The sequence below is a fragment of the Burkholderia sp. HI2714 genome (assembly GCF_002223085.1).
GTDB lineage: Bacteria > Pseudomonadota > Gammaproteobacteria > Burkholderiales > Burkholderiaceae > Burkholderia > Burkholderia lata_D.
Genome location: NZ_NKFM01000058.1, coordinates 1 through 56,009, shown reverse-complemented (window position 1 = coordinate 56,009; position 56,009 = coordinate 1). Strand labels below are relative to the sequence as shown.

Genomic DNA, 56,009 nt, shown 5'->3' with positions numbered 1-56,009 from the left:
GCGTTCGCGGGATAGCCGGACGGCGCGGCGGGCAGCGTGATCGCCGAGGCCAGTGCCGGCTGCGCGGCCACGAGCGACGCGGAGAAATACGTCGAGCTGTCGACCGCGCGATCCTGGCCGGAGTTGACGACGACGACCTGCCGGTTGCCGGCCGCGAACAAGGCAGGCAGCCGCTGCGCGAGACGTGCGGCGAGCTGCTGGTGTTCGCGGATGCCGGTTTGCGTGAGATTGCCGTACCCGGGCGTCGAGATGCCCGCCACGCCATAGCCGAGCAGTGCATTGGCCTTCATCATCGCGTACGTGTCGGCCTTGAGCTGCGCGCCGAGTGCGGTCAGTGCGCCGTCGGCCTCGGCCTTGACCAGCATCGCGTAGATCGCGCCGTCGTACTTGAAGCCCGACAATCCACGCGAGCCGTGGCGCGCGACGAGTTCCGTATAGACGGGCGCGTAGCCGGCGGGCGGCGCTTCGTACGTCGCGGCGTCCTGCTGCGGGCGGTACGGTGTCTTCGTCTGGTAGTAAGTCGCGGGTGTCGGCTTGGGCTGAGGCTGTGGCTGCGGTTGCGGTGCGGGCGTCGAGCCGCTGTTGTCGGCAGAGGCCGCGGGTGGTGCCGAGTCGTCCCCGCCGCAAGCGGCGAGCAGTAGGCAGGTAATCGCGAGGGCGGTGGCGGTGCGGATCGGGCGTGTCATCGTGGCGTGCAACGGGCGGGACGATGCAGGTTTGCGTCGTCCCGTCTCCGGGAGTGATCGGTCAAGCCCGGAAGTGTTGCAAGCGACTTTGACAGCAGAGTGTCAGGATTCGGTCGGGCAATCGTCGGATTGCCTTCGAGTCGCGCACGGCCGGCCAACGCCGGCCCGTGCGCCGGCGTTCAGTGCAGGCCGGCCGATGCGATCGAGCGCACGGTGTCGGTGATGTTCACGCAGCGCGACAGGCCGAAATGCTCGGCTTCGCGGCGCTCCGGTTCGCTGCTCGCAATGGCCGCCGCGCGTTCGGGCGGCACGCCGAGTGCCTGCAACGCGACGTCGAAGGGATGCTGGGTTGATCCGGAGTCCTGCTGATTGGCGTCCGTGACGACGACCGAGAAGCGGTCGAGGTTCGCGCGGCCGAACTGGCCTTCGAACATGTCGCTGAGCCGTGCGGCCGGCAGCGTCGTGACGAGACCGAGTCGATATCCTTCTTCCGATGCTCGATCGAGCCACTGGATGATCGCATCGCGTTGATGGCGCGATTCATGCGAATCCGGCGTTGCTTCGATTTGCGCGAATGCTGCGTCGAGACGGGTGACGATGGCTTCGATAACCACGGTGATTCCTCTTCAGAGACGTGATGATCCGTTCGCCGACGGGAATGCCACACACCTTAGCGTCGATCCGGAAAACGCGACCAATTAATATTTATATCCGACCCATACGATTCGACTAATGAATGGGACGACGAGCCAATGTGGGCGCGGGATGCGTGTCGCACGGCCTGTTCCGCGCGAATCGCATCGCATCGACGGCCCTCGATGTGATGCACCAGATTCGCGCACGCGCTGAATGCACCGCGCATGGGCAAATGAAAAAACGGCATATCGAACGATGCACGCCCGATATGCCGTCTTGCGAGGCTGCGTGTGAATCGACGCGATCAGTGCAGCTTGATCGACGGCTGGTTGCGGCTTTGCAGCCAGTGGCTCAGCGACTGGAACAGCGCACGCTTCACGCCGACCACGCTGAACAGGTGCTTGCGATACAGGAACTTGTACAGTCCGATTGCGGCAAGCCCGTCGACGATCAGCGAGCGCGAACGCACGCCGATGTCGGCCTGGTACACGGCGCCCGCATGCCCGAGCGACACGACGGTGCCCGCATCGCGGAATGTGAAGCCGTCCACCGGCTTGCCGGCGACGCGCCGCGCGAACGCGTTGACCAGGTACACGGCCTGCTGAAAAGCGACCTGCGCACGCGGCGGCAGGAAGCCGTTCGCGCCGGCCGTCGGGCAGGCGGCGCAGTCGCCGAACGCATACACGTGCGGATCGTCCGGCGTCTGCAGCGTCTCGGTCACGATCACCTGGTTCGAACGATTGAGCGCGATGTCGCCGATCTGCCGCAGGAACGCGGGGCCCGCCACGCCGGCCGCCCAGATCGTGATGTCGCTTGCGAGCCGTTCGCCGGTCGAGGTCGTCACGGCATCCGCGCCGACTTCCGCCACGCGGGTATCGGTCAGCACGTCGACGTTCAGCGCGCGAAGCTGCGCGTGCATCTTGCCGGACAGCCGCTCGTCGAGCGCCGGCAGGATGCGCGGGCCGCCTTCGATCAGCCGGATGTGCACGTCGCGCGCGGACACTAGCGCCTTGAAGCGGTACGTCGTCAATTGCTGGATCGCATCCCGCAATGCCGCTGCCAGCTCGACGCCCGTCGCGCCCGCACCGATCACGTTGATGCAGATCGGCGCCGCGCGCCGCGCGGGCTGCTGCTCGGCCAGGTGATTCGCCTTCGTGCAGGCCGCGAGGAACTTCCGGCGGAAATCCTCGGCCTGGTCGAGGTTTTCGAGCGGCAGCGCGTGGCGCGCCGCGCCCGGCACATTGAAGAAGTTCGTCACGCTGCCGACGGCGAGCACGAGATCGTCATAGCCGAGCTCGCGCTGCGGCAGGATTTCCGTGCCGTCCGCATCCTGCACGGCTGCGATCGTCGCCGTGCGTGCCGCGCGGTCGACGTGTTGCAGCGCGCCCTGCATGAAGCGGAAACCGTGGCGCTTCGCTTGCGCCGCGTATTCGATCGTGTGCGAGGCCGGGTCGCGATGGCCCGATGCGGCTTCGTGCAGCAGCGGCTTCCAGAAGTGCGTCGGATAGCGGTCGATGAGCACGACTTCGGCTTGCCCGCGGCGTCCGACCGTATCGCCGAGACGTGTGGCGAGGTGCAGGCCGCCGGCGCCGCCGCCGACGATCACGATGCGCGGCAGGCGCGGTGCGCGGTCCGTTGCAAGGTTGGGCGTGGTGTTGTCCATGTTGGGCTCCCGCTGAATGACGATTCGGATGACATTGCTCAAGAACCGACGATATAGTTTTGAACCTACACGAACAATTTAATGTTTATAAGCGACTCATATGTATTCACTTATAGGAAAGACCGCGACGTTCCGGCAGCTGAAGGCGCTGGACATGATTGCGCGGCTCGGCAGCGTGTCGCGGGCGGCCGAGGAACTGAACCTGACGCAACCGGCCGTGTCGCTGCAGGTGCGCCTGCTCGAGGAGGCGGTGGGCGCCGCGTTGCTGCAGCGGGTGGGGCGGGGCGTGCAGCTGACCGCGGCCGGCGAGATCGTGTCGCGCTATGCGCGCGAGATCCTGCATCTGTGGAGCGAGGCCGGCGACGAAGTGGCCGCGCTGACGGGCGATCTCGGCGGCACGCTGCGGATCGGCGCGATCACGACGGCCGAGTACCTGATTCCGCCGCTGCTCGTGAAATTCACCGCGACGCGTCCGCACGTGAAGACTTATTTCAAGGTTGGCAATCGCGACGACATCATCCGCATGCTCGCCACGCATGAAATCGATCTCGCGGTGATGGGCAGCGCGCCGAAGGAACTGCGCACGCATGCGGTCGAGTTCGCGAAGCATCCGATGGTGTTCGTCGCGGCGCCCGGCCATCCGCTGATGCAGCGCAAGCGCGTCGCGCTGAAGGATCTCGAATCCGCGCACCTGCTCGTGCGCGAACGCGGCGCGGGTACGCGCTCGACCGTCGAGAGCCTGTTCAAGAACGCGGGTTACCGGTTCCATGTGGGCTCCGAACTGTCGAGCAACGAGGCGATCAAGCAGATGGCCGAAGCGGGGCTCGGCGTGGCGTTCCTGTCGTTGCACGCGTGTGCACTCGAACTGCGCACCGGGCTGCTCGGGCAACTGCCGTTTCCCGGCAACCCGATCGAGCGCGAATGGTATGTGGTCACGCTCGCCGACCGGCGGATCTCGCAGGTCACGGGGCTGTTCCGCGATTTCCTGATCAAGCAGGGCGCACCGGTGATCGACGGCGCGACGGCGGCGCCGCACGAGCGGCGGCGCAAGTAGGCGAATGCGTTGACCGGCCGGTCAGACGAGCCCGAAGTCGTCGTTGCTGTCGGGAATCGACGCGAGCAGCCGTTCGAGCCGGTACCAGCCGACGATGCGCAGGCACCAGGCGGTGATCGGGGCGCGGTTGCTGCGGGAGTGGCGCCCGGATGACGGACGGGTGGCGGCGGAACGCGGGCGCGCGGTGAACGCTGCGCGTTGCGCAAGGCACTGATGGGGCATGACGGTCTCCGTAGGTGTCGGATGGGGCCATCGTAAGTGGCGCGGCGCCCGCCGGCGCACACGCAAGGATGGCCCTGAGCAGGAACGGATGATCTTTTTCTGCTCGACCCGGGCGCGTTGCCGGCAGGCCCGGCAGACCGCCCGAAAACGCGTCACAATGCGCGTTCGACATCCCGATCCACTGGAGGAAGGCCATGAGCGATGCGATTCTCGCGGCGCCGACGGACAACGGCGTCCCGGTCAGCCTGCGCTCGAGCCGCGGGCTCGGCTGGCAGGGCTTCGGCGCGTCGCTGCTGGCAATCCGCGCGGGCACCTACCGGATTCCGGCGGCCGAGCATCACCGGATCGGCGTGCATATCGGGTCGCCGGTTCGCGCGGATTGCGTGTGCGACGGCGAGCGCGTGTCGCGCATCCAGGCGCACGGCGACGTCGACGTGATTCCGGCCGGCCTGCCCGGCCAGTGGACCGACAGCGCCGACTGCCAGATCCTCCATATCGCACTCAGCGACACGTTCGTGCGGCGGACCGTCGAACAGCTCGAACTGAAGCCGTCGCAGGGGCAGATCCGCCGCCGGCTGCAGGTGCGTGACCCGCGCCTGCAGCACATCGCGTGGGCGATGGCCGCCGAACTCGAAGCGGAAGACGCGTCGGATCCGCTCTACGCGGAAAGCCTGTGCACGGCGCTCGTCGCGCGGCTGGTCGACGGCCAGCCGGCGTTCCGCGAGCGCCGCCGCACGCTCGCGCCGAAGGCGGCCGCGCGCGTGATCGACTACGTCGAAGCGAACCTCGACCGGCGCATGACGCTGGCCGAACTCGCGGCGCTCGTGTCGATCAGCGTGCCGCATTTCAAGGTGCTGTTCCGCGAAACGCTCGGGATGCCCGTGCACCAGTACGTCGTGCGGCGCCGGGTCGAGCGCGCGAAGGCGTTGCTGCTAGAAGGCCGGCTCAGCATCAGCCAGATCGCGCTCGAAGCCGGGTTTGCGCATCAGAGCCACATGGCGAACTGGATGAATCGCGTGCTGGGCGCGACGCCGACCGAGATTGCGCGGTCGGGGGCAAGGGGCGGGCTGCGGCTTGCGTATGACGGCGAGGAGGGTGCGAAGCCTTCGCGTCGCTAGCCTCGGCTTCGCGGCGGCGCACGGCGCGATCCGTGCGCTCCCCGCATCCCGTCATCCTTTCCTGCTGTATTCATCCCTCCCTGCGCGCCGCTCCCGCCGCCCAACCTGACAATCACGACACTTTCATCCCCCAAGGAGCGAATCGTGTTCGTGATCTTCGGTGCATCCGGCAACGTCGGCCAGTCGACCGTGACGGCCCTACGCAACGCCGGCCATCCCGTGCGCGCGGTATTGCGCGACGCACGCCATCGTGAACGTTTCGTGCAGCTCGGCTGCGATGTCGTGATCGCCGAGCTGACGGACGCGAACGCGGTCGCATCGGCAATCGACGGCGCGCGGGCCGTGCAGATCCTGTGCCCGGTGCCGGTCGCCGACCCCGATCCGGCCGCGACGATGACGCGGACGATCGACGTCGCCACCGCCGCGCTCGCCGCCAACCCGCCGCCGGTGCTGCTCGCGCTGTCGGACTACGGTGCGGAGCGCGACGGCAATACGGGCATCACCCGGCTGTTTCATCACTTCGAGGAGCGGCTGAAGACGATCCCGACGCATCTGACGCTGCTGCGTTCGGCCGAGCATCTGCAGAACTGGACGCGCATCCTGCCGGTCGCACTCGGCACCGGTGTGCTGCCGAGCTTTCACCATCCGGTCGGCAAGGTGTTCCCGACGGTCTGGGCGCCCGACGTGGGCGTCGTTGCGGCGCGGCTGCTGCTCGACGCGCCGGAAGGCGGCAACGGGCCGCGCATCGTCAGTATCGAAGGGCCGCGGCGGGTGAGCGTGACGGCGATCGCCGATACGCTCGGCGCGGCGGCCGGCCGGCCCATCGTCGCGCATGAACTGCCGCGCGAGACGTGGGCCGCGACGCTGCTGCGTGCGGGCCTCAGCGAACGCCATGCGCAGTTGATCGTCGATCTCTACGATGTGCACAACGCGGGGCAGATCGACGTCGAGGAGGGGGTGTCGGAACGGCTTTACGGCACGACGACGCTGACCGATGCACTCGCACAACTGGTGCGCCAGCACGCGCGGTAATAGAGGCGGCGGCGACGCGCATTACGCATCACGCGGGTCGCCGCACCTTGTTAAGGATAGCGTATGAAAGCGACCCGATCACGATCCCCCAGAACGCGGAGCCGAGCCCGAGCCACGTCATGCCCGACGCGGTCGCGAGGAACGTGATCAACGATGCTTCGCGGTGGCTCTCATCCTCGAAGATCCCGTGCACGTTCGCGCCGATCGCACCGATCAGCGCGAGCCCTGCGAGGATCGCGACGAATGCTTTCGGCAGCGCGAAGAACACCGTGACGATCGTGCCGGCGAAGAGCCCGCCGATCAGGTAGATCGCCCCGTTCGCGAGCCCGGCGATGTAGCGCCGGTCCGGGTCTTCGTGCGCGTCCTTGCCGGTGCAGAGCGCGGCCGTGATCGCCGCGACGACGATCGTGATCCCGCCGAAGCACGCGACCACGAGCGACATCACGCTGGTCGCGGTGATGATCGGCCGCGCGGGCGTGTGATAGCCGGACACGCGCAGGATCGTCATGCCCGGCAGGAACTGGCCGGTGAGGCTGACGACCACGAGCGGCAGCGCGAGGCTGAGCGTCGTGCCGAGCGTCCATTCGGGCGCGATGAAGATCGGGTGCGCGAGGCTCGCCGACACGTTGTCGAGATGCGTCATCCCGAGCAGCGCCGCGAGCGCGGCGCCCGTCAGCAGCACGAGCACGATGCTGTAGCGCGGCAGCAGGCGCTTGAAGGTCACGTAGGCCGCGATCATCCCGAACGCGAGCGCGGGCTGTTCCGACGCGGCGGCGAACGCATGCGTGCCGAACGGCAGCAGGATGCCGGCCATCATCCCGCACGCGATACCGCGCGGAATGTGGCGCACGAGCCGGTCGAAATAGCCGGTCACGCCGATCAGCAGGATGATCAGCGCGGCCGTGATGTACGCGCCGACGGCCTGGTTGAGCGTCAGTTGCGGAAACAGGCCGACGAGCAGCGCGGTGCCGGGCGCTGACCACGCGGTGATGACCGGCACCTTCAGCTTCCAGCTCGCGAACAGGCCCGATACGCCGGCGCCGATCGAGATCGCCCAGACCCACGACGACACCAACGCATTCGACGCATGCGCTGCCTGCGCGGCTTGAAAGAAGATCGCGAGCGGGCCTGCGTAGGAAATCAGTACCGCGAGAAAACCCGCGGTAATCGCGGAAACGGACCAGTCGTTGCCGATCGCGCGGATTGCGCCGGGCGGGGTGTTCGGTTGCATCGTCGTGGGGGCGTGCGGCGCGCGGCCGGGAGCAGAGCCGGAGCGAATGATTGTTGGAAGCCCCGGACGAGCCGTCATTCTGGGCATTGCCGACGCAATTGGCAATGCTCGGGTGGGAGCAGGAATGTTGGTATTTCGTAAGGAATGCGCGGCGGGGCGGACGAATCGTCGGCTCCGCCGAACGTCACGTACTGATCTGCAGCACCTTGTCGACCACCGCCACCTTCACACCGCTCCCCGTCGACAACGACGCCGTGCCTTGGTCGAACGGATGCACGGGCGTATCGGTCGGCGTCCACGCATGGCGCGCGAGCAGTTCGCGATACCCGCCGCGAATCACGAAGCCGCCGCACTTCTGCGCGTACGCATCGCGTCGCATCCGGTACGCACGCGGCAGGTCGTACCACGGCAGCTTCGGCAGGTCGTGATGGACGAGGTGATAGTTGTTGTTCAGGTACAGCAGCCGCATCGCGAAGCCGGCTTCATTGATCGCGATGCGCGCCTTCGGATGCGGGGCGGCGCGGTGCTCGTACAGCGAGCGGATCATCGCGATCGACAACGCGGGCCACGTGATCACGAGCAGGTAATACCACCACGGCACGCCGATCGCCCATTGCAGCCACCCGAGCAGCGCAACCACGCAGGCGATATGCATCGCCCACATCGGCAGATAGCGGAAGTCGCCGCGACGAAACGCGGCGAATGCATCGATGCACATTGCAAAGATGCTCAGCGGCGGCCCGGCGATGAAGCGTCCGATGAAGGTCTTGCGGGCGACCGTCAGCACGCGGCGCCAGCGCGGCAGCTGCGCCCAGCGTTCGCGCGTGACGTAGTTCGTTTCGGGATCGACGCCCGGTACGGTCAGGTCCTCGTCGCGGTGGTGGTCGAGGTGTGTGTCGCGATACAGCGTGTACGGATACCAGACCGTCAGCGGCGGATAACCGAGCAGCTTGTTCACGAGGGCGGAGCGTGTCGGATGGCCGTGAAGCAGCTCGTGCTGCAGCGACAGGTGCCATGCGCCGAGCAGGATCAGCGGCGGCGTCGCGGCCGCGAGCGACAGCGTGCCGTCACGCACGAGCAGCAGCACGGCGAGCCAGCCGCCGTAGATCGCGACGACCAGCAGCCAGGTCGGCCACTCGGTGCGGGCGGTGAAGCGGGTGTCGAGCGCGGCGATCGCACGCGCGTGGTCGACGTCGAAGTATTCGGCCATGGCGTTGAGGCGGATTGAACGGGCAGTGCGGGGAACGAGCGGTTGAACCGGTGCGCTCGGCCCGGTGCGCAGGTGTCTCGCGGATCACGGTCGGCCTGTCCGTTATCACGTGCAATGGCGATGCTCGGGCAGGCATCAGGACGGTACCGGGATCGCGCTGCGCGGCCAACCAATCGATTCGCATTTGCTTATCGTCGCGTGGCCGATAAGCTTCGGGCGCGCTGCGCCGCGTTCAGCCCCCGTTTTACCGTGATCGAACCGGGTTCCGTTGCGCGAGCGTCACTGCGTAGAATGCCCGCATGAGCTCATGGATCGCCGCCCTGCCGATGTACAACGTGACGCCGCGCCACGACGCGCTGTGGCGCGCGTTGCTGCGCGACGCGCTCGATGCGTTCGCGAACGCGGGCGGGCCCGCCGATGTCACGCTTCCCGACGAACCCCTCGACGACCTGCACGCGCTGTGGCGGCGCGACGATCTGCTGCTGTCGCAGACCTGCGGCTACCCGTACCGGATGCTGGGCCTGCGCGATGTCGTGCGACTGATCGCGACCCCCGTGTTCGATGCCGACGGTTGCCACGGTGCGCACTACAGCAGCGTGCTGGTCGTGTCGGCAGATGCACACGCGGACGGCGCGACGACGCTCGCCGCATGCCGGGGGCTGCGGGCCGCATTCAACGGTCGAGATTCGCACAGCGGGATGAACGCGCTCCGGCACGCGGTCGCGCCGCATGCACGCGACGGACGATTCTTCGGATCGGTTACGGCGCTCGGCTCGCACCTGAACGTGCTGCGTGCGTTGGCTTTGGCGGAAGCCGATTGTGCGGCGATCGACTGCGTGACGTTCGCGTATGTACGCGACGCGTTGCCCGATCTGCTGCAGGACATCCGGATCATCGGGATGACGGCCTCTGCGCCGGGATTACCGTTCATCGCATCGCGCGCGCTGCCGGAAGCGCAGGTCGCCTCATTGCAGGACGCGCTCGATCACGCGGTCGCCACCGATGCGGAACGGGCGCGCGTGCTGCGGTTGAAGGGATTCGAACGGTTGTCGCCAGGCGACTACGACGTAATTGCGCGACTCGCGGAGGACGCGGCCGCGCACGGATATCCGGAACTGGCGTGATGCGGGGATAATGTGAGGGAATGCAGGGCGGCGCGCAACGGTGCGACCGTCCGCGCCGCGTTCCGTCACTCTTCGTCCATCAACCGGACCTTGACCCGCTTGCCCTTGATCTTCCCGGCATTGAGCTTGCGCAGCGCATCGCGCGCCACGCCGCGCTCGAGTGCGACATAGGTCGAGAACTCGGTCACGTTGATCTTGCCGATCTGCTTGCCGTCGAACCCGGCGTCGCCGGTCAGGGCGCCGAGCACGTCGCCCGGGCGGATCTTGTCCTTGCGCCCGCCGAGGATCTGCAGCGTTTCCATCGGCGGCGTCAGCACGCCGTCGTCGGCCGGCTTCAGTTCCGCGAGCGGATGCCATTCGACGTCGCGCTTCTGCGCCTGCTCGATCGCGCCGACGCGGCCCATCTCGTCCATGCTCGCGAGGCTCAGCGCCCAGCCGTCCTGATCCGCGCGGCCCGTGCGGCCGATGCGGTGCACGTGCACTTCGGGGTCGGGCGTCACGTCGACGTTGATCACGGCTTCGAGCTGCGCGATGTCGAGCCCGCGCGCGGCGACGTCGGTGGCCACCAGCACCGAGCAACTGCGGTTCGCGAACTGGATCAGCACCTGGTCACGCTCGCGCTGGTCGAGCTCGCCGTGCAGCGCGAGCGCGTGGAAGCCCTGCGCATGCAGCACGTCGAGCAGGTCGCGGCACTGCTGCTTCGTGTTGCAGAACGCGATCGTGCTCACCGGCCGGTAGTGGTTCAGCAACTGCCCCACCGCATGCAGCCGTTCGTCTTCCGTCACTTCATAGAAGCGCTGGCGGATCTTGCTGTTGTCGTGGCGCTCTTCGAGCTTCACTTCCTTCGGGTTGCGCAGGAACTGCTGGCTCAGCTTCACGATGCCGTCCGGGTAGGTCGCGGAGAACAGCAGCGTCTGGCGCGAGGTCGGGCACATCCGTGCGACCTTCGCGATGTCGTCGAAGAAGCCCATGTCGAGCATCCGGTCGGCTTCGTCGAGCACCAGCGTGTTCAGCGCGTCGAGCTTCAGGTTGCCGCGATCGAGGTGATCCATGATGCGGCCCGGCGTGCCGACGACGATGTGCGCGCCGTGCTCGAGGCTCTGCGCCTGCGGGCGCATCGGCGTGCCGCCGCACAGCGTCAGCACTTTCACGTTCTCTTCGGCGCGCGCGAGGCGGCGCACTTCCTGCGCGACCTGGTCGGCGAGTTCGCGTGTCGGGCACAGGATCATCGCCTGCACGTCGAAGCGGCGTGCGTCGAGGCGCGCCAGCAGCGCGAGCGAGAACGCGGCGGTCTTGCCGCTGCCCGTCTTCGCCTGCGCGATCAGGTCCTGGCCGGCCAGCGCGATCGGCAGGCTCGCGGCCTGGATCGGCGTCATGTCGACGTAGCCGAGCTGCGCGAGGTTGGCGAGCGTGGCGGGCGTCAACGACAGCGCGCTGAACGGCGTGGCGGTCGGCTGGGTCATTCCAGGTCTCCGAGGTAAGGGCGGCCTTCCATCTGCTCGTAGACGACCTTGCCTTCGTCGTCTTCGAAGCGTTCGAGGTAGTTGCGCGCGCCGCACAGCGGGCAGCGGAACAGCAGCCCCTGGCCTTCGTCCTTGATGACGACGTCGGACTGCTCCCACGGCGTGCCGCAGCTCTGGTTTCGGCAGGTAAACACGGTCTTTCTCCAGCTGAATTCGGTTGATGGCGCGCCCGGGCGGGCGCGGCAACGGCGGGCGGCGCTAGCGCGGCCTGGGCGCGGGCCGCACCGGGCGTCGCTTGGATTGCGTCGATGCGGATGGTGGATCGGGCGGCGACAGGGTCGCGCGTGCCGCAATTCTAGCGGAAGCGGGCGACCGGCCGGGCGGTTTCGCCCGCTACCCGCCAAGAAAAACGGCCGCCCCGGAGGGCGGCCGTGTCGTGCGGCGCGAGGGTGTCGCGCGGCGCTCGGCGCGTTACAGCGCCATGTCGGTCGCCGCCTTCGCCGGGCGGGCCGGCGCGGTGCCGGTGGCCTGCGACGGCGTGCCGACGTCGATCTTCGGCGGCGGCGACAGCTGCAGCACGTCGCTGGTGTACGTCCATTCCTCGACGACCTTCGCCGGGCTGTCATTCAGCTTCGTGCCGTAGCTCGGCACGATCTGGCGGATCTTCTGCTGCCACTCGGGCGTCGCGACCTTGTCCTTGAACACCTTCTTCATCAGGTTCAGCATGATCGGCGCGGCCGTCGAAGCGCCCGGCGATGCGCCGAGCAGGCCCGCGATGCTGCCGTCCTGCGAGCTGACGATCTCGGTGCCGAGCTTCAGCACACCACCCTTGACCGGGTCGCGCTTGATGATCTGCACGCGCTGGCCGGCTTGCCACAGGCGCCAGTCTTCCTTCTTCGCGTTCGGGAAGTATTCCTTCAGCGCGTTGAAGCGGTCGTCGTCGGACAGCATCAGCTGGCCGGCGAGGTACTGCACCAGCGGGAATTCGTCCACACCCACGCGCATCATCGGTGCGACGTTGTGCGTGTTGGTGCTCTTGAGCAGGTCGAAGTACGAACCGTTCTTCAGGAACTTGGTCGAGAACGTCGCGAACGGCCCGAACAGGATGATCTTCTTGCCGTCGATGATGCGCGTGTCGAGGTGCGGCACCGACATCGGCGGCGAGCCGACCGACGCCTTGCCGTAGGCCTTCGCCAGATGCTGCTTCACGACTTCGGGATTGTCCGTCACGAGGAACGAGCCGCCGACCGGGAACGCGCCGTAGTCCTTCGCCTCGGGGATGCCCGATGCCTGCAGCAGGTGCAGCGCACCGCCGCCCGCGCCGATGAACACGAACTTCGCGTCGACCGACTGCGCCGGCTCATCCGAGTGCAGCTTGACCCACGTGACGTGCCACGTGCCGTCGGCGTTGCGCGAGATCTCGCGCACTTCGCTCGACAGCGACAGCGTGAAGTTCGGCTGCGTCTTCAGGTAGCCGACGAACTGGCGCGTGATCTCGCCGAAGTTCACGTCGGTGCCGATCGGCGTCCACGTTGCCGCGACCTTCTGGTTGCGGTCGCGGCCTTCCATCATCAGCGGCACCCACTGCTTGATCTCGTCGTAGTCTTCCGAATACTGCATGCCGCGGAACAGCGGGCTCGCCTGCAGCGCTTCGTAGCGCTTCTTCAGGAAGCGGACGTTGTCGTCGCCCCACACGAAGCTCATGTGCGGCGTCGAGTTGATGAACGAGTGCGGGTTCTTCAGCACGCCCTGCTTGACCTGCCACGCCCAGAACTGGCGCGAGATCTGGAACGACTCGTTGATCTCGATCGCCTTCGAGATGTCGATCTTGCCGTCCGCCTTCTCCGGCGTGTAGTTCAGTTCGGCGAGCGCCGAGTGGCCGGTGCCGGCGTTGTTCCAACCGTTCGAGCTTTCCAGCGCGACGCCGTCGAGGCGCTCGACCATGGTCATCGACCAGTCAGGTTGAAGCTCGTGCAGCCAGACGCCCAGCGTCGAGCTCATAATGCCGCCGCCCACCAGCAGGACGTCGACCTTCTTCGTATCGGCGGCATGCGCGGACGACGCGGCGACGCACAGCGCGAGCGCCGACAGTATTACCCGTAACGTTTTGATCACAGCAGATCCCTTTCTCAACTTGAATGCATCGGTTTGCCAAGCCGCCCGGCGCGTGTGTCGATCGCGGTGAAACACGGGTCCGGAGATCCGGACGCGCGAATCCGGAATTCCGGATCGACGCCGCGCGCCGTTGCATTTGCGCACGCGAACCCGTCGGGAAGAACACCTTCGGATCGGCTGCCTGCGGGCAGGCAAGTGCCTGCGTCACAGTGGCGCACAACGCGCCCGGGCCCTTGCGGCAAGCCTGAGCGGAAGACGCTTCAGGCTGCGTGGAAAGAGGCCGCGCGCGACGCGTTTTGCGGGGGCGGGGTGGCAAGGGGCGCGTAATGTAACCGAACTCGTTTGCTGTGTCACAAACGAAAAAACCCGTTGTTTTTGTGGGGTTTTTTGTGTGTCCGGGTTTCCGGAATGACGGTCGCTGGAACCGGGAAAGCTGGGGATAACTGCGCGGGATCGGGAGGGGATGTCGAGGGGCGCTGCCTCGTGTCGCGGCCGTGCGCCGCGACACGATCGCGTGACGTCACGTCACTTTACTTCGCGGTGCCGTTCCGGCAGAACTGGTCGTACCCTTGCGCCGAATTCGCGAAGCCCTTCTGTTTCGCGAGTTCCCACGGGCGTTCGCATTGTTGCGTTGCTTCGCACCACGAATAGCCGGCCGAGGGGATGCAGCCGTGCGAATCGCGATCGCTGCCGGGCATCGGCGGCGGGGGCGGCGCGGCAGCTTCGGCCGGCGCTGACGCGGCGGCCGGCACGGTGGATTGCGCCGCACAGGCGCTCAACGCGAGCGCGCAGGCAATGGCGGCGGCCAGCGAAGCAGACGGAAGAAGACGTTTCATCAGGTAGCGCTCCATGGGATGACGATCGACAACGGATGCCCGGGCCCGGGCGCGGAACAGCATGAACGGTCAGTCGCCTGGCACCGGCACCCGCGACGAGAACTTCACTTCGCGCAACGCGAGGCTCGACTGGATCGACGACACCCCGGCCTGCTTGCGCAGCACGCGCTCGACGAATTCCGCGTACGCATCGAGATCGGCCGCGACGACCTGCAGGATGTAGTCGGCCGCGCCGGTGATCTTGTGGCAGGACGTCACTTCATCGTGACGCCGCATCACGTCCTCGAAGTGATCCGAATCCTGGCCGGAATGCATGTTGAACGTCACCTGCACGAACGCGAACACGTTCATGCCGAGCGCGCGCCGGTCGAGATTCGCCTGGTAGCCGGTGATCACGCCTTCGTCCTCGAGCCGCTTGCGGCGCCGCCAGCAGGGCGTGACGCTCAGCGACAGCTTCTCGCCGAGTGTCGCGTTCGACAACGCGCCGTCGTCCTGCAGCAGGCGCAGCATGGCGCGGTCGACGCCATCCAGTTCGGCTGAAGCGCGATTTTTGCTCATTTCCGGAAATCCGTAGGCGGTTTTCTCAAAATTGTACGAAAGGCGCGCGTCGAAAGCAAAGCTATTGCCGGTTGCCGTCAATAAACTGTTGCCACCCTCACTGCAACGGTCAACCATGCTCACGGTCTACAGCAGCGATCACCAACTGCATCGCGGCGTCGAACTGAAGGACGGCGCGATCACCGATTCGTTCGAAAACCCCCTTCGCGCCGAAACGGTGCTCGCGCAGGTGCGTGCCGCCGGCCTCGGCGACGTGATCGCGCCGAAGCCGTTCGACCGCGCCCACTACGCGGCCGCGCACAGTGCCCGCTACGTCGATTTCCTCGCCGGCGCGTGGGACGAGTGGACCGCGACGGGCCGCACCTGCCAGGCGCTGCCGCTCGTGTGGCCGGTGCGCGCGATGCCGGCTGCCGCGACGCCGCCCGCGTTCATCGACGGCAAGCTCGGCTTCTACGCGATGGACGCGGGCGCGCCGATCAATGCCGGCACGTGGGACGCCGTGAGCGCGAGCGCGAACTCGGCGCTCACCGGCGCCGACCTGCTGTCGAGCGGCGCGGCGCGCGCGGCGTTCGCACTGTGCCGCCCGCCTGGGCATCATGCGGGCCGCGAGTACATGGGCGGCTACTGCTACCTGAACAACGCGGCGATCGCCGCGCAGCACTGTGTCGCGCAGGGCGCCGCGCGCGTCGCGGTGCTCGACGTCGATTTCCATCACGGCAACGGCACGCAGGACATCTTCTACGACCGCGCGGACGTGCTGTTCGCGTCGATCCACGGCGAGCCGCCGGTGTCGTATCCGTACTTCTCCGGCTATGCGGACGAGCGCGGCATCGGCGCGGGCGAAGGGTTCAACCTGAACCTGCCGCTGCCGAAGGGCACGCTGTGGGACACCTACTCGGCGGCGCTCGATCAGGCGGCTACCGCGATCGCCGCGCATGCGCCCGACGCGCTCGTCGTGTCGCTCGGCGTCGATACGTTCGAGCACGACCCGATCAGCCATTTCCGGCTGCGCTCGCCCGACTACCTGCGCATCGGCGCGGCGCTCGCGCGCCTGAACGTGCCGACGCTGTTCGTGATGGAAGGCGGCTACATGGTCGACGAGATCGGCATCAACGCGGTCAACGTGCTGCTGGGATTCGAAGGGCGCGCGTAACGCGCGGCGCCGCAGCCGTGCAGCCGACGGGGATGTGGCCCGCCGTGCAGGAAGCGCTGCATCACTGACCGCAACCGATTCGTCATCCGAACCACAACACGTCCCGCATCGAACGGGGCCCCACAAGACTGACCAGGAGACAGACATGCTTCGACATTCCATGACGGCATTCGCGGCAGCGGCGGCGCTTACGTGCGCGCTGTCCGCACATGCGGACGAGATCGTGCGCATCGGCCACGTCGCGCCGCTGACCGGCGCGATCGCGCACCTCGGCAAGGACAGCGAGAACGGCGCGCGCCTCGCGGTCGAGGAAATCAATGCGAAGGGCCTGACGATCGGCGGCAGGAAGGTCACGCTGCAACTCGACGCGCAGGACGACGCGGGCGATCCGCGCACAGCGACGCAGGTCGCGCAGCGGCTCGTCGACGACAAGGTCATCGGCGTCGTCGGCCATCACAACTCGGGCACGTCGATTCCGGCGTCGCGCGTCTATCGCGACGGCGGTGTCGTGCAGATCTCGCAGGCCGCGACCAACCCGACCTACACGCAGCAGGGTTTCAAGACGACCTATCGCGTGGTGGCGACCGACGCGCAGCAGGGGCCGGCGCTCGCGATGTACGCGGCGAAGAACATGGGCATCAAGACGGTGGCCGTGGTCGACGATTCGACCGCGTACGGCCAGGGCCTCGCGACCGAGTTCGAGAAAGCGGCGAAGGCCGCCGGGATGAAGGTCGTGTCGCGCGATGCGACCAACGACAAGGCGATCGACTTCCGCGCGATCCTCACGAAGATCAAGGGCGCGAATCCGGACGCGATCATGTACGGCGGCATGGATGCGACGGGCGGGCCGCTCGCGAAGCAGGCGCGCCAGCTCGGCATGCGCGCGAAGATCCTCGCCGGCGACGGCGTGTGCTCGACCGACCTGCCGAAGCTCGCGGGCCCGGCGTCCGACAACGTCGTGTGCTCCGAGGCCGGCATCGCGCTCGAGAAGATGCCGGGCGGCGCGGCGTTCGCGAAGCGCTACGAGGCGCGCTATCACCAGCCGATGCAGGTGTATGCGCCGTTCTCGTACGACGCCGTCTACATCATCGTCGACGCAATGAAGCGCGCGAACTCGACCGACCCGGCGAAGGTGCTGGCGGCGATGCCCGCGACCGACTACAAGGGCGTGATCGGCGAGACGAGCTTCACGCCGCAGGGCGACCTGAAGCACGGCGCGATCTCGGTGTTCACGTACAAGAGCGGCAAGAAGGCGCTGCTCGATATCGTGAAGATGTGATGTGGCGGTGACGTTGCGGTGACGTTGCGTTGACGTCGCCGGGGCCGCGAAGCAGGATGCGCTTCGCGGCCTTCGCCGTTTACAGCGCGTGCGTTTGCGCGCGGTCGGCGCGACGCTCCGCGTCATGCACGATGTGCAGCTCGCGCGTGCGGATCGGCAGCGCGCAGTTCGCGTCGGCGAGCGTCTTGCGCACCTGGCGCGCGAGGCGCCAGCGCATCGCCCAGAACTTGTCGGTGTGCGTCCATACGCGCATGTTCGCGACGACCGTGCTGTCGTCGAAGCGCATCACCATCACGTCCGGCGCGGGGTCCTGCAGCACGTCGGGATCGGCCGCGGCCAGCGCCCGCAGCGCGTCGAGCGCGCGATCGATATCGTCATGCACCGACACTTCCACTTCGAGATCGAGGCGGCGCGTTGGGTTGCGCGTGTAGTTGCGGATCGAGCTGCCCCACAGCGCGCTGTTCGGCACGTATTCGCAGATGCCGTCCGGCTTCGTCAGCCGCGTCATGAAGAGCCCGACCTCGTCGACGGTTCCCGCGACGCCCGTGCCGCCGTCGATATAGTCGCCGACCTTGAACGGCCGCAGCAGCAGAAGCATGATGCCGGCCGCGATGTTCTGCATCGTGCCCTGCAGCGCGAGCCCGATCGCGAGGCCGGCCGCGCCGAGCACCGCGACGATGCTCGCGGTTTCGATGCCGAGCTGCGACAGCGCGCCGACGATCGCGACGATGCGGATGCCCCACACGGCGACGTCGCAGAGGATCGGCCGCAGCGTGTCGTCGACGCGCTCCTTGCTCGAGAGCAGACGGTTCAGCCAGTTGCCGATGCGTTTCGACAGCCACCAGCCGGCGACGAGCAGCGCTAGGCCGGCGCAGAGCTTGAGGGAGAGGGTGGACAGCGCGTTCCACAGGAACGTCCAGCGTTCCGGATGTAGTTGATCGAGAAACATTGACGGGATTCCGGGTTGAAGAAACGATGCGTGACGCGGCCGTGGTCGAGCAGGCTTGCGCTCACGCGCCGGCAGCGTTCGACTGTATGCGGCACACATTGGTTCGCGCCAGCGGGTGGGGCCGAATGCCGCGTACCCGTGCCGCCGGGCCGCGAAATCGAGGTTTCGGTTTTGTACTAAGCGACTTTACGATTAAATGAGACTAGTCTTATTCAGCCGCGTCGATCGCGCCGCTACACTCGTTTTCACGTTGCCGGGTCGCGACGATCATTCCTCCGCGATACCCGGTTCTTTCCCGATTTTTCACTGACAGACAGCGAGTGACGACGTCATGCGGTTAGACCTGCGTTTCCGTCTCGCACGCGAACAAGGTCAACCCGCACAGCGCGGCGTTCACGGTTTCCCGGTGCGCCGCGCGCTGCTGCGCGGTGTCATCGCGGCGGCCTGTGTGGCCGGTGCACCGGGTGCGGTGGCACATGCGTCGCACGACGCCGCGCCGTTTTCGCCCGTGATGGCCGACCTTGTCGACGTGCCCTTTTTCAATGCCGCGCGCACGACGTGGGGCGGCTTGCACGCGTCGACGGCCGCGCCGCTCGACGTTGCCTACACGTCGCATGCGTTGGCCGTGCCGACGGCCGGCGAACGCGACGACCCCGTGGCGCGCTTCGGTGCCTGCGTGCCTTACCGCGTGTTGTGCGATGCGGCGCGCGGGGCGGTCGAGCGCGCGTACGCATCGAGGTTCGATTACGGTCTTGCGTCGGCGTTGCCCGTCGCGGGCGAGCAGGCTGCGTTCGAACGGCGTCCCGTCGATCTTGCCGCCGCCGAGCCGTTCGTGTTCGCGCAAGCCGAGCGCGGCGCGCGTGGCGGCGCGATCGTCGGCAGCCTGCAGGCGTCGCTGGCGCGTGCCGATTTGCCGGCGGGCGTTGCCGCGCAGATCACCCGCATGCTCGCCGGTCGCATCGACCTGAAACAGCGCGGTGCACTCGGCGACACGTTCCGCGTCGCCTACGAACCCGACGGCAACGCAAAGCTGCCGGGCGGCGTGCGCGTGACGGCGCTCGAGCTTCGCTTGCGCGGCGAGCACGTCGCGGCCGTGTGGTTTGCGCCCGATGCCGGCTCGCCGGGCGCCTATTACGACCTCGACGGCGTGCCGCTCGCCGGCGCGCGGTTTGCGATGCCGGTCAGCGCAAAGCGGATCAGCTCGCATTTCGGTACGCGCGTGCATCCGGTCACCGGCGCGCGCCATGTGCATTCCGGCGTCGATCTCGCGGCGCCGGCCGGGCGTGCGGTTCATGCGTCGGAGCGCGGCGTCGTCACGTTCATCGGCACCGAGCCGCGCGGCTACGGCAAGTACGTGGTGATTCGTCATGACGGCGGCTATGCGTCGTACTACGCGCACCTGTCGGCATTCGAGCCGACGCTGCGAACCGGCATGCGGGTTGCGCGCGGCCAGCGTGTCGGCGCGGTCGGCAGCACGGGTACGGCCACCGGGCCGCATCTGCACTTCGAGGTCCGGCGGCATGCCCGTCCCGTCGACCCGGTCGCGCTGGTACAGGCGGGCAAGGCAGCGAAGCTGAGAGGCGAACAGCGCGTCGCGTTCAATCGCGTGGTGCTCGATGCACGCACGCGCCTGGCGTCGGTTGAGTGGTCGCAGCCGGTTGTGATGTCGGAGCCCGCTGGATCGCGGGCCGGGTGACGATTGGCGAGGTGCCGGCCGCGACGCGCCCCGTCGTGGCCGATCAGGGCAAACCGCTTACGCAGCAGGTTCGACCGGCAGCCATATTTCCAGCACGCCGGCGCCCGTCACCGGATCGTAGTCCGCGCTGTAGCGCTCGAACTCGGGCGCGTCGACCGCCTTGAATCCGGACGTCGGCAGCCAGCCGTTCCAGATGCTGTAGAACGTCTGGTGCAGCGTGGAGATGTGCCCACTGTGTTCGAAGACCGCATACTGCTGTGGTTCGAGTTCGACGCAACGAAAGGGCGCGGGCAACCGGTCGCGGTGGGTGACTTCCACTCCCGCGATGTATTCGAAGCTGCCATCCGCATCCGGGTTGCAGCACACGCCGTAGGTCACGTCGTCGACCTGGCCGGGAATGGTACCGATGTATGGGATGAACGCTTGCCAGAGCGCCGGAATGCCTTCGTTGGTTTCGAAGGTGTACCGGTCGCTCATGCCGGCGATCAGCCGCTTTCCGGCGGCTTCGAAGCGTGATGGTGCAACGTCGATGAGTTTCAGTTCTTTCATGCGTAGCGGCTCCACAAGAGACAATCCGTCGAGAGTGCGCCGTGCCCGCACGTCCTCGGGCGTGATGCCGAAGAGATCGCGGAAGGCGCGCGTGAACGCCTCATGCGAGCCATAGCCGGCATCGAGCGCCACCTGCAGGATGTCCGGCGCGCCTTGCGCCAACGTGTGTGCCGCACGCGTCAGCCGCCTCGACCGGACATAGCGCATCACTGGCCAGCCGGTATTCATCGAGAACAGGCGCGAGAAGCCGAAGCGCGTCATGTCGCAATTGGCGGAAATCCTGTCGAGCGTCAGTTCCCTGTCCAGTTTGGTTTCGATAAACCAGAGTGCATGTCCTACCGGGTTCATAGCGTTCCAATGAGGGTGTCGAGCGGACTATATGGTATCGGCGGAGGGGGCATTTGATCGTTCTTGCGGATCGCCGCGCGGGGCGGCGTGACGGCGGAAGGCAGGATGCCGACCTTGACTCGGTGGCCGGTTCGGGAACACGATGCCTTCGTCGCAATCGTCGTTCGAGTGGTCATTCGCGTCGACGATCGCGCGCCTCGGTGCCCACCTGTCGACCCCGAAGCGGTTCGAGAAGATCCGAACCGCAACGGGCGCAGTCCCCTGAAATGCCGGACAAGGACTTTCACTTAACGCGCAGTGCATAAGCCATGGACGTCGACGAAAATTTCCATGCTCGTGCAGACGAGCACATCGAGCTATCGAACGAGCAGCTTCAAAAAGCGCCGAGTCGCGGCAAAGTCAGTGCGTCGATGATGTATGCGACCGCACGATTCAACGCATGGCTCAGTGCATCCGGCCATGGGTCCGGTGCGGACATGGCAGCGATGCGGGAAGAAACGATCCAGTATTTCTGCGACGAATACAGGAAGGCACTGGAACTCCACCTTGACGAATACATCAACAATTTCGATCGTTACATGCGACCGAACTGAAGGTATCAGGGCTGTCGCGCGTGGCGGAAGAGACGAGCACGCGCGTTGAAATGAATCGCCACGCCGGGCGGCGTGGCGAAGGAGCAGGGTTACGCTGCTTGTTAGCCGAGCGGCCAGTTCAGGATCGCGATACCGTCGTTGTAGTCACCGTCCGTCCCGTCTTCCGACCCGACCAGACCGAAGTAGGTCTTCTTGAAGATGTCGACCTGACGCGAGCCGATCTTCGACGGCTTGCCGTTCGCCGTCACGACCACGCGCACCTTCCCCTTGCCGGAGTTCACGATCTGCGTGTTCAGGTTTGCGTCCTGCGTGCCGGCGCCCTGGAACGTCGCGGCCGGTTTCGCGTTGTCGTCGACGAACACCTCGATCGTCTGCTGTGCCGACGAATTGACCAGCGCGGTCACGCCGAACGCGATGTTCGGCGGCAGGTTGAAGACGCCGTCGCGTTCGCCGCCGCCGGTCGTCGTGGGATCCGGCTGCGTGGGTTGCGGCTGCGGCGTGGCTTTCGAGAAGTAATTGACCACCGCGCCGACGCCGAACTTCGCCGCGGCGCCGGGCAGCACGCCGGGCGCGCCGGCCCACGTCACCGTGCAGGCGACCACCTGCCCGGCCGCATCGGCCTTCACCTTGTTCTGCCAGCTGCCGACGTCGAAGCTGTACGGGATCGTCGCGATGTCGACGAACACATCGTATTGCGGCAGCTTTTCCACGAGCTGCGTGGTCATGAACTGGCGCATGCGGTCGAGCACCGCCTGGTCGCCATTCGCCTGGACGGCGGTGGCATCGTTGCCGGCGAGTTGCAGCAGGGCGTACAGATCGTCATGGGTAAACGGTTGTGACATGTCGTCCTCGTCTCGATGAAAGGTCTCGCGTTGCGCGGCCGGTGAATGGATTTCGCCGTTGTCGCGCACGGAGTACAGCAGTGGAACTACGACTGACTGCTCGAATGAATCGGTTCGCAATGTGGGGTTGGCCCCGTCGCCATTGCGGATTCGACGACGGCGCGCGCTGCCTGCCGCGCCGCGGGTCATCGTGCTTAGCCCAGCGGCCAGTTCAGGAACACGATGCCGTCGTTGTAGTCGTCGTCGGCGCCGTCTTCCGAGCCGACGATCCCGAAGTACGACTTCTTGAAGAGATCGACCTGCCGCGAGCCGAGCCGCGACGGCTTGCCGTTCGCCATCACGATCACGCGCACGCGCCCCTTGCCGGAGTCGAGCACCTTGGTGCCGAGGTTCTGGTCGTGCACGCCGGCGCCCTTGAACGTGGCGGCCGGCTTCGGGTTGTCGTCGACGTAGATGTCGATCGTCTGGTCGTTCGCCGCGTTGGTGAGCGCGGTGACACCGAACTTGATGTTCGGCGGCAGGTTGAACGTGCCGTCGCGTTCGCCGCCGCCGCCGATCGTGCCGCTACCCGTGCCGCCTGTGCCGCCCGAGTTGCCGCCCGCGCCGGTTTCGCCGCTGCCGCCGCCGGACGACGATTGCGCGGCTGTATCGCCGATCGCGGACAGGCTCGCGTACGAATCGATATGCATCGCGCTGCCGCGCACGCTTTTCCACTGGCCCTTCACGAACGTGACGCCGGTGCCGACGTCGATCGTCGCGACGAGCGTGAACGGCATGCGCCCGGTGGATTCGGGCACTTTCGACGAATAGGTGAAGCAGCCGTCCGCGACGACGCCCTTGTTGGTGGCGATCGCGAAATAGATGCCGGGGAAGTTGTTGCCGGTCGCGTACGGCGTCGGCACGTTGAGGATGACCTGCAGTTTCCCGTCTCGAATCTCTGCCTTGGCGATGTCGATGTACAGGCCCGGGATGTCGACGTAGGTTTCCGAGGTCGCCACGGGTGCGCTGACGATCGAAGCCGAAAGGAGGGGCATGGATGTCTCCGTTGGTAGGGCGGGTTTCGATGCAAAGGAGGGAGGTGCCGCTGAAGGCGGCGCGCAACCGCCGGCCGGCCCTGAGGCGGCCGGCGGGGGGAGTCGTCAGGTGCGCGTCAGGTCAGCCGATCGGCCACTGGAGCACGACGATGCCGTCGTTGTAGTCGCTGTCGTGACCGTCTTCCGACACGACGATCCCGAAATTGACCGTGTACGGCGAGCCGTCCGATTTCTTGCCGTTGATCGGTGCGAGGCGCGCGTCGGTGGCCGACGGCTTGCCGTTCACCGACACTTCGAAGCGGATCTTGCCGTTGCCGGAATTCAGCGTCGCTTCACGCGGGCCGTCGCGCGTCGTCAGCTTGTGATACGCGGCGGGTTCCTTGCTGTCGCCGATAAACAGCTTGATGTGCTGCTGCTCGGCGGCATTCGCGAAGAAAATCGCGCGGAAATCGGTATTCGGCGGAATCGAAAACTCGCCGGCGCGATTGGATGACGTTTGAGAATCGGTCATGCTTTCCTCCTGAGGAATGATGGGTAAGGCTTCGAGTTGTGTCGTGCAAACGTTTGCCGTTTGAAACGCGATGAATCGAGCATGCCGAAAAATAAATAAAAAAATATTCGATGAGGAATGGCTATTGTTCAGTAAATCGAAAATCTATGTTAATCGATTTAATGAAATGTCTTTAATGGTTGATATTTCGATATATTCGGGAAATTATATCGACGGGTGTATCGATTTTCTGAACGATGCGCGGTTGCGCTGGCGGAGCGGGCAGGGAGGCGGGGGCAATCGGGCTTCGGCGCGGACCCTCGGCGTTCGCATATGGCAGCGTTAGCGTTTCAACACCATCTTTCTCTGTCGTGGCCGCGCCCACCGGCCACCACCGAACGCCCACACCGAAACCCGATTGATTGCAACAGGAGGGGGTGCGGCAACCGGCGAAGTACGTAGACCAACTCACTCCGAACGTGAACAGGGGCCTCACCGGCGCCGCACCCATGAAGCATATCGACGGGGCGGCGCGCCGCCTATCGGACGGGACTGATTCTGAACGATCGAATTCGGCGCCATGTGCGCCCAGCCCGTTGACAACCCCCATCCCCCTGTGATTTGATTTCGGCCATGCAAGCCGCCCAGCCCCTCTTCTCGCTACGACTACTAGCCCGTTTCTCCGGGCTGGGTCTGCGGCTGCGCGCTTTCCATCTGCTTCTTTCCTGAAGCGCCAGATTTCCCCCGCATCACTGACCTGGCCCCGGTTGTCGACCGGCGCCTGAGTTCGTCTTTCTTCCGTCACCACTCCGCTCCGTCCCGGTCGCTCAACCGCCAAGGCTGTCGTTCGCCGTACCGCTTTGCCGTTGTGCCGCTTTCTTGCCGTTTTTACCGCTGTGCGTGCAGCCGGCTTCTGCCGACGATGGCTGCCGCGCCGCGCTTCACCGATAAACAGACCGAGGACCGAACATCATGATGCTGAAGAACCCCGCGACGAAGTACCGACCGTTCACGCCTGTCAACCTGCCCGACCGCACGTGGCCGTCGCGCACGATCACGAAGGCGCCGATCTGGATGAGCACCGACCTCCGCGACGGCAACCAGGCGCTGTTCGAGCCGATGGACGCCGCGCGCAAGATGCGGATGTTCAAGACGCTGGTCGCGATCGGTTTCAAGGAGATCGAGGTTGCGTTCCCGTCGGCGTCCGAGACCGACTTCAACTTCGTGCGCGAGCTGATCGAAGGCGGCCACATTCCCGACGACGTGACGATCGAAGTGCTCACGCAGGCGCGCGACGACCTGATCGAGCGCACGTTCGACTCGCTGCGCGGCGCGAAGCGCGCGATCGTGCACCTGTACAACGCGACCGCGCCGGAATTCCGCAAGATCGTGTTCGGCCTCGACCGCGACGGCGTGAAGACGCTCGCGGTGAACGCCGCGCGCACGATCAAGCGCTTCGCCGACACCGCGACCGACACGCATTTCACGCTGCAATACAGCCCGGAAACCTTCACGGCGACCGAACTCGATTTCGCGAAGGAAGTCTGCGACGCCGTGTTCGACGTGTGGCAGCCGACGCCCGAGCGCAAGTCGATCGTGAACCTGCCGGCCACCGTCGAAGTCGGCACGCCGAACTGCTACGCGGACCAGATCGAATGGATGCACCGCAACCTCGCGCGCCGCGACGCGCTGATCGTGTCCGTGCATCCGCACAACGACCGCGGCACCGCGGTCGCGGCGGCCGAACTCGCGGTGATGGCCGGCGCGGACCGGATCGAGGGCTGCCTGTTCGGCAACGGCGAGCGCACCGGTAACGTCGATCTCGTCACGCTCGCGCTGAACCTGTACTCGCAGGGCGTCGATCCGGGTCTCGATTTCTCGCAGATCAACGAAGTCGCGCGCACGGCCGAGGAATGCACGCAGTTGCCGATCCACCCGCGCCATCCGTATGTCGGCGACCTGGTGTTCACCGCGTTCTCCGGCTCGCACCAGGACGCGATCAAGAAGGGCTTCGCGGTGCAGCGCCCCGATGCCCTGTGGGAAATGCCGTACCTGCCGATCGATCCGAGCGATGTCGGCCGCACGTACGACTCGATCATTCGCGTGAACAGCCAGTCGGGCAAGGGCGGTATCGCTTACCTGCTCGAGCAGAGCTATGGCGTCGCGCTGCCGCGCCGCCTGCAGGTCGATTTCAGCGCGGCCGTGCAGCGCCTGACCGACGACAGTGGGCTCGAAGTGACGAGCGCGCAGATCTGGTCGCTGTTCCAGCAGGAATACGTCGAAGGCGATGCGCCGCTGCGTTATGTCGGCCATGAACTGACCGAGCGCGACGGCCGCGAGACGATCGTGCTGACCGCCGACGTGCACGGCGAGCGCCGCGTGCTGCGCGGTGAAGGCAATGGCCCGCTCGATGCGCTGATGCATGCGTTGCGTACGCCGCTGCGGATCCAGCACTACGAGGAGCGCGCGTTGTCGCAGGGTGCCGATGCGAAGGCGATTGCGATCGCCGAGCTGGCCGGCACGGGCGTGCGCGGCAGCGCGTTCGGCGTCGGCATCGATGCGAACCTGACGACCGCGTCGATCCGTGCGGTGATCAGCGGTATCAACCGTGCGTATGCGCGCGCGGACGAGGCGGCGCAGGCGACGTTTTTTGGGGTACAGCCGGCGGTGAAGGCTGTCGCGTAAGCGGGGGCCTGGCGGCCGCGCCGGGGGTGTCCGGCGCGGCTGCGTCGTCGTCCGTGCGGTTGCCGCCGCACGGTCCGGCGAGCGCGGCACGCAGTTCCGCCTTCATGAAATCCACCCACGCGCGCGTCTTCGCGTCGAGATGCTTGCGCGACGGATACACCAGAAACACGCCCACGTCTTCAGCCCGATAGTCGGGCAGCACGTGCACCAGCGCGCCTGAACGCAGCCCGTCGTCCGCGACGAACGCCGGCAGCAGGCCGATTCCCGCCCCTTCCCGTACCGCGATCTCGAGCGATGCCGCGACGTCGGCCGTCATCGTCGGCTCGAACGCGACCGTTTCCGAATCCGCACCGCACGTCAGCGTCCATTCGCGCGCCGGGTAGGCGGGTGCGACCAGTTGCAGGCAGCGATGCCGCGCAAGCGCGCGCGGCGTGTCCGGCATTCCGTGCCGCGCGATATACGCGGGCGCAGCGCACAGCACGCTGCCGATCCGCCCGACGTCGATCGCGACCTGATCGGAACTCGGCAGGCTCGGCATCGCGATCACCGCGACGTCGTAGCTGTCGCGGATCAGGTCCGGCACCTGCGGCGCGAGCGTCAGGTCGACGCTGACGTCCGGATAGCGGGCCTGGAAGCGCGCGACGAGCGGAATCACGAAACGGTTCGCGATGCTGGCGCTGCAGTGCGCGCGCAGCCGGCCGTGCGGATGCAGCTGTGCGCCGCGCGCTTCGCGTTCGCTCGCATCGACGGCAAGCGTGATGTCGCGTGCCCGCGCGAGATAGCGTTCGCCGGCTTCGGTCAGGCACATCGAGCGCGTCGTGCGGTTCAGCAGCCGGATGCCGAGATGCGCTTCGAGCGACGCGATCGTGCGGCTGACCTGCGCGGTCGTAAGGTTGAGCCGCTTGCCGGTCTCGGTGAAAGTCCCCGCGTCGGCGAGCGTGACAAAAACCTGCATGCTTTGAATCAGATCCATCGGCGGGCGGGCGCGTGACGCCAGTGTCGTGCGATGCCGCTACTGTAGCGAGCGGGCAGTCGCGCCGCGCGCGCACGGCAGCGCTCGATCGTCGCGAAACGGACAGACCGGTTCAGCGTCGCGAGAAGTATTCGCTCGGCGGCACGCCGAGTGCCTTGCGGAACATCGCCGCGAACGCGCTGGGGCTGTCGTAGCCGTGTTCGAGCGCGAGTTCGAGGATCGGCGTGCCGGCGGCCAGGCGCGGCAGGCTCAGCAGCAGGCGCGCGTGGCGGCACCACGCACCGTGCGTCATGCCCGTTTCACGCTTGAAGGTGCGCGCGAGCGTGCGCTCGTTCATGTGCGCGTCGCGCGCCCACGACTGCAGCGTGACGACTGAAGACGGTTCGTTGATGAGCCGCGTGCACAGCGCGGCGAGCGCCGGATGCCGCGGCATCGGTACATGCAGCGACAGCAGCGGCGCGATCTCGATTTCGTCGAGGATCAGCGCGAGCACGCGGCCCGCGCGATGCGCGAGGTCGTAATCGGCCGGCAGTTCGCACGCGGTCACGATCAGCTCGCGCAGCAACGTGCCGACCTCGATCACGCGGCATTCGCGCGGCAGGCTCGGCCGCACTTCGTGCGCGACGAACACCGTGCGCATCTGCACGTCGCCGGCCATCCGGATCTCGTGCCGGGTGCCGCCCGGCACCCACACCGCGCGCCCCGTCGGCACGACCCAGCTGCCGGCATCCGCATGCACGATCATCACGCCGGAAATCGCGTGAATCAACTGGCCATGTCGATGCGAATGCGGTGGATACGCGCTGCCGGCCGCCGCGTCGGACGCGACGACGGCGATCTGCTTGTGCTTGTCCTTGCGCTCGAGCGCACTGAAAAATTGATCCACGTGTCCTTTTCTCGACGACGAATGCGCTTTGCGCGCGAGATCGACCGAATGGGTCGAAATTACCATAGGCCCATCGTTTGTTCGACAGCCATTGCACGATGCGCGCCTCGTCATTTCCTCCGGTTTCGTTCCGTTTGTCCGTTGCCATCGCGCTGCTGAGCGCCGCGACGCTTGCCGCCTGTTCGGTCGGCGATCCGTACCGTCCACCCGCGGCCGATGCGGCGCGCACGGCGCCGTTCGACGCGGCGGCCGACGCACCCGTCGCGTCCGGCGGCGCGTTGCCCGATCGCTGGTGGCAGCTGTTCGACGATCCGACGCTCGACGCACTCGTGCGCGAAGCGCTCGCGCAGAACCGCGATCTCGCGGTGGCTGCGGCACGTGTCGCGCGGGCGCGGGCCGTGCTCGACGAAGCGGGCGCCGCGCGGTTGCCCGATACGACAGCCGGCTTCGGCGTCGACTACGGCAAGCACGCGCCCGACCAGATCGTCGCGAGCGCGAAGGGCACCGATGCGCGGATGCGCTGGGGTTACTCGCCGTCGTTCGCGTTGTCGTGGGAAGTCGATCTGTGGGGGCGTGTCGGCCATCTCGTCGATGCCGCGCGTGCCGATTCGGAGGCCGTGCAGGCGGCGTCGGATGCGATGCGCGTCGCGGTGGCCGCCGAGACGACGGCCGCCTATGCGCAGGCATGCGCGTATGGCGAGCGGATCGACGTGGCCGAGCGCTCGGTCGCGATCGCCGAGCGCCTCGCCACGCTGACTGCACGGCAACGTGCGCACGGTCTCGTGTCCGATCTCGAAGTCGCGCGCTCGCGTGCATTTGCCGACGATACGCGCGCCGAACTGCCCGCGCTCGCAGGCGCACGCCGCGCCGCGTTGTATGAACTCGCCGTGCTGACCGGGCACGCACCCGGTGCGATTCCCGACGCGGCCGCGCGCTGCCACGCGACGCCGGCGCTGGCGCGACCGTTTCCGGTCGGCGACGGTGCCGCGCTGCTCCGGCGCCGGCCCGACCTGCGCGAAAGCGAGCGCCGGCTCGCCGCGTCGAACGCACGGATCGGCGTCGCGACGGCCGAGCTGTACCCGTCGATCGTGCTCGGCGGGTCGGTGAACTGGCTGTCGACGACCGGCGATCCGTCGTCGCTCGGCGACAAGTACGCGATCGCGTGGGGCGTCGGGCCGCTGATTACGTGGCGTTTTCCGAATCTCGCGGCGAGCCGCGCGCAACTCGCGCAGGCTCGCGCGGACGATACCGCCGCGCGCGCGTCGTTCGATGCGCAGGTGCTGCGCGCACTGAAGGAAACCGAGCAGGCGCTCGCCCGCTATGGCGCCGAGTGGCGTCGCAAGGCCGCACTCGACACCGCGCGCGCCGAGCACGCGCGCGCTTACCGGCTCGCCGAACTGAACTACGACGCGGGCGCGCTGGATTTTCTCGGCGTGCTCGACGCGCAGCGCAGCCTCGTCGCGGTCGATGCCGCACTGGCCGCGTCGACGCAGCAGGTCGCGCTCGATCAGGTGGCCGTCTTCAAGGCACTGGGGGGCGGCTGGCAGCCTTAGCCGGCCGTTCGTGAATCCGCACGTCCATTCGCACGCACACAACCATTCCGATTCCGATCATGAGCACCACAGCCGTACCCGAGAAATCCGCCCGTTTCGCGCGGCGCCACTGGATTGCCGCCGGCGCCTTCATCACCGTCATCGTGCTGGCCGGGTTCGGCTGGCGCTGGTGGACGGTCGGCCGCTTCATCGAGCATACCGACGATGCGTACGTGCGCGCCGATATCGTGACCGTCAGCCCGCGCGTGGCGGGCTATGTCGCACGCGTGGCGGTCGACGACAACCAGCCCGTGAAGCGTGGCGACGTGCTCGTCACGCTCGACGATCGCGACTATCGCGCGAAGCTCGACGATGCGCAGGCGGCTGTCGCCGCGGCCGAAGCGACGCTGCAGGCCGAGGAAGCCGCCGCCGCGACGCTCGACGCGCAGGTCGGCCAGCAGCGCAGCGTGATCGAGCAGGCGCAGGCCAATGCGGCGGCCGCGCGTGCCGAAGCCGCGCGGCGCGATGCCGATGCGGTGCGCTACCGGCAACTGCTTGCCGAATCGGCTGCCAGCGGGCAGCGCTGGGAACAGGCGCACGCCGATGCGCTGAAGGCGCGCGCGGAACTGGCCCGCGCGAGTGCGGCCGTGCGCGCGCAGGACGACCAGCAGACGGTGCTGCGCCGCCGCCGCGCGCAAAGCACGGCCGCGATCGAGCAGGCGCGTGCTCGGCTCGCGGCGTCCCGCGCGAAGCTCGCGCTGGCGCAGCTGGATCTCGAGCATACGGTGATCCGCGCGACCCGCGACGGCACGATCGGCCAGCGTGCGGTGCGCGCGGGCCAGTACGTCGAGGTCGGGATGCCGCTGCTCGCGGTCGTGCCGCTGCGCGACGTGTACGTCGTCGCGAACTTCAAGGAGACTCAGCTCGGCGCGATGCATGACGGGCAGCCGGTCGAGATCGACGTCGATACCTACTCGGGCCACACGCTGCATGGCCGCGTGCTCGGGCTCGCACCGGGCTCGGGTGCCGAATTCGCGCTGCTGCCGCCCGACAACGCGACCGGCAATTTCACGAAGATCGTGCAGCGCGTGCCGGTGAAGATCCGCCTCGATGCGCCGCCGTCGGGCCTCGTGCTGCGGCCCGGCATGTCGGTGATCGCGCGCGTCGATACGCGCGGCGCGCCGGGAGCCGGATCGTGACCGCCGCAACCGGGCAGGCTGCGCAGGCCGCGCACGACGAAACCGTTTCGCTGCGCGCGTGGGTCGCGGTGCTCGGCGGCGTGTTCGGCTGCTTCATGGCGGGGATGAACGTGCACGTGACGAACGCGTCGCTGCCCGACATTCGCGGGTCGTTGGGGGCGAGTTTCGAGGAAGGCTCGTGGATCTCGACCGCATACCTCGTGGCCGAGATCGTCGTGATTCCGCTCACCGGCTGGCTCGTGCAGGTGTTCTCCGCGCGCCGCGTGCTGCTCGTCGGCGCAACGGGGTTTCTTGCGTTTTCGATCGCGTGCTCGGTCGCGCCGACCATCTCGTCGATAATCGTCGCGCGCGCGTTGCAGGGCGCGTTCGGCGGCGTGCTGATTCCGCTGTCGTTCCAGTTGATCGTCACCGAGCTGCCACCGTCGAAGCATCCGCTCGGCATGGCGCTGTTCGCGGTGGCGAACAACGTCGCGCAGGCGGCCGGCCCGTCGCTCGGCGGCTGGCTCACCGACATGTATTCGTGGCGCTGGATCTTCTACCTGCAGATTCCGCCCGCGATCGCGCTGATCGCGGCGATCGCGTGGGCGATCCGCCCGGTGCCCGTCCAGTTGTCGAAGCTGCGCCAGGCCGACTGGTTCGGGATCGCGACCATGGCGCTCGGCCTCAGTGCGCTGCAGATCGTGCTGGAGGAAGGCGGGCGCAAGGACTGGTTCGCGTCCGACCTGATCGTCGAACTGTCGATCGTCGCGGCGGCGGGGCTCGTCGCGTTCGTCGCGATCGAGCTGCGGCGCAAGGAGCCGTTCATCAACCTGCGGCTGCTCGGCCGCTACAACTTCGGGATCGCGAGCCTGATGCAGTTCCTGTTCGGCGCGGTGGTGTTCGGCGTCGTGTTTCTCGTGCCGAACTACTTCGCCGAGCTGCACGGCTACAGCGCGCGCGACATCGGCCTCGCGATGATCCCGTACGGGCTCGTGCAGTTCGTGATGTCGTTCCTGACGCCGCCGCTGATGCGCCGCACGAGCCCGCGCGCGACGATCGTGCTCGGCTTCGCGCTCGTAGCGGCCGGTTGCCTGATGAACATTCACCTGACCGACGACGCGGCGTCGAACGTGATCGTGCCGTCGCTCGTCGTGCGCGGGATCGGGCAGTCGCTGGTCGTGATCGCGCTGTCGGTGATGGCCGTCGACGGGATCGAGAAGGCGCAGCTCGGTTCGGCCTCGGGCGTGTTCAACATGGTGCGCAACATCGGCGGCGCGATCGGCATCGCGGTGGCGAGCCAGATCGTCGTCGAGCGGCAGAAGCTGCATGCGATGCAGATCGGCGAGGCCGTTTCGCCGTTTTCGGAAGCCTTTCAGGAACGCATGGCGATGCTGGCACGGCTGCTGTCGCGCGTGCACGTACCGCGTGCCGATGCGTTGCCGGGTGCGTCGACCGGCGGTGTGCACGAGCTGGCACTCGCGCTCCTGAACCAGCGCGTGATGCGCGAGGCGTTGCTGATGGCGTACAGCGATACGTTCCTCATCGCGGGTGTCGCGATGGTGGGGTGTACGGCGATGGCGTTCGTGTTGAAGGGGAAGAAGGTGTGATGGGGACGGATGGCCGATATCGGGCCTGACATAGCTGACAGGCGTCGAATTCCTGCAATGGGCGTATCGTTCATCCGGCTCAGGCGGGGCACCGGTCCGGCGGCGATTGCGCGATCCGTATGGTCAGGCACGACGCGTCCTGTCGGCCTGTCGTTCGTGGCGGCCGTGGCTTCACGATCGAACCCGCCCCGTGTTTCGGGCCGACCACGCTCCGTGGTCCTTGTCCATTCAACCGGCCCGCCGCCGGGCCCATCGCGAGGAAAGCGTCATGACGAAACCCGACACCCTGAAAGGCAACATCAAGGGCCAGGCCCAGGCCGCGGATCGCCACAACCTGGAGCGGCCGGACGGTGACAGCGCGCTGTGGGCGCGCAGCTTGACGACGCAGCGCGTGGCCGATTTGTTCCGGACCCTGCCGGGCCTGCCCGGCCACTGGATGCAGCTGCAGATGCAGGTCAACGCAGGGAATCACCATTTCTGCGGCGGCCAGACCGGCCATCAGACCACCGAAGAGGGCAAGGTGCTGATTCGCTGGATCGCCGATGCCGTGATCAAGGCGGCCGAGCGAGCCCAGTTCGATTTCAACTTGCAGCAGCTGCGTTTTACCGCCGACATGGGGTGGCTCAAGCTGCATCGGGTGGGCGGGCGCGTGCTGGTGCTGTCGCGTCCCTGAGCGAATCGGCGCGGGACACTCGACATTGGCGCAGGCCAGCCGGAAGGTCGACGAAGTGCTCGGACCAGTCTGATGGTGAAGCGGTGGGCGCTCCGCAACAATGAACGCCCGAAACCCTGGCGAAGCGGCGCAGGTCGGCCGGTACCCGCCATGCACCCACACCTACCGTCGAATCGCCGATGCCCACGCTCTGGATTTCATCGCTGCTCATCGCAACCGCGCTCGCTTGCGCGGCATCTGCATCCCTATCGGCCACCACTGGTCCGACGCGCTGGCCCACCGCTTCGCAACAGAAGCCACGCATCGGTGTGCAGGTAAAGATCCAGTCATTCACGGTGGACCATGCCCGGCGGATCCGCCAGACCGGATTCGATCTCGTGCGCTTCGGCGTGTGGACCGATCGCCTGGACCGCGACGACTACCGTCGGCAGGTCGACGAGGCGTTCGCGGCGGCCCGGTCGGCCCATCTGCCGGTGTTGCTCACCGTCCGCGCGCTTGCGCCATTCGGGCAAGCGGACGGAAAAAGTACCGGCAACGACCAGACGGCGATGCTTGCGGCTGCCGGCGCACGGCTTGCCGACACGGTCGTGCAACTGGCCGCGCAATATGAGCGCGAACTCGCGGACGTCGAAGTGTGGAACGAACCCGACCTGAGTCGTTACTGGCCCACCGGCGACGTGACGCGCACGTTCCCGCCATTCGCGGACGGGCTGTGCCGACGGCTCGCCGAACATCGACCTGCCACGCCGGTCGTCGGTTTCGGGTTCGCGCGGCCGCCGTCGCCCGGCAGCGTGCCCGATCGCTTGCTGGCGGGCATGCACGCGTCGGTGTCGGGCTGCCTCGCCGCCGTGTCGTACCACGCATACGGGATGACGCCCGCTCAGATCCGCGCGGCCGCGCACGATATCGACGTGCGCTGCGGTGTACCCGCGATCGTCACCGAAGACGGCGCAGCCTCGATGAACACCGATGGCGAGTCGCGCCAGGCGCAGCGCTTGCGCGCGCTGCTCGACGCACGTGGCGAACTCGATACGCCGCTGATTTCGGTCTACGAATGGGCCGACACCGCAAACGCGAGCGATGCCGCGCAGCGCAGTTACGGGCTCGTGCATGCGGACCGGTCGCCGAAGCCCGCGCTTGATGCCGTGCGGGAATCGCTGGGCGCGACGCCGTCTGCGCGGTAATCACGCCGGCCCACGTCGCACGCGGACCGACCACAGTACGATCGCGAACGGCGCGATGCTCGACAGGTGCCGCAGGTAGCTGCCGAGATCGGGTTCGAACAGCATCGACACGGCGACATGGCCCAGCAGCAGGCACGCCAGTAGCTCGCCGTGGCGGGCAAAGCCGATTGCCGGGACGTGCGCCGGCGGCACCGGCATACGTCGCCACGCGGCGCCGAGAAACAGCGCGATCAGTGCCTGCATCGCGAATCCTTTGGGATCGAACGAGAACAGCACCGGCAGGTTGAGGCGGACGAGCGAGTACGCGTGGTTGCCGACGAAATGAACGAACGAATCGGGCGGGAACGGGTTGTAGAAGCTCGTGCGCGCGCCGAACGGCGACGAATAGACGAGGTAGTCGACGGCGAGGTCGCGCGGCTGCTGAAGCAGCATGTAGACAGCGTTCGGCAACGCAATCAGCACGGCGACGGCCAGCAACGCACCGGCGATGCGCGGGAGCGTGGATGCCCGGCGAAACGCCCAGGCCGCCAGCGCGATCGCGAGGATCAGCGCGAAGTAGCTGCGGATCGTCGCCGCGTAGCCGAGATAGAGCACCCCGGCGATCAGCATCGGCCTGACCGTGCCGCGCAGGCGCACGGCCGCGAGCACCGCGATCGACATCGCGACGACGAGCGTGTCCTTGCTCGGGACGAACAGGTTGAAGAACAGGCACGGTGCGATCAGCGCGAGATAGGCGACCCCTTCGCCGAACCGCCGTGCGTGCCGCAACGCGATCGCGATCGTGGCGATGCCGAGCGCGACGACGAACACGGCGGTGCCTGCGTCACCGAGTGCCTGATAAAGCTTGCCGACCGCATCGAACGACGAGCCGTCGTAGGTCGAGCCGCCGCCGATCTGCGTCTGGATCTTGTCCGCGTCGCGGAAGATGAATTCCGGCAACAGCGCACGCGCGTTGGCATACACGCAGACATACAGCAGCGCGACGAGCGCGGCGACTGCATTGCGCAGGCCGCGGCTCAGCAGCGGGCCGCGGCCGATCACGTTACGCAGCACGGTCGGCTCCGGCTCGATCGCGGCCGGCATCGCGCTGCATGCGAACCGTGCGCGCACGGCTACCGACTATCTGGCATCGGGTGTGGTGTCGGTTGCGGTCGCGGCGCTCGTCGCGTTCGCGATCTGGCAGATCTACAGCCGCGCGACGACGCTCGTGCGCTACCTCGGCAGCGAGGGGACGAAAGTGGCGATGCGGGTGTCGGCGTTCCTGCTGCTGTGCGTGGGCGTGCAGATCATGCTGACGGGGCTGGCGGCGTTCGTGCAGACGCTGGGCGGGCAGGCGGGATGAGGAGGTGAAAGCGCTTTCGTGCGCGTCGTGCGGAAGGAAGCAGGGCCGAACCGGGAAGGGTTCGGCCCGTCGCGTTACAGCAATTTCGCCTGAATGCGCGCGATCCCCTGCTGCGCACACGCTTCATCGAGATGCCCACCCGGCGCACCGCCGACCCCGACCGCGCCGATTACTTCGTCGCCGGCCTTGATCGGCACGCCGCCGCCCAGCACCAGGAACCCGTCGATGGCCGTCATTTGCGCGGCGGCCGGGTTCTTTTGCAGGTTCGTGGCGAACGTGCTGGTCGGCGTCTTCGTCGACCGCGCCGTGTAGGCCTTGCGTGGCGACGCATCCACCGTATGCAGGCCGGCATGGTCGGCGCGCAGCATCGCGCGTGCAATGCCGCTGCGGTCGACGACGGTGACGGCCACGTTGTAGCCGCTGGCCAAGCAGGCCTGAACGGTCTGCTGCGCGATTTCGGTCGCGAGGTTCAGCGACAGGTCTTTTCCCGGAGGACTTGCGCGGAAGCGGCGGTGGTCAGCGTAGCGGCGACGAGCATCGCCAGGGTCGATCGAATGATCATGGGAACTCCTTATCGAAATGGCTGGAAAGCGAGCGGCGAATCCACGGTGCGCATCGCGTGTCGTGATGACCGGCGATGCAGCGACAGAACCGCTCGATGAGCCCAGTTTCGACCACGGAGAGCGGAAGCTGAATAGGACGGGGCTTATTTTGGATGCGGCGCATCGGCAGCGCCGCCGGCAGGCAGCGCGACACCGCAATGCGGGCAGCACGGCGCGTCGCCCGCGGCCGGCCGCGCGTTGGTGCGTGTGCGCTCCAGCGCCGACGCCACGAGTTCGGCACCCATGATCCCGGTGGGAAACGCGATGATTCCGTAGCCGAGCAGGATCGCGCACGACGTGATGAGCCGGCCGAGCGGCGTATGCGGCGTCAAGTCGCCGTAGCCGGTCGTGCTCATCGTCACGGCCGCCCAGTACACACCCACCGGAATACTTGTGATGCCGTTCTCCGGCCCTTCGACGAGAAAGATCACGGTGCCGAGAATCACCACCAGCACGAACATCCCGCCGATGAACACGAAGAACTTGCGCCGCGCGCGGGTCAGTGCGCGCATCAGCATCTGCCCTTCCTCGAGGTAGATCGACAGCCCGAGGATGCGGAACACGCGCAGCAGCCGGAGCAGCCGCACGTCGATCAGCGCATGCAGGCCGGGGAAGAAGAATGCGAGATAGGTGGGCAAGATCGACACGAGATCGACGATGCCGAAAAAGCTGCGTGCATATGCGGCCGGCTTCTTCGCGGTGCAAAGGCGCAGCAGGTACTCGGCCGAAAACAGCAGCGTGAACGCCCATTCGGCCGCATAGAGCGTGGGGCCGTACTGCGCGTGCAAGTCCTGCACGCTGTCGGCCATCACGACGAGCACGCTCGCGACAATCAGCACGAGCACCGCGATGTCGAGCTTGCGCAGGAACGAAGGACACCGCGCGACATGCGTGAGGGCCTCGCGCGCCGTATCGAAGGAGGACTGGATCAGCGAAATCATGTGCCGCAGTGTACGGACGGCATCTCGCCGGGCCAATCGGACCTGTCCGATATGAGCCTGTCTGAAGCCCGGTTCGTGCTCTGTTTATAGGGGTGCGTCGGAAACCATCAAGGTGGACGCAATGGCACGTCTCGAGTTGGCGCCGCTCAGCCTATCGGTGCCGTTCTAAGTCATTAATGCATGTGCTTCGCAGATCTGCACCGGGCTGTATCAGCGCTCATCGAGCGTAGTCCCGAGATGTTGTGTGCTGTGCCAGCTCAAAGCAACTGATGTACCTTGCGCGCACGGTATGAGACGGGCCGGAAAACCACGCGATGCCCCTCTAGGCCTGTTCGATCAGGAATCGCTCGCGCTTTTTCCCCTTGATCCAGCCGGGTTCGCGACCGCGGCCACTCCACGTCGCGCCTGTTTTGGGATCGCGATACCGGGCCGGGATACGGCGTTGCCCCACACGCGTGGCGGATGCGCTGCGCCGGCGCCCAAAGATCTGCTCGGCAGTCAGCGCGTATTCGGCCACACGCGCCCGAACTTCAGCCAGAACGACGTCAAGCTCAGCCAAGCGGGCCTGTTCTGCTTGTTGTCTGAGCTGTTCAGCTTGCGCCTTCAATTCGAGATACGTTGGCATCGAATCGACTCCTATCGGGTGAGCTCGCGTCGCCTCGCAATTGAAAAAACGGCTCGCTCGGCTGACTAGACCGGCTGGCGAAAGCGAGAGGGGTGTGTTCGCATGAATTGTCGCGGAAACCCCGACGCTTCTGACCTCCATAGTCTCCTAGTTGACGATGCGTCGTTCTGCAACAAACACTGCATTGGCGGACCGGCGAACGATATGCGACGACATCGCACATCGAATGCGTAGCGATTCAGCTGTTTTTTTGCGCGCGGTGTTACCGCTTTTGAATTGGTTGATCCTATTGCGGCTCAGTGCCGAGGGGATCATGGTCGCGAAGAGGTGGACGCATGGAACGCCCCGAGAAGGCTGACTACACGAACGAGCGGTGTTCGCCGCCGCCCGACGAACGCTCGTCGCTGCAAGCGCGGGTGCGGCGAGTAGAACAGGAAGTCGGTCGATTGCACAATCGCCTCGAACTGAAAACCCAGGAACTCGCCAAACTGACCCGTGTAATTGTCAATTCTTCGATCAGCCATTGCGACGTCGAGACGCGCTTGCAACGCGAGCTTCAGGCGATGTGTACGGGCATGGGCGACACCGCAATGCCAATGACCGATTTGCCCATACGAGCTGATTCAACCGGCAAGCTTGTCACGGTCGAATTGCCTTATACGACCACTATCTTGGGCGTCCTGTTCGAGAGCATGTTCACGTTTTGGGTCGATTGTGATCCTCGACGGCTGCCCAAATCGTCGACCGTGGCGCGCGCCATCGACGAGCGCCTTGGGTTTTCTGCTCAGGCCAATGGCGAAGCGTCACGCAGTGCTCAGGCCTATGCATCTGCGATTCGGCCGGACTGGGTGAAAGACGCGGATCGCCGACATCATCGCTCGGGCCCACGCATGTAGCAGGTTCGCGCCGAGTGGGCGTTTTCAAACCGGGGCGCGGTGCGACATCTCGCTGAGATGCGGCATCAGTTTCTGCTCGGACACGGAGTTCGGCACCGGCCAGCGGCCTGGATCAATGGCCGCTGGTTTCAGGTGGAGGCGATAACGTCGAAAGTCCCGCTCGCGTGTGACGGGCACCGAGCCATGTCACGGCACCCAGTAGCGCGTGAGCGTCGCACCCCAGGTTCGTGAACGTCGATCGGTTGATTTCGATTGCACCGATCAGGTAGGCTGGACGACCTGCGTTTTCGAGTGTGTTGACGAGTTTGAGCGCCAGACCGCAACGCTGGTAATGCCGTGCCACGGCACGTGTCATGGCACCGATGACGCATGTCGCGCCCAGTGACGCCGCGATTGCGAGAATCGATGGAAATAGCTGCATTCCAGTTGATGCGTGCGCCTTGGGGCTTATCCCCGAGCGGGCGGCAAACCGCGACAGTTCCCAGACCGTGGGTGCACACGGCAAGTCCAGAGTCGCTGAAGGCGCACACAGTGCCTGGAGCAAATACGGCTGTGTGGTCGGTATCAATCGTGCGCACCCGCAAATGTGCTGAGCCTGATCGACCGAGACAACGTGAATCGTACGACCGCGATCAAATTGATCCCATTCGGTCAGGCTGATCGCGTCCGCTCCGGGTAACTGCCAACCCAGTCGACCTACAAATACGTCGTATCGGAACGCGCCAAGGCGTCGATGCATCGTGGTTGGCATGTCGTCGAGACTGCCAGCGAAGATGGATGGCACGGTTTTCCCCTCACGCAAAATAGCCGATGCCACGCTATCAAGCGCGAGAGGTGAGGTGAACTAGTTAGGTAGGGAGGTGCGATGCCGCTAAAGTTGACAGGACGCCGGTTGCGAGTCGCCCTCGCGATGCATGCGATTTGTGTGAGTACGCGCGGGCAAGCCCGAATGTGCTGATGGCGCCGCGAGTCCACGATGAGGCCCGGTCGATGGTGGGGCGGCCGGCAGGAACTGCCGTCGATGGTCCTGCTGGCCGCTTACACCTGGATCAAGCCGGTTGCGACGGCATGCACGGCTGCCGCGGTTCGACTGTTGATGCCCAGAATCTTCATTGCTTCGGCGATATGGTAGTCAACGGTATGAGGCGATATGCCGACAATGGCGGCGATCGCCCATGACGATTTACCCCGTGCGACCCAGGCAAGGCACTCTTGCTGGCGCGGAGAGAGTTGAAGTGTTGGCTCTGGCCGACGTGGCTTCATCAAACGATGAAGTTCTTGATGAAAGAGTGCGCCAATTAAGCTCGCGAGCCGCAGGTGGACTTCTGTCTTGATCTCCGGTGACGGACTGGCGAGATTCACCAGCAGGATGTCACCGTTGGCCTCGCGAAGCGGGATACTCACGCCACTGGTTAATCCCGCGTCGCGTGCCTCACCGAGCACGCGTTGCTCAATGCGATTCAAGCCTCTGATGTCGGCCCATCGATAGGGCGTGGCACGGGCAAACGCCATTCGATGGACCGGATCGACCGGACCGTAGTCTCGTTGCGCGTAATGCGCGACCCAATGATCCGGATAGCGCGCGCAAAGCGTCTCGACCGCCATTGCCCGGCCGTTCCCCGCGTGTCTTCGCGATACTCGGCTAATGGCAAAGCGTGGGAAGCCCAACGAAGCGGACACGTCACCGAACAACTTTAGCAAAGACGATAGGTCCACGGTATTGAGAAAGGCAGTGGCCAGCGGTGCCCATCGGCTGGCCAGGTTTATTGTTGAAGGCAGCGGTACGGTGGGTGGGTTACCCGCGCCGCGTTGACAGACTCGATCCACTGGGGCCCTCTCGCAGGAACTTCGCGCGCTGGCGCACGGTGCGGTGGCCGTGCGTGCGTCGTTTGGGATTGAAGTAGCACAATGCGTGGCGATTGAGGTGACGCTTGTTTTGTTACTGGTCGCTCGATGCGCCGTGCAAAAAAAGTGTAGTCGCTTGCCGCCATATCACAGCCATAAAAATGTAATGTTTTGATACATCGACCAACACACTCGCGTATATCGCGTCGATTCGCCGCTGCATGGCATGGGGCCGTGGGCTTCCAGGGCCGATCGGGTGTGGAGTGTGCGCATCTAATGAATCAGCAATGCGGCAGCTGAAAATCCTCCCACGCCCTGTGCATAGAGCACCAAGGGGGCGCCTGGCGCGAGTGGGCCGCAGTCGGCCAGGTTGATAAATGGATCGCTTACGGTGACGTGCGCGATACGGGAAAAATTGTGCGCGAAAAGGCGTTCGGGTGGCAGGCCCATCGATTGGACGAGACGCCGCCACGCAGGCTGATTCAGATGAGGCGGCAAGATGCGATAGAGCTCGGTGAGCGCAATGTGTGCATCCTGGGTGACTTGCGTGATGAGTTTGCGCGCGACGAGCTGGTACTGCGCAAGGAAACTCGCTTCGGCCTGCCCTAGCATTCCGCGCCAGCCGCGACCACTCGCGTGTGTGGCCAGTGCGACGAGGCGATTGGTGCGCGCACGGCGCTCGACCAACGCGGCGAATGCGCCGTCGCCCAGCAGCCCTGACGCGCCCATCGCGCGTTCGGTCTCCATAGGCATCAGGTCCGCCCCGACGAGCAGTACGCGATGGAGGGCGGGACGTGCGATGAACATTGCACGAATGATGCGCAACGCACCGAGCGAGGACGCGCAGTGTTGCTGGGCAAACGAGAACGACTGGACGCCTACAAGGCCAAAATGCTCGCATAGCTGCCGAGGCAAAGACGTTGGCGGCGGTGCGATGCTGCCCTGCAGCGTGTGAGTGTAGACCAGGCAGTCGATTGACTCGCGGGCGATTGGTGCATTGCGCAGCAGCGAGTCGACAGCTTGGATCGCGAGGCTGAAGGCACTTTGCCCGCGTGCCACGTGAAAATTGCGTACGCCGGCCTGCTCGAGCTTTGCCACCACAGCAGCGGGTTGACCGGTGCGACGTGCCCAGTGGCGAACGGAGTCGACATGTTCCGGAAGATGGTAGGCGACGCACGGGATGCCGATTGTGGTGTCTACCATGAGGAGTTCGCGCCAAGGGAGCGCGCGAGCACAGGCGCACTATGTGGGTCGAGTAGCGCGCAGCCTACATAGCCGCACGACGCGATATTCCATAGCAAGAGGGTGCCTTGCGATGGCAAGGTATGCGTCTGGACCATGCTCGTCAATTGTTCGATCGAATCCGCTGCACCGAGATTCGCATCGTGCGTGCGCACGCCTGCAAGCGAGGCGATGCCGAGTTTCTGCTGCAGTGCCGCTGCAAGCTCGTGCGTGTGGCTTTGTCCGACGGCGGTGACGTTGCACGGGGCAATCGCGTGTTTTGCGAGAAGCGCGGTGATCAATTGGAGCATCGTTTGAAGTAGATGTGAGTCAGGGGGCGCGTGGCGATGCGGCGAGTCGCCGCGTGGTGCCGGACAAGGGTGTGTTTGAGCGTCGATGAGGCGCAAGCCGCGCGTGCTCGCACCAAAGCGCTCCAGAAGGACGGCGGCGGCCGCGTCCCCTTGTAGTGGGACGATTCCATGATGGCGAGAAAACGGTGCCGCCCACTTCTCCGCGGCGGCAATCAGGATCGTACGCACGTCGGGTTCGGCGACGAACAGGTCCCGAGCCAGCCGCAAGGCCGTGAATGGGGCAGCGCTGCCCTGCTGCGAAATCGAGAAGGAGAAACAGGGGCTACCTGGAGCGCCTACCACGCTTGCCAGACGCCCCGCGGTCGTTGTCGAGACATGTTCGTCGACACTGCTGTGGCAAAAAATGACAACGTCAACCGGTGCGGCAGCGCGAGGCCGAGCGGCACAGATCGCCCGCGTGACGTATGCCGCAAGCCCCGACAAATCGGTGGTGTGGGCGACCGGCGCACGCAGGGACCTATCCCCCGGACCGATACGAGGCATTGCTGTCGGCCCGAACGGTGTCCATTCTGTGCGCCACAAGGTCATCCACGCATCCCAGCCGGCAAGCGGCCTCGTCGCGGTGGACTCCGTGGCCGATACCGAACCGTCGAGCTCCATGACGGGCGGCACGTAGGAGCACAGTGCGGTGACGACCGGGGACCTCATATTGGCGTCGGAACGCTTAGGTCGTGCGGGAGCAGGTCGTAGAGCAGACGCCCCATGCGTTGGCCGTCGATGAAATGGCAGTCGCGTTGCAAACCGATGAGGTGAAACCCCAAACGTGCGAGCAGTCGCTGTGATCGAACATTGCTTTGCGCCGCCCACGCGCCAATGCAATGCAGTTGATCGCGCTCGAAACCTTCTCGAAGCACCTGTCTCGAAGCTGCGAGTGTCATGTTCGCGCATGCGGCGCGCGTGGGGTCGCGTAGCACCCAGAAGGAGCCGAGACCAAACCGGTGAGTAACATCGCTGATCGCGACCAGTCCGCTTGGGCGGTTCGTGCCGTGTACGCCAAATACGCGTAGCCGATGTCGATCACTTTGCGCCATCGCCTGGACCGCGAGTATGGTAAGCGATTGTCGACCGAGTCCGAAGTCAAACCACTGCGCAATGGCCGGACGCGCAAACCAGTCGACGATATCGCGTATGTCGTCACGATTTGCTTCGCGCAGCCAGCACTCATATGGCGACATCGCGGATCTAGCCGAATGGGGTTCGCACGAGCGGCGATGGCGGGAGCAATCCTGCGCATTCATGTCGATGCGCCAGTGGTGGAGTCGAACGTATGTCGAGCCGTGAGCTGACCGAGCGCCGTATCGACACGCATGAGCAACATCGCGAACCAGTGACAAGTCGTCAGGCGCGCAGCGGGCGGCAACCCTGAGACATAACCGTGCGCGCCGCAAAATTGAACAAGCTCGTGGGTGAGCTCCACGGATTCGGCTGCAATGTGACGGATCAGCTGACGCACGTGCGCAATCGATATGTTCGGCTCGACAAGCGTGAGCGCGTGCAAGAAAAGATGCGTGCCTTGCGTTGCAATGAGCATGTCGGCCAGCCGGGTGGCCACGCGCTGATGTAGCATGATCGGCTTGCGAAATACGCGTCGCTCGGCCCCGTAGCGCAGTGCAAATGCAACGTCGTGCTGCATGGCACCGCTGAGCAAGGCCGACAAGTACAGGGCGATGTTGGTGAGCCATGTCTGCGCGGGAGAGTCACTTTGCGCGCCACACTGATTGATCGTGGCGAGTGCGGCGGCGCACGGTGTGCCATTGCAGCGCCATTGCTCGAGTGAAAGGGCACCAAGCACAACGAGGCAACGGCGGCGTGCGTCAGCGCCCCCGTGGGTCGAGTCGATGAGGGCGAGGCTGCAGGCGTGCGGTGCGAGCATCAGCGGTGCAACGGGCGTGCAGTCTTGATCGTGCAGATGCCAGAGCGTGGCGGTGTGAAAATCTGGCACCGTAAGCGCAATCACGCGCGTGCCGTTAAAGTAGTCACCGATGGGGTGAGGCACGAGCACGTCGAGTGTGTCGTATGCGCGCAGCGTCATGAGCGCCGGAATGCTCTGAGTGAGTTGTACGGCGCGTTCAATCGGGCCACAGGCCAACGTGCTTACAATACCGCACAGATCGTGCTGGCCGATGGCCATACCACCTAAGGACGTCGGCAAAATCATGGTTCCCAGATCCAGCGAGCTTGCATGTGTGACGATACCGCGCCAGTCCGCTTGCGACGGCGGGGCAGCGAGTAAAGGCTCGAGCCAGTCTCGAGCGAAGCGTTGGCAGGCGGTGGCGAGTGCGCGCTGATCGGCAGATACGGCCCATGTGGGCGGCACCAGATCGGACGATGACGGTATGGGGTTGCGCATCATGGCTCTCTCCGTATTGGGTGTGAGTCATCGGTGTCAGACGAGCATCTCGATTGCTTCGGGATGACCGAGGAAATCCCGGGGACTTGCCGAGCGCGCGTAGGCACCCGATTGCAGAACGACAACGAAGTCGCCAATCTGAGCTCCCGGAAGCAGCACGTCATCGGCGATGCGATCAAGCGGAGTACACGAGCAGCCGACGATGTGACATCGTTCAGTTGGTGTATCGCCGAACCGATTGCCGAGTACTACTGGGAAATTGCGGCGCAATACCTGACCGAAGTTGCCCGAGGCCGCGAGGTGGTGGTGCAGGCCACCGTCGGTGACAAGGAAGGTGGTGCCGCGTGAAACTTTTCGATCGATGACGCGGCATACATAGGCACCGGCCTCGCCGACCAGGTAGCGCCCAAGTTCGAGCACGGGGCGCACACCGGGCAAAGCCCGTTGCATGCGCGAGAGCCAGGCATGCATCGGCTGGGCGACGGCATCGAGATCGAGCGGCACTTCGCCTTCGAAATAGGGAATGCCAAAACCGCCGCCCAGATTCACGTACCGGGGCGGCAGTGGCAAATCGGATGCGAGCTGCATGACGAGCTCGGCACATCGCCGCTGTGCTTCGACGATGGTAGCTGGGTGCAGGCACTGCGAACCCCAGAAGACATGAAACCCCGCCAGTGTCACGTCACATGCGCCCAGTTCTTGCAGTAGTGCCGGAACCTGTTCGGCGTCGATGCCGAACTGAGTCGCTCCCCCGCCCATGCGCATGCCGGCGTGCGTGATCTGAAAATCCGGGTTCACGCGAATTGTCACGTTTGGGCGCAGGCCCAGCTCCCAGCCAAGGGCTGCCACCAGATGCAGTTGAGTGAGCGATTCGATATGCAGGTTCACGCCGCTGGCCACTGCACATCGCAGTTCCTCCCGTGTTTTGCCCGGACCGGCAAAGCCGATCTGGTCAGGCGGCATGCCTGCGTTGAGCGCCAATGCCAACTCGGCGCCGGAGGCCACGTCAAAGCCGTCGATGCGCGTGGCCAGATGGTGTACGACAGCAGGCATTGGATTGGCCTTGAGCGAGTAATGCAACTGTATCGACGCCGGCAGTTTTGCACGCAACTGGCACACGCGGGCATCGATTGCGGCGCGCGCATAGACGAAAAAGGGCGTGGACCCTGCACGATTGGCAAGCCGCGTGACATCGATACTGTCGGCGAACAGGACGTCATGGCGGCGGGTCAATGATCGATTCATATTGGCCTCGCTTGGTTGTTCGGCGCGCTCACGAGTGCTTCTCGCAAGGCCACGCGATCGAATTTGCCGTTGGCGTTGCGCGGGATGTCCGTCTGAACGATGATGCGATGCGGCACCATGTAGCCGGGCAGGCGTTGCTTGCACCACGACAGCAGCGTTTGGGCGAGAAACGGCGTGGCTGCCGGCACGACGACCAGCGTGATCGTCTCGCCAAGCGCATCATCGGGCACACCCACGGCGGCGACTTCGGAAACAAAACCACTTTCGTGGATGGTTTCCTCGATTTCTTCCGGGCTAATCCGGTAGCCGGAACTCTTGATTTGCGCGTCGTTGCGCGCAATGAAATACAGAAAGCCGTGTGCATCGCGTCGCACGAGGTCCCCCGACCAGACCGCGGTGTCCGGCGCAGCCCCGCCAGGTTTTTGCTCGGGAGAGGGACGATAGCGCTCAGAGGTTCGCGCTGCATCCCCCCAGTAGCCCATCGTGACGCATGCGCCGACATGTACAAGTTCGCCGGGTTCATCAGGCACACACGGCGAACCATCGGGGCGCACGACCAAAATGCGTGCGTTGGGAACGGCCTTGCCGATCGAGTCAGGGCGGTGATCGACTTCGGCGGGGTCGAGGTAGGTCGAGCGGAACGCCTCGGTCAGACCATACATGAGGTAGGGTTTGGCCTGCGGAAACAGCGCACGCAGGCGTTGCAGTACTGCCCTGGGCATGCGGCCGCCGGTATTGGCAAAGTAGCGCAGCGTGGCGCGCGCTGCATCGGGCCAGCGAGCATGGGCCAACTGCATCCACAAGGGAGGCACGCCCGTGATCGCGGTGATTTGCTCACGCGCGCAGGCCTCTATCACGTCTTGTGGACAGAGATAATTGACAAGCACAGCAGTGGCGCCGCTCGTCCACGCCGACGTGAGTTGGCTCAGGCCTGCATCGAAGCTAAGCGGTAGTACGGCCAGGATTCGATCAGCGCGCGTATGGTTTAGATAATGAGCGACGCTCCACGCGCCTTCGAGCAGGTTGCGGTGGCTGAGCATGACGCCCTTGGGTCGCCCCGTCGAGCCGGATGTATAGAGAATGGCCGCGAGGTCCGTATCAATGCCCGATGCCGGGACATCGGATGCCTTTCGTTGCGTGTCGACAGCGTCCCGGGCGAGGCACTCGCTCCAACGACGGACCCGTGCAGTCCCGTCGTATGTAGGTGCCGTTTCATCGGGGGCATCTGTGAGGATCGTATGGGTGAGGGCGAGCGGCCCGTTCTCGGCCAGCAAGCGTGCACGCATTGCGCTGGTAATCAGGCAGATCGCGCCGCAGTCGTGCAGGATATGTGCGACCTGTTGCGGTTTGAGCAGCGGATTGATCGGCACAAAAACGCAGCCTGCGGCGGCAATACCCAGCAGCGAAACGACGGTTTCGATGCGCTTGTCCAGAAAGATACTGATACGTGCGCCGGGCGCGATACCGAGCGAGGTGATCGCGTGGCCAAGTGCGCATGCGCGCTCAGCAAGCTCCTGGTAGCTCAGGCGGATATCGCCGAAGACGATCGCGTGCGAATCGGGTGCCTGATGTGCGGTTGTCTGCACGAGGTCAAGTATGTTTCGCATGGTGTGGAATGGAGTCGTCGGGTTGAGGAAGATGCTCGTTGGACGTCAATGACGAATCACCACGGCGCCGAAGCAGCCGGCCAGACCGCTAGAAAAAAGCAACGACCATTCTCCGGCCTGCTGGTTGCGACAGGTCTCGAAATTGATGAACGGATCTGCACCGAATGCGTGGCCAACCGTGCCGAAATTCGTGGCGAATAGCCGCGCCTCGGGAATGGCGAGCATTCCCATCAACCGTGCCCAGCCTGGTAGATTGACGTGGTGAGGCAGTACGTGCGCGATGTCGTCGGGTGCGATGTTTGCCTGGCGAATAGCTGCGCGCATGGTGGTAAAAGCCGACCAGTAGTACCGATCGTCGGGAATCGGCTGCAAGGTGTCATCCGTACCGCGAAAGAAGCGCGCATCGGTATATAGATGCAAGCTGGCGATGACGTTGTGTTCGGCCCCCCGGTCAAGTAGCAACGCGCATGCGCCGTCGCTATGCAGCGCCAGGTCCCCGATCGCGCGAAGTCGATCGCAGCCCGAACCGATGACGTCAGCACACACGATGATGGCGCGTTCGATGGTGGGGTGTCGCGCCGCAAGCGCGAGCAGCACCCGGATGGCTGCCATCGGAGATACGCACTGCTGCTGCGTGACGGAAAACGTCAATGCCCGGTTCAGTCCGCAATGGCGTTGAATGTAATGGGCCGTACTGGCAGGTGGCGCGAGCACGCTCGTCTGTATCGTATGTGTGTGAATGAGGGCATCGACTGTTGAGCGTGGTGTGGCGGTTTCGCGCAAAAGTTTCGCGATCGCATGTACGGCCAGATTTGCTGGTGACTCACCCTCGGCGTCGTGGAAATGCCCCACACCGTGATCGCGCAGTGCACGAGCGCGCGCGTTAGACAGGCCGCAACGTTCGACCCACTGATTTACATGTACGGTTTGAGCCGGCAGACTGTGGGCGACCGCGGAAAGCGAGAAGGGACTCGTTCTCATGATGGCGCTACGCAGAATTGAAGAATCGCACAGGCGACCTGGCCGTGAAATCCCGTAGACCATATAAGCAGATGTTGGTCATCGCGCGGCGAGACAGCCCTTGTGAGGCTATCAAGACGTGCAGGTGTGTGTGCTGCGCAAAGATGGCCGGGCGTGTCATCTGCAAGCCAGATGCGCTCGAGCGGCAAGTCGCCGTGTGTACGGATAGTGCGCAACAGCCCGTTATCCGTCTTCGCTGGGACAACCCAGTCCATCTGTGTGGCCTGACAGGCAGCTCGAGCCATCGCCTTGTTGATGGCGCCCATAAGCGTGGCGTAATCGACGGGCATTGCGATGACGCTGGATGCACCGTGCGTGGCCGGCGTACAGATCGTCAGGCCGCGCACGCGCCAGCCAGGTGCCGGATGGCGTGTGACGAGAGCGGCGGCGGCTCCATCCGCGAGGAGCGTGTGTAAGCCAACGTGCCGAGAAAAGGGGGGAAGCCAGCGCTCGGCCGCGACAATCAGGACGGTATTTAGCTCGGTGTCCGCATCCATCATGGCTAGCGTGAGATCGAGCGCCGTTGCAAACGAGACGTCCTGAAGCTGCCCGATCGCGAATGGCGGGCGACGCGATGCGAGCTCGTTATGCAAACGTCCCGCACAGGACAATGCCAGATCGTGTTCGAAGCTGGTCGAGCAAACGATGATCTGGTCCGGCCGGGGAAGTTGTGATGCACCGTCATACAGCAGGCGTGCCGCGCGTAGTGCCATGTCGGACAGTGAAAGATTCGACTCGGCTACGACGAGTTCGTCTGAAAGCGTAGGCGGTGAAGGCGCCTTTGGATCGCGTCGGGGCTCACATTTGTCACGCCAGCGCAGTGTGTCGCCGTAGACCGCTTGCATCACGGAATCAAACGGGCATTGCCGCAGTCGCGAGCTCACGTCTGTGCGTGTAGGGTGCGCGCTGCGTGCGAATGGAATGTACTGAGCGGTGGCGACGATCCTGGGCGCGGGAACCCTGGACTCAGTTCGAGGGAACATGGGAGGCGACGAATGCAACCAGATTGTCGAATCGCAGGAAGAGGTCGCTGCTCAGATCTTCAGGGTCAAGCACAAACTTGAAGCGCTGCTCCACTTGCAGCAGGAGCTCGGTCATGTTCATTGAATCGACACCAAGGTCGAAGAGGTTTGTGTCGCCATCGATGAGCTCGGTGCTCAGATGCGTGCCGAGCGTTGACAGCAAACAGGATTTGAGCGCGGTAGCAATATCGTCAGGGCGATTTGATACGGAATTGGATGTCATGAACGTCTCCGGTATGAAGGGCAGGTGAGGTCATGCACGCGGCAAGGCGGCCGAATGTGCAAGCGCGTTTGAAGTGGATTCCCACGGCAATTGCGGCGCGCGTTGCGCCGCGCGGGCGATCATCAGCCGCTGCATGTCGCCGGTACCCTCCATGATGTCGAACGCCTTGGCGTCTCGGCAGCATTGTTCGAGCGATGGACAATGCGCGATACCGCCAAGCCCAACGAGTGCGAGGGCTGTTCGAGTGAGGTAGGCTGTCACGCGTGCGGCGTATGCCTTGGCCATCGAGGCGTGCATGGCGCTCGGGTGGCCCTGATCTGCGAGCCATGCTGCGTGATGACAGAGCAGGCGCGCGGTCGTGATATGCCGGTCGAGATCCAAAAGATGCACGTCGACGTCGCCGGGACCGCATCGCAGATCGGCCGGATGTGAGCCTGATTCGAAATAGGTTGCAAGTTCGTCACGTACCCGTCGACACGTACCGACCATCACTGCGGAGAGCAGCGGCCGAAAATAGTCCCATGACCGTTGTGCGCCGGAAAATGCGTCGCTCAATGGCGCTTGGTCGTCGTGCGTGAGGCAAGTATCGTCGGGCACTTCGCAATCGCTGTACGACAGCACGGCCAGTTGGCTGGCCCGCAGCCCGGCCATGTGTTCGACACGCATGACCGAGAACCCCGGCGCGTCGTGCTCGACGCAAAATGCTCGGATGCCGAAGCGACCCGCGTTGCGGTTGATCGTTGCGAACGTGATGATCGTGTTCGCGCGCGCGCCGTTCGTGATGAAACATTTGGTGCCATTGAGCACCCAGCCGTGCGCGGTTTTGCGGGCCGATGTCCGCATGGCTGTTGCGTCGGACCCGCAATCGGGCTCCGTAATCGCAAACGCGCCCCAGCGTGGCGCGTCGCTGTGAAAGCCCGCAAAGAATGCTGCCTGCTGCCGTTCGTTGGCGAGCGCGAGAACCGGCGGCATGGCAAGTCCTGGGCCGGGCAGGGCCAGCGCGAGCGCGGCGTCCGCGTAGCCCAGATATTCCATCAGCATCACGCGTGAGGTGAGCGATTGCACCCCGGGGCATCCCCCGTATTGGCTCGGCACGAGATTCAGGTTCAACGCGCGGACCATATCGCTTTGCCAGAACGTTGCGGGGATTTGTCCGGTCCGGTCTGCTTCGTCGCGATGTGCGCGTATTTGCGCGCACAGTCGATCGAGATCCAGCCCGGAGGCTGCCAGGGCCGCCTTAAGCGTTGCGACTTCATGGTGCGGTTGTGATGTTTGCAGAGCGTCTGGCATGTCCGATCGTTCCGAATGGCGCACGCGCGCCGGCCGATGGCGTGGCATGGACGACATGCTCGCGCGGCGTCCATGCCGTGTGACATGCAGCGTAGGCATCTGAGAGAGGGTTTGCTACCTCCCAACCTAGGGAGGGTGGCCTCGGGTGACGCAGGTCAGGGATTTTCGCCAGCGGCGATAGCGATGCCCGATAATGGCGCCGATATGGAATGACGCTGGCCACCACGGACGTGACTAATATGGCAGAACGACAACGAGCAACGCGTAAAACGCAATCTATGTCGCCGGACAAACGCGGCCCGCGTACGACCAAGCGGGGCGATCAGGTGGCCGAGCTGATCAAGGGTTGGATTAATGACGGGCGGGTGCGCCCGGGCAAGCGCCTGAACAAGGAAGCTGAGCTACAGCAGATGTTCAACGTGAGCCGCGGCTCAATGCGCGATGCGCTCAAGGCACTGGAAGTGCAGGGACTCGTGAGTCTCAGTACCGGCCCAGAGGGAGGTGCCACAATTACGCGTGTGCCGCTTGCGCGGGCGTTCCAAGCACTGCAGAACTATTTGTTCTTCGAGAACATCACGCTCGAGGAGCTCTATGCGGTGCGACGCACGCTCGAGCCGATTGTCGCTGCTGGCGCAGTAGCGCACTTGACGGATGCAGATTTCGAAGCACTCGAGCGCAGCATTTCAGTGTGTGAGCCATTTGTGATCGGCCACGAGCAGGCGCTCGATCAGCGCTGCGAGGATATTCATTTTCACGACGTGCTGGCTGCGGCCCATCCGAACGCGTTTTTACGGTGCCTCTGCCAGATCATTAATCAGATGCTGCACTCGCTGGTGATCGTGGCGGGCAACGTCACGCAGCGTGACTATCAGGCGTTCGGCCGTACGACGCTCGCTGCGCACCGTGCAATCCTCGAGGCTGCACGGCGGCGCGATGCTCAGGCAGTGGAGCGCTTGATGGCCGCGCATATGGATGAGGCCGAGGCGCAACTGCAGAAAGTACATGCCGCGTTGAGGCAAAGGCTTGTGCTCGACTCCGAACTCGATACGCAGATGAGCCGCGACGCGTCCTGAGGCGGCATCCACGAACAGCACGGGTGCGCCATCGCATGGTCTGCGGATGCCCGCCGAAGTTTATGACATGTCGGTCACAATGCGCCGATTAATTACAATAAATTAACTAAATGAGAGTAGGTGCGCTCATCGCGAGGGTACATAGGCGAGGAGATCGAAGGGAATTTCCGGGGTAAACGCTGACATTTTGTCGCTTGACCAGGTGAGATATTCGGTCGTAAATTTATGATAATAAATAGACGTCAAGACCGAAGCTGCACGTGTGCCGGTCCGACCGATCTCCGTGGTGGTTCATCGCGTCAGGTCGAGGCAGGCGAGGTTTTATTCCAAGGCAGCGGCGATCGGTAGCGGACGGCTTGTGAGTGACGAATGGCCGATCGCCGCCAGCGAGAGGCTCATGGTTGCTGTATGTGTGAGGCCGACGGGATCTGGTGAAGATCTGCCCGAGCCTCTGCTGCTTTAACCAATTGCGAGAGAGAGGTGTCGAGGGCTGCAGCAAGCGCAAGCAGAGCGTCGATCTTGGGGACTATTTGGGCACGCTCGACCAAAGAGATCGTGTTCGGATGGACGTTGGCCCGCGTCGCGAGGCCCACTTGGGTGAGCTTTTTTGTTTGGCGAAGAGTGCGAACTTCGTCTCCAAGGGCCTTGATAAAGTGCGCAGTGGGTGTGCTATTCACCGACGGGAGTGACGGGCTATTCTTGCGCGAGCGATTCTGCCGCTGCGACAAGGGCCCGCTTCTTTTCTTTGCTCAGTCGCCCAGCAATTAAGAGGAGGTTGGCCAGCAAGTCGTCCTCCTCGTACAGGAAGCTTGTCGGAATGAGAAGCGCTCGGGCAAGCCGCTGGCTGGTCTGTACGGTTGGAGCATGCTTGCCCTTCTCGTACTGGTTGACGCGAGCGCTGGCGGAAAATTCGTCGATTCCGGCCAGAATGCCAAGCTGTTCCTGGGTGAGGTCGGTACGCAACCGCGCCTGCTTCAGGCGTTTCGAAAACACAGAGGTGACGGTCGAGTCGCTGGACATGCATCAAGTGTCCAGGAATCGATTGCCTGGTTTGCTAAGTAACTCTTAGTCGGGGCGATATCGGGAATCAGGAGGCGGCGGTTCGTGACAGTCGCTCGGCGTATTCGAGAAGTGCTTCTTGGCTGTCTTGCGGAAGCGGTGCGGCCACGACGAGAAGCCGCGCAAGGAGGTCATTGCCTTCGTATAGGAAGCTGGTTGGGACGTGTAGTACTCGGGCGAGACGGTGAGCCGTCTGGAGCTTGGGCGCGTGTTTACCGGTCTCGTATTGATTCACGCGTGCGCTTGCCGAGAATTCATCAATCCCGGCTTCGATGCCGAGCTGTTCCTGGCTCAGGCCCGAGCGTAGACGTGCCTCTCTGAGACGCTTGGGAAAGATCGAGGATGTCGATGAGGTCCGACGCATCCTAAGAGTTTCTTAATTTTTAATGGACTTTTTGCTAAGTATTTCTTAGTCTGCAGGCTAAGCGTTACTTAGTTTGGGTGGCGACATGCATCATCTCTGTGTCGTCTTGGTGGGCTTCGCTGTCACATGCCTAGCGAGGGCTGGGTGGGTTGGGCGGTCATTGAACACAGGATTTGGAGTAATGGCGACGATCTTAAACATTCTTAGTTACGTTAGCGTGCTTACGCTTGTGGCATTGGGCCTTGCGATCGTGTTCGGCCTGATGGATATCGTGAACCTCGCGCATGCCGAGTGGGTGACGATGGGGGCTTACACGTTGGCGGTTGCGCAGTCCGTGGGAGGTCAACACGCATTCTGGGCTGCGCTGCTCGCCGCCCCGATTGTCGGCGCGGGGCTCGGGTGGTGTCTCGAGCGCTTCGTCATCCGACTGCTCTATGCTCGTCCACTGGATACGCTACTGGCGACCTACGCGGTCAGTCTGATCGTTCAGAAGGCGATCGAGCTCGTCTTCGGCACTCAGCCGATGCTGGTCTATGCGCCGTTCAACGCAACCGTTGAAGTGCCGGGCGGCAGCTATCCTGCTTATCGGATGTTCGTGATCGGTGTGGCACTGGCTGTTACCGCTGGATGCTGGGTGCTGTTCACCCGCACGCGTTTTGGTACGAAGCTGCGTGCAGTCATTCAACATCCGGCGATGGCTGAGGCCGTCGGGATCAATACCAGAAGGCTGAATCGGGTGGCCTTTTGTGGGGGCGCCGCGCTCGCTTCGCTCGCCGGTGTTCTGGTGGCGCCGATGGTGTCGGTGGAGTCCCATCTCGGGGTGTCCTATCTTGCCAAGGCGTTTTTCGTGATCGTGCTGGGGGGGATCGGCTCGGTGGCCGGCAGCATACTCGGCAGCGCTTTTGTCGGCACGATCGAGACCTTGCTCAGTTATCGCGTCGATCCGTCGCTCGCGTCGGCGATTGTCCTGATTGTATCCATTGTCCTGATTCGTTTCCGGCCGCAGGGTCTGCTCCCCGGCTTTAGTGCGGCGCATCAGCTTCTCGGAAAGGGGTAAGGCAATGTTCGACCGTCATTTTTCTCGTGCACGGACCTGGTTGTCACAGCCCGCCTTGAGCCGCAGCGATGTGTCTCCGGTTATGACCGGTTTTGCGATGGTTGTGGCCGGCGCGATTCTGCCTTTCGTCGTTGGGGCGTATCAACTTACCGTGATACGCGATGCACTCGTATTGGCGATATTGGCGCTCAGTTATGACCTGCTGTGGGGGCGTGCCGGTGTTCTGACGCTGGGCCACACGACCTTCTTCGGCATTGGGGCATATGGCTTCGCCGTGACTACGGTCCAGTTTGGGCAGACGCCGTTCGTCGGATTTCTCGCTGGCCTTGCCTGTGCTGCCGTCGCAGCGGCCGTTCTCGGTTACTTCTTGCTGTATGCAGGGGTGAGGCTGCATTTCTTTGCCATTCTCAGTATGGCAGTGTTGATTATCGCGCAGCAGCTTGCAACGAGCTGGCAGTCGGTGACAGGCGGAGACACGGGCTTGCTGGGTATTCCGGGACTGTCCTTCCAACTTGCGGGGCACACACTCGATTTGAGTGGCCCGGTCGCGTCCTGGTACGCCGTCGCGACAATCCTCGTTGCGCTTCTGGGTGCGGTGTGGCTGCTTTGTCGGAGCCGATACGGGAAGGTGCTCGCGGCGATCTCGACGAACGAATGGCGCGCGCTGGCGTGCGGATATCACACGTCTTGGCATCTTCTGTTGATGTTCGTGGCCTCGGCGGTGTTGGCCGCGGTGGCGGGTTGCTTGATGGCAGCAACCGCCGGCGTTGTTGCGCCCGATGTGTTTTCACCGGTATTGGCCACCGAAGTCATCCTCTGGGTCGCCATAGGCGGACGTGGCTCGCTTGGCGGTCCCGCGCTCGCCGCCGTCGGCCTGACGCTACTCAAGCATGGTGCGTCCAGTCTGAGCACACAGTGGTGGCCGCTTATTCTCGGTGCAGTTTTTCTCGCGTGCGTGCTTTGCCTGCCGAACGGCGTGCGTCTTGGGGGCATGCTCAAGGGACTGCGTCAATTCACTGGAATATCGCTCAAACGCATGCCGCGCTCTTGTGCGCAGCGCGTCGAAGGAGGGTCGTGATGAACGCGCCGATCATCAAAGGTGTCGGACTGTACCGTGCATTTGGCGGCATTACTGACCAGTTCATCAAATAGTGCGTAATATTCAAGCGGCGTAACGGACATGTTTCTCGTTGAACAGGTTACGAATCACGTGAGGTTCCTTCTGGCGACGATGCAAATGGCTCCGGACATGCCGGA

Annotated in this window: 55 protein-coding genes and 1 pseudogene (1 of these 56 running past the window's edge); 19 read left to right on the top strand and 37 right to left on the bottom strand. The window is 64.9% G+C overall.

From position 1 onward, the window contains the following. From CFB82_RS32650 to CFB82_RS32640, 3 genes are all read right to left on the bottom strand, one after another. On the bottom strand, window positions 1-686 hold the start of the coding sequence (locus tag CFB82_RS32650; RefSeq protein ID WP_069250512.1) for a histidine-type phosphatase. 940 nt of this gene lie to the left of the window's left edge; the window shows 686 of its 1,626 coding nt (coding positions 1-686); it begins with the start codon at window positions 684-686; its stop codon lies beyond the left edge, outside the window. Between the two features lie 179 nt (window positions 687-865). Then, window positions 866-1,300, bottom strand: coding sequence for a phosphatase (locus CFB82_RS32645; RefSeq protein ID WP_069250513.1), 435 nt, complete (start codon window positions 1,298-1,300; stop codon window positions 866-868). Window positions 1,301-1,626: 326 nt separating this feature from the next. Then, complete coding sequence (locus tag CFB82_RS32640) at window positions 1,627-2,985, bottom strand: NAD(P)/FAD-dependent oxidoreductase (RefSeq protein ID WP_069250514.1); 1,359 nt, start codon at window positions 2,983-2,985, stop codon at window positions 1,627-1,629. Between the two features lie 100 nt (window positions 2,986-3,085). Between CFB82_RS32640 and CFB82_RS32635 the strand changes: the two genes are divergently transcribed. Next, window positions 3,086-4,039, top strand: coding sequence for a LysR family transcriptional regulator (locus CFB82_RS32635; RefSeq protein ID WP_069250515.1), 954 nt, complete (start codon window positions 3,086-3,088; stop codon window positions 4,037-4,039). Between the two features lie 21 nt (window positions 4,040-4,060). On the opposite strand, the gene CFB82_RS32630 is transcribed toward CFB82_RS32635, so the two are convergent. Further along, entirely contained in the window at window positions 4,061-4,261 is a 201-nt protein-coding gene (locus CFB82_RS32630) for a hypothetical protein (protein WP_069250516.1), read from the bottom strand. 194 nt (window positions 4,262-4,455) lie between these two features. Here CFB82_RS32630 and CFB82_RS32625 point away from each other — a divergent pair, with 194 nt between their 5' ends. Beyond that, window positions 4,456-5,379, top strand: coding sequence for an AraC family transcriptional regulator (locus CFB82_RS32625; RefSeq protein ID WP_069250517.1), 924 nt, complete (start codon window positions 4,456-4,458; stop codon window positions 5,377-5,379). A 144-nt stretch (window positions 5,380-5,523) separates the two neighbouring features. Then, window positions 5,524-6,411 (top strand): NAD(P)H-binding protein, encoded by an 888-nt coding sequence (locus CFB82_RS32620; protein WP_069250518.1) that lies wholly within the window; start codon window positions 5,524-5,526, stop codon window positions 6,409-6,411. Between the two features lie 28 nt (window positions 6,412-6,439). Here the strand turns inward: CFB82_RS32620 and CFB82_RS32615 are convergent, their stop codons facing one another. Continuing rightward, window positions 6,440-7,642 (bottom strand): benzoate/H(+) symporter BenE family transporter, encoded by a 1,203-nt coding sequence (locus tag CFB82_RS32615; RefSeq protein ID WP_069250519.1) that lies wholly within the window; start codon window positions 7,640-7,642, stop codon window positions 6,440-6,442. A gap of 184 nt (window positions 7,643-7,826) precedes the next feature. After that, a complete protein-coding gene (locus tag CFB82_RS32610; protein ID WP_069250520.1) occupies window positions 7,827-8,852 on the bottom strand; it encodes a fatty acid desaturase in 1,026 nt (341 codons plus the stop codon). Between the two features lie 299 nt (window positions 8,853-9,151). Here CFB82_RS32610 and CFB82_RS32600 point away from each other — a divergent pair, with 299 nt between their 5' ends. Further along, complete coding sequence (locus CFB82_RS32600; protein ID WP_069250521.1) at window positions 9,152-9,976, top strand: phosphate/phosphite/phosphonate ABC transporter substrate-binding protein; 825 nt, start codon at window positions 9,152-9,154, stop codon at window positions 9,974-9,976. A gap of 65 nt (window positions 9,977-10,041) precedes the next feature. Here CFB82_RS32600 and dbpA read toward each other — a convergent pair whose 3' ends face one another. The 5 genes from dbpA to CFB82_RS32575 form a co-directional block, all read right to left on the bottom strand. Then, window positions 10,042-11,439 (bottom strand): ATP-dependent RNA helicase DbpA, encoded by a 1,398-nt coding sequence (gene dbpA, locus CFB82_RS32595; RefSeq protein ID WP_069250522.1) that lies wholly within the window; start codon window positions 11,437-11,439, stop codon window positions 10,042-10,044. Then, entirely contained in the window at window positions 11,436-11,633 is a 198-nt protein-coding gene (locus CFB82_RS32590; RefSeq protein ID WP_011356541.1) for a hypothetical protein, read from the bottom strand. Before CFB82_RS32590 ends, dbpA begins: the two co-directional genes overlap by 4 nt. A gap of 277 nt (window positions 11,634-11,910) precedes the next feature. Continuing rightward, a complete protein-coding gene (gene mqo, locus CFB82_RS32585; protein WP_179255483.1) occupies window positions 11,911-13,572 on the bottom strand; it encodes a malate dehydrogenase (quinone) in 1,662 nt (553 codons plus the stop codon). Between the two features lie 512 nt (window positions 13,573-14,084). Beyond that, window positions 14,085-14,390: a hypothetical protein gene (locus tag CFB82_RS32580; RefSeq protein ID WP_069252822.1), complete on the bottom strand. Its 306-nt coding sequence runs from the start codon at window positions 14,388-14,390 to the stop codon at window positions 14,085-14,087. A 69-nt stretch (window positions 14,391-14,459) separates the two neighbouring features. Further along, window positions 14,460-14,948: an Lrp/AsnC family transcriptional regulator gene (locus CFB82_RS32575; RefSeq protein ID WP_046548968.1), complete on the bottom strand. Its 489-nt coding sequence runs from the start codon at window positions 14,946-14,948 to the stop codon at window positions 14,460-14,462. 115 nt (window positions 14,949-15,063) lie between these two features. Between CFB82_RS32575 and CFB82_RS32570 the strand changes: the two genes are divergently transcribed. Next, window positions 15,064-16,101, top strand: a complete 1,038-nt coding sequence (locus CFB82_RS32570; protein WP_069250524.1) for a histone deacetylase family protein — start codon at window positions 15,064-15,066, stop codon at window positions 16,099-16,101. Window positions 16,102-16,246: 145 nt separating this feature from the next. Beyond that, window positions 16,247-17,380, top strand: coding sequence for a branched-chain amino acid ABC transporter substrate-binding protein (locus CFB82_RS32565; protein WP_069250525.1), 1,134 nt, complete (start codon window positions 16,247-16,249; stop codon window positions 17,378-17,380). Between the two features lie 79 nt (window positions 17,381-17,459). Here the strand turns inward: CFB82_RS32565 and CFB82_RS32560 are convergent, their stop codons facing one another. After that, the gene (locus CFB82_RS32560; RefSeq protein WP_069250526.1) at window positions 17,460-18,329 is read right to left on the bottom strand and encodes a mechanosensitive ion channel family protein; all 870 of its coding nucleotides are present in this window, start codon (window positions 18,327-18,329) and stop codon (window positions 17,460-17,462) included. A gap of 331 nt (window positions 18,330-18,660) precedes the next feature. Here CFB82_RS32560 and CFB82_RS32555 point away from each other — a divergent pair, with 331 nt between their 5' ends. Beyond that, complete coding sequence (locus CFB82_RS32555) at window positions 18,661-20,025, top strand: M23 family metallopeptidase (RefSeq protein ID WP_069250527.1); 1,365 nt, start codon at window positions 18,661-18,663, stop codon at window positions 20,023-20,025. Window positions 20,026-20,082: 57 nt separating this feature from the next. Here CFB82_RS32555 and CFB82_RS32550 read toward each other — a convergent pair whose 3' ends face one another. Further along, entirely contained in the window at window positions 20,083-20,922 is an 840-nt protein-coding gene (locus tag CFB82_RS32550; protein ID WP_069250528.1) for an AraC family transcriptional regulator, read from the bottom strand. A 308-nt stretch (window positions 20,923-21,230) separates the two neighbouring features. On the opposite strand from CFB82_RS32550, the gene CFB82_RS32545 reads away from it, so the two are divergent. Then, window positions 21,231-21,515, top strand: coding sequence for a DUF3144 domain-containing protein (locus CFB82_RS32545; RefSeq protein ID WP_069250529.1), 285 nt, complete (start codon window positions 21,231-21,233; stop codon window positions 21,513-21,515). Between the two features lie 101 nt (window positions 21,516-21,616). On the opposite strand, the gene CFB82_RS32540 is transcribed toward CFB82_RS32545, so the two are convergent. The 3 genes from CFB82_RS32540 to CFB82_RS32530 form a co-directional block, all read right to left on the bottom strand. Next, window positions 21,617-22,357, bottom strand: coding sequence for a fucose-binding lectin II (locus CFB82_RS32540; protein ID WP_069252823.1), 741 nt, complete (start codon window positions 22,355-22,357; stop codon window positions 21,617-21,619). Window positions 22,358-22,551: 194 nt separating this feature from the next. Next, window positions 22,552-23,391, bottom strand: coding sequence for a fucose-binding lectin II (locus CFB82_RS32535; protein WP_069250530.1), 840 nt, complete (start codon window positions 23,389-23,391; stop codon window positions 22,552-22,554). A gap of 121 nt (window positions 23,392-23,512) precedes the next feature. Then, window positions 23,513-23,902 carry a fucose-binding lectin II gene (locus tag CFB82_RS32530; RefSeq protein ID WP_069250531.1) on the bottom strand — a complete coding sequence of 130 codons (390 nt, stop codon included), beginning with the start codon at window positions 23,900-23,902 and terminating at the stop codon, window positions 23,513-23,515. A gap of 954 nt (window positions 23,903-24,856) precedes the next feature. Between CFB82_RS32530 and leuA the strand changes: the two genes are divergently transcribed. Beyond that, a complete protein-coding gene (gene leuA, locus CFB82_RS32525; RefSeq protein WP_179254248.1) occupies window positions 24,857-26,566 on the top strand; it encodes a 2-isopropylmalate synthase in 1,710 nt (569 codons plus the stop codon). On the opposite strand, the gene CFB82_RS32520 is transcribed toward leuA, so the two are convergent. Together CFB82_RS32520 and CFB82_RS32515 are read right to left on the bottom strand one after the other, a co-directional pair. Further along, on the bottom strand, window positions 26,484-27,539 hold the full coding sequence (locus CFB82_RS32520) for a LysR family transcriptional regulator (protein WP_069250532.1): 1,056 nt from the start codon (window positions 27,537-27,539) through the stop codon (window positions 26,484-26,486). The genes leuA and CFB82_RS32520 overlap by 83 nt on opposite strands. Window positions 27,540-27,651: 112 nt before the next feature. Continuing rightward, window positions 27,652-28,425 carry an AraC family transcriptional regulator gene (locus tag CFB82_RS32515; RefSeq protein WP_083266032.1) on the bottom strand — a complete coding sequence of 258 codons (774 nt, stop codon included), beginning with the start codon at window positions 28,423-28,425 and terminating at the stop codon, window positions 27,652-27,654. A gap of 134 nt (window positions 28,426-28,559) precedes the next feature. Here CFB82_RS32515 and CFB82_RS32510 point away from each other — a divergent pair, with 134 nt between their 5' ends. The 5 genes from CFB82_RS32510 to CFB82_RS32490 all read left to right on the top strand — a co-directional run bounded on the left by CFB82_RS32510 (window position 28,560) and on the right by CFB82_RS32490 (window position 34,599). Beyond that, window positions 28,560-29,978, top strand: coding sequence for an efflux transporter outer membrane subunit (locus CFB82_RS32510; protein WP_231937878.1), 1,419 nt, complete (start codon window positions 28,560-28,562; stop codon window positions 29,976-29,978). 59 nt (window positions 29,979-30,037) lie between these two features. Then, complete coding sequence (locus CFB82_RS32505; protein WP_069250534.1) at window positions 30,038-31,156, top strand: HlyD family secretion protein; 1,119 nt, start codon at window positions 30,038-30,040, stop codon at window positions 31,154-31,156. Next, window positions 31,153-32,742: a DHA2 family efflux MFS transporter permease subunit gene (locus CFB82_RS32500; RefSeq protein WP_089486714.1), complete on the top strand. Its 1,590-nt coding sequence runs from the start codon at window positions 31,153-31,155 to the stop codon at window positions 32,740-32,742. The genes CFB82_RS32505 and CFB82_RS32500 overlap by 4 nt, the downstream gene beginning before the upstream one ends. A gap of 268 nt (window positions 32,743-33,010) precedes the next feature. Next, the gene (locus CFB82_RS32495) at window positions 33,011-33,415 is read left to right on the top strand and encodes a peptide ABC transporter ATPase (RefSeq protein ID WP_069250536.1); all 405 of its coding nucleotides are present in this window, start codon (window positions 33,011-33,013) and stop codon (window positions 33,413-33,415) included. 335 nt (window positions 33,416-33,750) lie between these two features. Beyond that, the gene (locus CFB82_RS32490) at window positions 33,751-34,599 is read left to right on the top strand and encodes a beta-xylosidase (RefSeq protein ID WP_235986601.1); all 849 of its coding nucleotides are present in this window, start codon (window positions 33,751-33,753) and stop codon (window positions 34,597-34,599) included. Here CFB82_RS32490 and CFB82_RS32485 read toward each other — a convergent pair whose 3' ends face one another. Next, window positions 34,600-35,709 (bottom strand): hypothetical protein, encoded by a 1,110-nt coding sequence (locus tag CFB82_RS32485; protein WP_256990569.1) that lies wholly within the window; start codon window positions 35,707-35,709, stop codon window positions 34,600-34,602. Here CFB82_RS32485 and CFB82_RS32480 point away from each other — a divergent pair. Beyond that, window positions 35,651-35,941: pseudogene (locus CFB82_RS32480) on the top strand (MarC family protein); the annotation flags it as partial. The gene CFB82_RS32485 and the pseudogene CFB82_RS32480 sit on opposite strands and share 59 nt — an antisense overlap. A gap of 74 nt (window positions 35,942-36,015) precedes the next feature. On the opposite strand, the gene CFB82_RS32475 reads toward CFB82_RS32480, so the two are convergent. The 3 genes from CFB82_RS32475 to CFB82_RS32465 all read right to left on the bottom strand — a co-directional run bounded on the left by CFB82_RS32475 (window position 36,016) and on the right by CFB82_RS32465 (window position 38,109). Then, on the bottom strand, window positions 36,016-36,714 hold the full coding sequence (locus CFB82_RS32475; protein ID WP_306426989.1) for a GlcG/HbpS family heme-binding protein: 699 nt from the start codon (window positions 36,712-36,714) through the stop codon (window positions 36,016-36,018). Continuing rightward, window positions 36,648-37,484, bottom strand: a complete 837-nt coding sequence (locus tag CFB82_RS32470) for an ion transporter (RefSeq protein ID WP_089446885.1) — start codon at window positions 37,482-37,484, stop codon at window positions 36,648-36,650. Before CFB82_RS32470 ends, CFB82_RS32475 begins: the two co-directional genes overlap by 67 nt. A 322-nt stretch (window positions 37,485-37,806) precedes the next feature. Then, on the bottom strand, window positions 37,807-38,109 hold the full coding sequence (locus CFB82_RS32465) for an H-NS histone family protein (RefSeq protein WP_089446886.1): 303 nt from the start codon (window positions 38,107-38,109) through the stop codon (window positions 37,807-37,809). Window positions 38,110-38,444: 335 nt separating this feature from the next. On the opposite strand from CFB82_RS32465, the gene CFB82_RS32460 reads away from it, so the two are divergent. Continuing rightward, on the top strand, window positions 38,445-39,005 hold the full coding sequence (locus tag CFB82_RS32460; RefSeq protein ID WP_089446887.1) for a hypothetical protein: 561 nt from the start codon (window positions 38,445-38,447) through the stop codon (window positions 39,003-39,005). Window positions 39,006-39,117: 112 nt separating this feature from the next. On the opposite strand, the gene CFB82_RS32455 is transcribed toward CFB82_RS32460, so the two are convergent. From CFB82_RS32455 to CFB82_RS32400, 12 genes are all read right to left on the bottom strand, one after another. Beyond that, window positions 39,118-39,744 carry an acyl-homoserine-lactone synthase gene (locus tag CFB82_RS32455; RefSeq protein ID WP_256990574.1) on the bottom strand — a complete coding sequence of 209 codons (627 nt, stop codon included), beginning with the start codon at window positions 39,742-39,744 and terminating at the stop codon, window positions 39,118-39,120. 299 nt (window positions 39,745-40,043) lie between these two features. Next, window positions 40,044-40,721 carry a LuxR family transcriptional regulator gene (locus CFB82_RS32450; protein WP_256979350.1) on the bottom strand — a complete coding sequence of 226 codons (678 nt, stop codon included), beginning with the start codon at window positions 40,719-40,721 and terminating at the stop codon, window positions 40,044-40,046. 402 nt (window positions 40,722-41,123) lie between these two features. After that, entirely contained in the window at window positions 41,124-42,053 is a 930-nt protein-coding gene (locus tag CFB82_RS32445; RefSeq protein WP_089446889.1) for a 3-oxoacyl-ACP synthase, read from the bottom strand. Further along, complete coding sequence (locus tag CFB82_RS44210) at window positions 42,047-43,042, bottom strand: 3-oxoacyl-ACP synthase (protein ID WP_235986599.1); 996 nt, start codon at window positions 43,040-43,042, stop codon at window positions 42,047-42,049. Before CFB82_RS44210 ends, CFB82_RS32445 begins: the two co-directional genes overlap by 7 nt. Window positions 43,043-43,086: 44 nt before the next feature. After that, entirely contained in the window at window positions 43,087-43,680 is a 594-nt protein-coding gene (locus tag CFB82_RS32435) for a GNAT family N-acetyltransferase (RefSeq protein WP_089486712.1), read from the bottom strand. Beyond that, window positions 43,677-44,795 carry an acyl-CoA dehydrogenase family protein gene (locus tag CFB82_RS32430; RefSeq protein ID WP_089446891.1) on the bottom strand — a complete coding sequence of 373 codons (1,119 nt, stop codon included), beginning with the start codon at window positions 44,793-44,795 and terminating at the stop codon, window positions 43,677-43,679. The genes CFB82_RS32435 and CFB82_RS32430 overlap by 4 nt, the downstream gene beginning before the upstream one ends. 33 nt (window positions 44,796-44,828) lie before the next feature. Continuing rightward, on the bottom strand, window positions 44,829-46,037 hold the full coding sequence (locus CFB82_RS32425; RefSeq protein WP_089446892.1) for a pyridoxal-dependent decarboxylase, exosortase A system-associated: 1,209 nt from the start codon (window positions 46,035-46,037) through the stop codon (window positions 44,829-44,831). After that, complete coding sequence (locus CFB82_RS32420; RefSeq protein ID WP_089486711.1) at window positions 46,034-47,644, bottom strand: acyl-CoA ligase (AMP-forming), exosortase A system-associated; 1,611 nt, start codon at window positions 47,642-47,644, stop codon at window positions 46,034-46,036. The genes CFB82_RS32425 and CFB82_RS32420 overlap by 4 nt, the downstream gene beginning before the upstream one ends. Before the next feature lie 45 nt (window positions 47,645-47,689). Continuing rightward, a complete protein-coding gene (locus CFB82_RS32415; RefSeq protein WP_089446894.1) occupies window positions 47,690-48,625 on the bottom strand; it encodes a 3-oxoacyl-[acyl-carrier-protein] synthase III C-terminal domain-containing protein in 936 nt (311 codons plus the stop codon). Next, window positions 48,622-49,509, bottom strand: a complete 888-nt coding sequence (locus CFB82_RS32410) for a 3-oxoacyl-ACP synthase (RefSeq protein ID WP_235986598.1) — start codon at window positions 49,507-49,509, stop codon at window positions 48,622-48,624. The genes CFB82_RS32415 and CFB82_RS32410 overlap by 4 nt, the downstream gene beginning before the upstream one ends. Before the next feature lie 121 nt (window positions 49,510-49,630). Next, entirely contained in the window at window positions 49,631-49,909 is a 279-nt protein-coding gene (locus tag CFB82_RS32405; protein ID WP_089446896.1) for an acyl carrier protein, read from the bottom strand. A gap of 30 nt (window positions 49,910-49,939) precedes the next feature. Next, on the bottom strand, window positions 49,940-51,199 hold the full coding sequence (locus CFB82_RS32400; RefSeq protein WP_089446897.1) for an acyl-CoA dehydrogenase family protein: 1,260 nt from the start codon (window positions 51,197-51,199) through the stop codon (window positions 49,940-49,942). Window positions 51,200-51,438: 239 nt separating this feature from the next. Here CFB82_RS32400 and CFB82_RS32395 point away from each other — a divergent pair, with 239 nt between their 5' ends. Further along, a complete protein-coding gene (locus CFB82_RS32395) occupies window positions 51,439-52,272 on the top strand; it encodes a FadR/GntR family transcriptional regulator (RefSeq protein WP_089486734.1) in 834 nt (277 codons plus the stop codon). 395 nt (window positions 52,273-52,667) lie between these two features. Here CFB82_RS32395 and CFB82_RS32390 read toward each other — a convergent pair whose 3' ends face one another. The 3 genes from CFB82_RS32390 to CFB82_RS32380 all read right to left on the bottom strand — a co-directional run bounded on the left by CFB82_RS32390 (window position 52,668) and on the right by CFB82_RS32380 (window position 53,695). Further along, on the bottom strand, window positions 52,668-52,949 hold the full coding sequence (locus CFB82_RS32390) for a helix-turn-helix domain-containing protein (protein ID WP_083266033.1): 282 nt from the start codon (window positions 52,947-52,949) through the stop codon (window positions 52,668-52,670). A 16-nt stretch (window positions 52,950-52,965) separates the two neighbouring features. Then, window positions 52,966-53,292, bottom strand: a complete 327-nt coding sequence (locus CFB82_RS32385) for a helix-turn-helix transcriptional regulator (RefSeq protein ID WP_012338904.1) — start codon at window positions 53,290-53,292, stop codon at window positions 52,966-52,968. A gap of 67 nt (window positions 53,293-53,359) precedes the next feature. Continuing rightward, window positions 53,360-53,695 carry a helix-turn-helix transcriptional regulator gene (locus tag CFB82_RS32380; protein ID WP_083266034.1) on the bottom strand — a complete coding sequence of 112 codons (336 nt, stop codon included), beginning with the start codon at window positions 53,693-53,695 and terminating at the stop codon, window positions 53,360-53,362. A gap of 181 nt (window positions 53,696-53,876) precedes the next feature. Here CFB82_RS32380 and CFB82_RS32375 point away from each other — a divergent pair, with 181 nt between their 5' ends. Both CFB82_RS32375 and CFB82_RS32370 read left to right on the top strand, forming a co-directional pair. Then, the gene (locus CFB82_RS32375) at window positions 53,877-54,752 is read left to right on the top strand and encodes a branched-chain amino acid ABC transporter permease (protein ID WP_069250538.1); all 876 of its coding nucleotides are present in this window, start codon (window positions 53,877-53,879) and stop codon (window positions 54,750-54,752) included. 4 nt (window positions 54,753-54,756) lie between these two features. Beyond that, complete coding sequence (locus CFB82_RS32370; RefSeq protein WP_089446898.1) at window positions 54,757-55,830, top strand: branched-chain amino acid ABC transporter permease; 1,074 nt, start codon at window positions 54,757-54,759, stop codon at window positions 55,828-55,830. Window positions 55,831-56,009 lie beyond the last annotated feature (179 nt).

Bases quoted from the DNA above. Each gene is read 5' to 3' on its own strand.
- CFB82_RS32640 (WP_069250514.1), bottom strand. From the start codon at position 2,985: ATGGACAACACCACGCCCAACCTTGCAACGGACCGCGCACCGCGCCTG.
- CFB82_RS32635 (WP_069250515.1), top strand. From the start codon at position 3,086: ATGTATTCACTTATAGGAAAGACCGCGACGTTCCGGCAGCTGAAGGCG.
- CFB82_RS32630 (WP_069250516.1), bottom strand. From the start codon at position 4,261: ATGCCCCATCAGTGCCTTGCGCAACGCGCAGCGTTCACCGCGCGCCCG.
- CFB82_RS32625 (WP_069250517.1), top strand. From the start codon at position 4,456: ATGAGCGATGCGATTCTCGCGGCGCCGACGGACAACGGCGTCCCGGTC.
- CFB82_RS32615 (WP_069250519.1), bottom strand. From the start codon at position 7,642: ATGCAACCGAACACCCCGCCCGGCGCAATCCGCGCGATCGGCAACGAC.
- CFB82_RS32610 (WP_069250520.1), bottom strand. From the start codon at position 8,852: ATGGCCGAATACTTCGACGTCGACCACGCGCGTGCGATCGCCGCGCTC.
- CFB82_RS32600 (WP_069250521.1), top strand. From the start codon at position 9,152: ATGAGCTCATGGATCGCCGCCCTGCCGATGTACAACGTGACGCCGCGC.
- dbpA (WP_069250522.1), bottom strand. From the start codon at position 11,439: ATGACCCAGCCGACCGCCACGCCGTTCAGCGCGCTGTCGTTGACGCCC.
- CFB82_RS32580 (WP_069252822.1), bottom strand. From the start codon at position 14,390: ATGAAACGTCTTCTTCCGTCTGCTTCGCTGGCCGCCGCCATTGCCTGC.
- CFB82_RS32575 (WP_046548968.1), bottom strand. From the start codon at position 14,948: ATGAGCAAAAATCGCGCTTCAGCCGAACTGGATGGCGTCGACCGCGCC.
- CFB82_RS32570 (WP_069250524.1), top strand. From the start codon at position 15,064: ATGCTCACGGTCTACAGCAGCGATCACCAACTGCATCGCGGCGTCGAA.
- CFB82_RS32565 (WP_069250525.1), top strand. From the start codon at position 16,247: ATGCTTCGACATTCCATGACGGCATTCGCGGCAGCGGCGGCGCTTACG.
- CFB82_RS32560 (WP_069250526.1), bottom strand. From the start codon at position 18,329: ATGTTTCTCGATCAACTACATCCGGAACGCTGGACGTTCCTGTGGAAC.
- CFB82_RS32555 (WP_069250527.1), top strand. From the start codon at position 18,661: ATGCGGTTAGACCTGCGTTTCCGTCTCGCACGCGAACAAGGTCAACCC.
- CFB82_RS32550 (WP_069250528.1), bottom strand. From the start codon at position 20,922: ATGAACCCGGTAGGACATGCACTCTGGTTTATCGAAACCAAACTGGAC.
- CFB82_RS32545 (WP_069250529.1), top strand. From the start codon at position 21,231: ATGGACGTCGACGAAAATTTCCATGCTCGTGCAGACGAGCACATCGAG.
- CFB82_RS32540 (WP_069252823.1), bottom strand. From the start codon at position 22,357: ATGTCACAACCGTTTACCCATGACGATCTGTACGCCCTGCTGCAACTC.
- CFB82_RS32535 (WP_069250530.1), bottom strand. From the start codon at position 23,391: ATGCCCCTCCTTTCGGCTTCGATCGTCAGCGCACCCGTGGCGACCTCG.
- CFB82_RS32530 (WP_069250531.1), bottom strand. From the start codon at position 23,902: ATGACCGATTCTCAAACGTCATCCAATCGCGCCGGCGAGTTTTCGATT.
- leuA (WP_179254248.1), top strand. From the start codon at position 24,857: ATGCTGAAGAACCCCGCGACGAAGTACCGACCGTTCACGCCTGTCAAC.
- CFB82_RS32520 (WP_069250532.1), bottom strand. From the start codon at position 27,539: ATGGATCTGATTCAAAGCATGCAGGTTTTTGTCACGCTCGCCGACGCG.
- CFB82_RS32505 (WP_069250534.1), top strand. From the start codon at position 30,038: ATGAGCACCACAGCCGTACCCGAGAAATCCGCCCGTTTCGCGCGGCGC.
- CFB82_RS32495 (WP_069250536.1), top strand. From the start codon at position 33,011: ATGACGAAACCCGACACCCTGAAAGGCAACATCAAGGGCCAGGCCCAG.
- CFB82_RS32470 (WP_089446885.1), bottom strand. From the start codon at position 37,484: ATGATTTCGCTGATCCAGTCCTCCTTCGATACGGCGCGCGAGGCCCTC.
- CFB82_RS32465 (WP_089446886.1), bottom strand. From the start codon at position 38,109: ATGCCAACGTATCTCGAATTGAAGGCGCAAGCTGAACAGCTCAGACAA.
- CFB82_RS32460 (WP_089446887.1), top strand. From the start codon at position 38,445: ATGGAACGCCCCGAGAAGGCTGACTACACGAACGAGCGGTGTTCGCCG.
- CFB82_RS32455 (WP_256990574.1), bottom strand. From the start codon at position 39,744: ATGCATCGACGCCTTGGCGCGTTCCGATACGACGTATTTGTAGGTCGA.
- CFB82_RS32445 (WP_089446889.1), bottom strand. From the start codon at position 42,053: ATGGTAGACACCACAATCGGCATCCCGTGCGTCGCCTACCATCTTCCG.
- CFB82_RS44210 (WP_235986599.1), bottom strand. From the start codon at position 43,042: ATGGAGCTCGACGGTTCGGTATCGGCCACGGAGTCCACCGCGACGAGG.
- CFB82_RS32435 (WP_089486712.1), bottom strand. From the start codon at position 43,680: ATGAATGCGCAGGATTGCTCCCGCCATCGCCGCTCGTGCGAACCCCAT.
- CFB82_RS32430 (WP_089446891.1), bottom strand. From the start codon at position 44,795: ATGATGCGCAACCCCATACCGTCATCGTCCGATCTGGTGCCGCCCACA.
- CFB82_RS32425 (WP_089446892.1), bottom strand. From the start codon at position 46,037: ATGAATCGATCATTGACCCGCCGCCATGACGTCCTGTTCGCCGACAGT.
- CFB82_RS32420 (WP_089486711.1), bottom strand. From the start codon at position 47,644: ATGCGAAACATACTTGACCTCGTGCAGACAACCGCACATCAGGCACCC.
- CFB82_RS32415 (WP_089446894.1), bottom strand. From the start codon at position 48,625: ATGAGAACGAGTCCCTTCTCGCTTTCCGCGGTCGCCCACAGTCTGCCG.
- CFB82_RS32410 (WP_235986598.1), bottom strand. From the start codon at position 49,509: ATGCAAGCGGTCTACGGCGACACACTGCGCTGGCGTGACAAATGTGAG.
- CFB82_RS32405 (WP_089446896.1), bottom strand. From the start codon at position 49,909: ATGACATCCAATTCCGTATCAAATCGCCCTGACGATATTGCTACCGCG.
- CFB82_RS32400 (WP_089446897.1), bottom strand. From the start codon at position 51,199: ATGCCAGACGCTCTGCAAACATCACAACCGCACCATGAAGTCGCAACG.
- CFB82_RS32395 (WP_089486734.1), top strand. From the start codon at position 51,439: ATGGCAGAACGACAACGAGCAACGCGTAAAACGCAATCTATGTCGCCG.
- CFB82_RS32385 (WP_012338904.1), bottom strand. From the start codon at position 53,292: ATGTCCAGCGACTCGACCGTCACCTCTGTGTTTTCGAAACGCCTGAAG.
- CFB82_RS32380 (WP_083266034.1), bottom strand. From the start codon at position 53,695: ATGCGTCGGACCTCATCGACATCCTCGATCTTTCCCAAGCGTCTCAGA.
- CFB82_RS32375 (WP_069250538.1), top strand. From the start codon at position 53,877: ATGGCGACGATCTTAAACATTCTTAGTTACGTTAGCGTGCTTACGCTT.
- CFB82_RS32370 (WP_089446898.1), top strand. From the start codon at position 54,757: ATGTTCGACCGTCATTTTTCTCGTGCACGGACCTGGTTGTCACAGCCC.